Origin of the sequence: Myroides sp. C6-3 (genome assembly GCF_050522425.1) — a bacterium.
Taxonomy (GTDB): Bacteria; Bacteroidota; Bacteroidia; order Flavobacteriales; family Flavobacteriaceae; genus Flavobacterium.
Window position 1 is genome coordinate 1 of the sequence record NZ_JBMVQP010000012.1, and the last position, 57,671, is coordinate 57,671.

Genomic DNA, 57,671 nt, shown 5'->3' on the forward strand with positions numbered 1-57,671 from the left:
TAGTATTTCTTTGCTATCCATCATGATGCAAATATATTATTTTACAACTTCCTCCCCAACTTTTGCGCTTGATCCAAGTTTCTCCCGCTTATTTTATCCTAAATACCGATTCCCGATAACTCCAAACAGTAAATTTTTCTCTTTCAGCAAACAAAACCTTTCTGAATAAAATTTTTATCCTACAAATACACTATATTAAAGCTTTTTTATCCATAATCAACCCTTAATAGTAGTTAAAAAAACTAAATAATTACCTTTGCCCTGTTGTTTCCGATTAAAAAGTAAATCACATGCAAGAATTAATATTTATCGTTTCAAAACCACTCAATCAACAACTTCCTATACTATATTCAGTTATGAATATGCAAGGCATGTCTATGCCTTAAGAGAAACAAAGCTTTATTAATTTTTTGTATCAAACAAAAAAGGAGGCTTTGGTAGAGCCTCCTTTTTTTTCGTATCGTTTTTTAAGCAGCAAAAAACGATAGTCAATTGTATGCTGCTAAAAATAATCAAATTTTTAGTAAAAATGAAAAGTATTCAACTTCGGCTACTATTGAGTAGCTTGCTATTGCTATGCAATATAGCCTTAGCCCAGCAAGTAACTGTGACTGGTGTAGTGCGTGAAAACAATGGTGAAACACTACCGGGGGTATCAGTTCAAGTACAAAACACCTCTCAGGGTGTACAAACCGATTTAAACGGAACGTACAGCTTAACGGTCAACAAAGGAGATCGACTGCAATTCGAGTATATCGGATTTCAGTCACAAGTTATTCAAGTAAACAACCAAACAGTTGTTGATATCACTTTACTTGAAGATACTGTTAATTTAGACGACATCGTCATTGTAGCGTATGGTACACAAAAACAAAAAGCAGTAGTAGGTGCCATAAGTCAAATCAAAAGCGATCTTTTGGACAAACAGGTAGCTACTTCAGTAGTGAGCGCCTTACAAGGAACTGTTTCGGGTGTAAACATTATTCAATCGAGTTCACAGCCAGGAGAAAGTCCAACCGTACGTGTACGTGGGATTGGTTCGATTAACGCTTCTGCTGATCCGCTCATCATTTTAGACGGAGCGCCCTATTCAGGAAATCTCAACTCCATCAGTGCAGACCAAATAGAAACGATTAATGTACTCAAAGATGCCTCATCCACAGCACTATATGGATCTAGAGGTGCTAATGGGGTGATATTAATCCAAACCAAAATGGGCAAACGCCATAGCGATCCCGAAGTACAAGTAAAGCTGAGTTCCGGCATTGCCTTTGACGCCGTTCAAACACACAAGGTATTGGACACACAGGGATATACTTCCTATTTATGGGAAGGTCGAAAAAACAATTACCAATACATTTTAGGGCAAGACGAAACGACAGCACGCAAAAATGCATCCGATGGATTGGTGAGCTATTTTGGGTACAATCCTTTTGGAACCAACCAACCTATAGATTACAACGGAAATTGGACCGTCAAAGATCCTTTATTATGGGAGACGGATTGGAAAAAAGAGCTGCAACGCAATCAAGCTTTCCGCAAGGAATACAACTTCAATATTGGGGGTGGAAGTGATCGTACAACGTACTTCTTAGCCGCCAACTACCTCAACCAAGACGGGATGATTCAGACAGCTAATTTTGAGCGTACAACCGTTCGTTTAAATCTAGAAAGTCAAATCAACAATTGGCTACAAGTAGGTGCTAATTCAGCCTATGCTATTTCCAATCAGAACTATCCTACGCAAAGTGGAACCAATTTATATAGCCCTATGAATTGGATTTATGCAATGCCCAGTGTATTTCCCGTCTACAAAAGAGACGGTCAAGGTCAACTCGTTTACGATGCTTCAGGAGACGCCATATTTGACTATGGCAACGCTTCAAGCAAAGACAACAACAGTGTCCGACCTATCATGAGTGGAGAAAATGCAGTCGGGATCTTATACAATAACAGCACCATCAACCGACGTTCTTCCCTCAATTGGAATGGTTTTGCCAAAGTAGACCTAGCAGCAGGTCTTTCCTTTAAATCTAATTTATCCTATGAGCAATACGACTTTAATGTCAAAGAATACAATAATGCACAGTATGGGCAAGCGTCTAGCGTGCAAGGACGCGTAAAAAAATCCAAAGACACCGCTGAAACACTTAACTTCATCAATGCGATTCACTATGATAAAACACTGGGAAATCACCATTTTGCAGTAGATGGAATCACAGAAGCTTACCGTTTTAAACAAGATCTATTCCATGCCTCCTCCACGGGATACCTACCTGGTAACGCAGAAATCGGCAGCGGAACAGCTCTGGAGAGCATTGAAGGTTATGAAGTAGAAGATCGATTAACGAGTTATTTAGGGAGAGTGAGTTATGATTATAACAACACGTACTTTGTAGAAGGTTCATTTAGACGCGATTCGAGTACGCGTTTTGACAAATCTGTACGAACAGGTAATTTTTATTCTGTCGGTGGATCGTGGATTCTTTCCTCTGAAAACTTTTTAGCCCAAAGCGGGGTGATCGATTTATTAAAATTGAGAACTTCCTATGGTGAATTGGGAAATAATAACTTAAAAGACAACTACTTTCCCTATTTAAGACTATTTGAAACAGGATACAATCAATTGGATAATCCTGGAGTACTATTAGGTGATTTGACCGATCCTTATTTGACTTGGGAAAAAACAGCTTCTTTTAACGTTGGAGTAGATTTTAGTTTATTCAACAATCGATTAGAAGGTTCGATCGATTATTATAAAAAGAGATCTATTGACTTACTTTTTGCAATTCCACAGGCCTCTTCTACAGGAAGTCTCGAAATACTCTCCAATGCTGGTACCATCGAAAATTACGGATTAGAGGCGAGTGTAACGGCTCATCTCCTTCGTTCAAAAGAGTGGAAATGGGATACTACGCTTAATTTTTCAATTGATCGAAACAAGATTACCTCCCTTACACAAGACAGTTTTATCAGCGGTTTAAATCGTTGGGAAGAAGGTCGTTCGTTGTATGATTTTTATATCCGTGAATGGGCAGGTGTAGACCCCAATGACGGTTTTGGAATGTGGTATAAAGATGTAATCGATGCACAAGGCAACGTAACAGGTAGAGAAACAACCAAAGACTATGATGATGCTACGCGTTATTACAACCAATCTGCATTGCCAAAACTTGTCGGTGGTTTTAATACCAGTTTGTCATACCGAAATTTTGACTTTAGTGCTTTTTTCAACTTTAGTTTAGGTGGTTACATCTACGATAGTGACTATGCGGGTCTTATGGGAGGAATTTCCAAAGGATATCAAAGTACACCAGACCTAGTGGATCGTTGGCAAAAACCAGGTGACATCACCAACATTCCAATCCTTATCAATGCCTCGAACAACTTTGCAGCCACCTCAACGCGCTTTTTATACAAAAACGATTACTTGCGACTCAAAGCCATAACACTAGGCTACTCGCTTCCAGTCGAGCAGCTCCAGAAAATAAAGCTCAAACAAGCTCGTGTGTATATCCAAGGAGAAAACCTCTTGACGTTTCAATCCCATAAAGGGATCGATCCAGAACAGGCTATTAATGGAGTAACCAACTATCGCGTTCCTCTATCTGCAACGATTTCTATAGGATTAAACCTTAATTTTTAACTCGCTCACTTATGATACAATTCATTATAAAAGGCGCTATACTCGCCTTAATCACCAGTACAATTATTAGCTGTTCCTCAGATTTTTTAGACGATCCAAAACCCAAAGATAGCATAGCTCCAGCAATCGTTTTTGGAAGTAAAGAAGGAGCCACTTCATTTCTATCGGGTATTTTGCGCTTACAACGCATGTCATTAATCAACGACGAAGCCTCTGGACTTCACAGTATTTTATTTGCTCGTAGTGTAAAAGGAGGAGATCTAATCCAAAAACAAATCTGGTTTGGCGATGATTATGACTATCAGGTTTACGTTAGCACCGGAACACGCGCCATTTTTTCATGGCGGTTACCGTATAAGATCATTGATCAAGTCAACAATTTCATTCAAGGGGTGGAGTCAAGTACTAAAATCAGCTTAGCAGACAAAGAGGAGCTAATCGGGCAAGCGTTGGCCCTACGCGGGTACTATTACTTTCAACTGGCACTCGAATTTGGAGAAGCTTATCAAGCGACTGAGAACACCGCCTTTCCTCCTATTTACACAGAACCTAGCTCTACGCCAGCTCCTTTTTCAACGAAAGATGCTTTTTTTAGTCGAATTGTAGAAGACTTAGAAGACGCTAGCAAACGTTTGCCTCCAAGTAGGATTAACAAATCCTATATCAACAAAGCGGTGGCCCAAGCTTTTTTAGCTCAAGTATATCAATACATGGGAAAATGGGAATTAGCAGCACAAAACGCTACAGAAGCCTATGGCGGAAATCCCCTTGATGTGTTGAATGCAGAAGAATACAACAAAGGATTTGCTAGCATGAATGCGTCGGAATGGTTATGGGCGCTCCCTCAAAGCACAGACCAAACCGTGTACTATCGTTCACATCCTCACGCCATGATGGATCACGTTGCTGTTGCGTATCACGGGACATTTATTAACGACGATTTTGTTCAACAATTTAGCTCAACAGATGTGCGCAATCTATTTAGTAATTTCTACGAAAAACCCACAGGTGACTGGCAAGAATATGTCACCTCAAAATTCACGTTTACTTTTGATGCAGACATCCCTATTATCCGATACCCTGAACTTCTATTGATTGAAGCCGAAGCAGCTTATCATTTGGGTAAAGAAAAGCAAGCGACCGAACGATTAGATGCCCTTCGTCAAAATAGAGATACCGCAGCACTATCAAGTTCGATACAAGGGACTGATTTATTGGAAGCTATTCTACTTGAAAGAAGAAAAGAATTATACGGTGAAAATGGAGTAGAATGGTTTGACGCAAAGCGATTGCTAAGAGGAATCACCCGCACAGGCAATCACCGAACGAAGCTTTCACTATCCTCTTTAGACAAGCGTTTTCAACTACCTGTTCCTCAAGAAGAACTTGATGCTCGCAAGTAATCTAATCCCAATCAAAGGAACTTCTTTATAAAAAAGCCCGAAGCAAATTGCTTCGGGCTTTTATTTAATTGTGAAAACATTTTTTTTAAAACGCTTAACGCTGCTATTCTCTTACAACAAACTGAACACTTTTTTGTGTACCAGTGTCTTTCAACACTAAGAAATACGATCCGACAGCTACTGATGGTGGCAATTGAATTCCCTTATCAATAGAACCTTCAACAAAATCTCCTTGTAATACCATTTGCCCTTTTACATCGTAAATTACATAGCTCATTGCTTGTTGTTGATTATCATCTAAACGAACATTCAACATCTGTGTACGTTGCACTGGATTTGGATATACACCCCAATTCGCTTCTGTTTTATTTTCAACGTAAATCGGACAGCTCACAAGTTTCTTCCCGTTATGTAGGGTTAATACCACGTGATATGCTGCTCCTACTTCAAGAACATCTGTTGAAGTACTTTCTTTCTGCATACGATTGTTTCGTTCCGACAGATACTCCGTTTTTAAACCATTCATAAGCTTTGAATACATAACCTCCATTGGTTTCTTTATTGTTATTAACCAGTAGCACATTATTGTATTTCTCGTAGATTAAGTGAGTAGCATCCATCCGTTTCTCAATGTGTACGACATAAGTTTCCTCATCCATTCCACGAGGAGAAATTACCGTAATACGTTGCTCATACGTTCCTGGTTCTTTGACTGGTACTACAATCTATTTTGAAGGAATCACTTCTACTCCATCTGCAACCTGAACCTCAATGATCACTTGACTTTGTTCTTGATCACAACCCAGCTCCACAAAAACATCTTTTTCTGGTTTTCCATAAGAAACTCCATCAACAAGTAGATTCTCAATACCAACAGCTCGACTTGTTACTTCAATAGTATTAGAAACAGGCGTTGCTGCATTGTAATTCTCATTCCCATCTTGGTAAGCCGTTATCGTTACAAACCCTGGTTTTAAGAAACGGACTAATCCGCGTTCATCTACAGTTGCTATTGTTTGTTCTTCAGCATTATTGATGCGATAATAAACCGGTAATTCAACATTAGATGTCCCGGTTAACTGTAAGGTTGGTGTATCCTCCATCACAACAATCGATACCGTGCGGAAAGCGATCATTTGATCCGCTTTTATAATCGTCAAAGTACCATTTAAAGTCAAAGGTTGATAATCCGCACCATAATCAACAGTTGCCGTAACTTGATATACCCCTACATTCACTTGATCATTGTAGGTATACGAGATGATAGCATTTGGATGATCAACACCTGTTAACGCGAGTGATTTCACCTCTCCATCATACACAAACGTTTGAGAAGGCAAAGCAACCCCCAGTAATTTGGCTTTGCTTAATTTCGAAATCAGCCCCTACAAATGAACCAATAACATAGTTGGAACGCGCTTCCAAACTACCTTGATGAATAGCGTAAATCCCCAACTCTTCACCTGCCTCACGAACAAGACTTCCTCTTGTAGCATTGGCTTGGTGATCCCCTAACATCAATCCGTTTAACGTATAAGTCAATACAGGATCTGCTTGTCCATACGGTTTACTTTGGTTTTGGTTGACCACAACATGTAGCGTTGCTGGGGTGATTTTAAATTTTTCTTGGTTCGCTACAGTAAAGCTATAGTTTCCATGCGTGGTTCCTAGAGATCCTTGTGTATACATATACTGGGCTACATTTTCTCCCGTGATCCTACCTAATCGACCACTTAATACAGCAGCTCTTGTATCGTTAAATTTAAACCCTGTTACCGTAAAATCGAATACAGGATCCGCTTGTCCATATACTTTTTGAGCGCCACTCGCAGGGTATACACTCAATACTGCAGGATAGATTCTCAACTGACTTTCTTGGAACGTCATGATGTAATGCTCATCTACAACCTCCAAACTACCAACTTGAATCGCATAATTACCCACTTCTTCACCAGCAACTCTAGTCAATGTTCCACCAACAACACTTGTAGGTAATACCCCTTCTTCTAATCCAATAACTTCGTAGGATAAGGCTGGGGCAATCTCTCCGTATTCTTTTTGCTGTGCATTCGCTTTGACTATAATTTCTTTAGCCTCAATACTAAAGTCCGCACTGACCAACGTAATCGTATAATTAGGTTCAGCGGTTAAGGTACCTAGAGTAATTGCGTAGTCACCCATTTCCTCTCCGGGCTCTCTACTCAATGCTCCCGTTACTACAGAAGCAGTATCGTTGTATTTAAATCCAGTAACTTCATAAGAGAACACAGGATCAGCTTGACTGTACTGTTTACTTTGTTCCTCGTTTGCAGTAACAGTTAACACAGCAGGAGTTATTGTTAGAGTAAAGGTTACATCCTCCGCAGGCTGGAACGCACTATTCCCAGCTTGACTTGCTGTTACCTCCGTTGAACTCACTTTTTTAATCGTAAATTTCCCATTTTGAAAAATCGCAATAGTAGGATCTTCTACCACATAACTCAACGGTAAACCACTACTAGAAGTTCCATGAGCGAAAGGTTCCTCTCCATGGCCTTTCGTAATATCTTCCACCGTGATCACTTGTTCTGCCAAAGGCAAGGTTGAAAACACTACAGGACCATACCAATCCCCACAAGGCAATGCTTGTACATAGGCCTCATAATCTGTATCTACTTCAAGATCAGTAAACGTATAAGGTGAAGTTACATTATTCACCGTAGTTCCTTCCCCTTGTTCAAATCCAGCAAGTCCGTATTCAATGATAAATGCAGTTGCCTCAGATTCAATATTCAATTTTAGCTCTTCTTCCTCTAACTCAATTTCAGCCGACGTAATTTCCTTACAATTAATGGTATTCGAAATATCGAAGTCATCCAAAACAACAAAAAAATCTTCATCAATATCCTCAACATTGGCTTCAATTTTTATTTTAACGTAAAGACCAATATAGTCTTCAAGATCAAAAGAGAAGTTTTGCCAACCTTCCGTTTCATCACTTTCAATAGTAGCAATAGAAGAATAGGAAGAACCAAAATCAGTTGATAGTTGAACAACTACATTGCCCAATCCTTCATATGCAGGATCTCCATACCAATCCGTCAACAAATAGTTAAAGGACAACACATCTCCATTTTGAATTGGTCCGACTGTAATCGTTGAAAAACTTGCTTTATCAACTACATCCTCATCTCCATAGTCATATAAAACGGTGCTTAAACTAGTTCCATGATCCTCATCAATCTCATCAAACTCCCATTCAGACTGATGGAGTGGATGCCACGCAAGAGGAAAATCTTCTGTCTCTTCAAAATCTTCATGCCAAGGAGATGGAGTAACGAACAACTCATCTACCACCAGAGGTCTTGCCCATTCACTATCTCCAGTTGAACATGCAGATCGAACATAGAATTCATAAATTTGCGTATTGTTCAAATTTGTATAAGTATGTGACGTACTTCTAATATTAGTAGAGAGCGTACCTTCAAGACCTTCAATATCAAACCCTAGAGGTCCATATAGTATTTCAAAATTAGATTCACTACTTAACCAACTTAGCGTAAATCCAGTCTGATTAAAATTCGTTTTGGTCAGTCCTCCTGGTTTCATACAGCCAGCCGGACATGCACCAAGTGTTACTGTTTCTGTAACATCTTCTCCACAAACTACTGTTACCGTTCCTGTTTGGTCAACAGCGCCACCAACGATAATTTCATATTGCACCTCATTATCACAATCTTCATACATTGTGTCATCAATATCAATTTGTAAAGAATAAGGATGGTTTAGACCATAATAGGTTTCTTGAATCTCAAACTCATAACCATAATAAGGTCCTCCTCTTAGTACAACAGTGCCATCGGCATCCATCAACTTCCACGTAGTTACATCTCCATATTCAGGAAAGGTCAAATTGATTTCAATTTCACAGCTAACAGAATCTACAGGTGTAGTAGAACCATCTGTAATATTTAAAGTAAAATCTATCGCTTGACCATAGGATTCAAATTGCCCATCTTCATCAGGATCATAAATACTAATAAAACAAGGATCTTGAATCAATGTTGCCCCATACTCTTCCCAAGTCCAAGTTTTGGTTACTCGAATTCTCGTTTGTCCCAAAGAAGCTGTAGCAGGAACTGGAATAGTAAATGAAACCACTGTATCGTCATCTCCCCAAGAATATTCTATTACCCCTAGGTAAAACACTTCTCCCGCATCATCTAATACTCCATTTTGATTCCAATCGATAAAAGCGACTAACTCACCAATATCACCATATACATTCCCCTCTACCTCAATAGAGTAAGATTGTCCACGTACAATGTTAGCAATATCTGTTGTCCGATCGATTAATAAATCATCATCATTGCTGTTGCTAATTGACAATCCAGCAAATCGGATCTGCGTAATTTCTTCTACATCATCTCCCTCCACATCGCAATAGGACGAGGGAAACTGAGCAAAAGATACCTGTCCAATAAAACAGGTAATAAACAAGAGTAGTAGGTGAAAACCTCTTGTTCGTTTTCGTTTTCTTTGATTTAAAACGATAAGGTTAGTACTGTTATTCATATTTTATTATTTAGTTCGACAACACAAGGTTAGAAAAAGCTCTAAAAATAACATATAGCAACTATTTTAACCTATAAAAAGCAAAATAACCAATATTATGCTATTTTTATAGACAATTTAATAAAATAACAACACCAAGCCTCAACACTTTCTTTATTTTTTAACTTTTTTTAATAATAAGAATAGAAAACATACACCCCCTTCTTCTTGATCTAAAAATAACTTCCTTTGCTTGCCTACTTTCTGTTGTACTTGTTTCCCATTAAAAAGAAGTACAATTTGCTACCTGTCTATAAAAAACAAAAGCCAACACTTTCATAATCAACCAACAACAAAAGCGTTATACTTTTATAACCAAAAAAACTTGCAAAAGCAGAAATTCTATTCTATATTTGCACTCGCAATACGGAAGTAATGCACGATCTTATATAACAAACGCGAAAATAGCTCAGTTGGTAGAGCGCAACCTTGCCAAGGTTGAGGTCGCGGGTTCGAACCCCGTTTTTCGCTCAAGTAATTTAATTACGCTCGAGTGGTGGAAGTGGTAGACACGCTGGACTTAAAATCCAGTGAACAGTAATGTTCGTGCGGGTTCAAGTCCCGCCTCGAGTACAGAAGTCCTAAGTTAACGCTTGGGACTTTTTTTTTATACCCGTGTGAATTCCATTCACATCGATATTGACAATCTTGAATTTAGTACATTTTTATTATGAGCGCAATCGTTATTAGCCAGAAAGAAAATGAGACGTATAAGTTCACATTTGAACATCGCAGAGGACGAACTCTACTTACTAGCCAAGAACACACAACAAAAGAAGAGGTTTACGAGACGATCAATTATCTCAAAAACAACTTTACGGCTGTTGAGGCTATCCGTTTCAAAACACCTAGTGGAAAATTCTACTTTAAAACCGTTATTGAGGGCAATACATTTGGTACAAGTCGTCGATTCAATACTGAACTTCGTTTTGAAAATGGCATCGAAGAAGTAATTCAAAACTTTGTTTCAGCAGAAACCCTAGATTTATCTCTCGATATTTTCGGAGATTCCCCAGAAGAGTAGACAAAGTGTAAAAAAAGTCACTTTTCTATAAAAAACAAAATACTGATTATCAACAAAATAAATCTGAGATCAAAAAAAGTTTGATTTTAATTTATTTTTTTCTTGTGACACGCATTTTTTATCCTATATTTGCACTCGCAAAACAGTTCTAATACTGATGAGCAGAGGCTCGAGTGGTGGAAGTGGTAGACACGCTGGACTTAAAATCCAGTGAACAGTAATGTTCGTGCGGGTTCAAGTCCCGCCTCGAGTACAAAAGTCCCAAGTTAACGCTTGGGACTTTTTTTATACTCTTTTTTAGGATCAGGTGCAAAAGTTGGGGACTACGCAAAAAGTTTAGTTAATCTGAACAGAAAAAAGGACTTATCTCTTACACCTCTATACATCATTCTAAAGTACTTAATTTTAGCATTAAAGGACTCTGCAGAGGCATTGGTACTTCTGTCATTGAAGTAGTTTAATATATCTGCATAATGTAATATAAATGTTTTAGTTACCGTATTAAATTGTTTAATGTTCGTATTTTCTACTTGATTGAACCAATAGGCAAGTTTGGTCATAGCGACTTCTTTAGGTATAAGTAGATTGTATATCGCTCTTAACTTGTTTGTTAAGCCATATAAATTTTTACAAAAATATTTTTCAAAAAAAAGGAACCCAATACTTGTATTGGATTCCTCTATTACTTTATTTCAACGTTCAACGACTAACTTGCCGCTTCTAATCGTTGCATTAAGTTTTTATTTAACGCTTGCTCCGTATAAGCTAAATCTACGACTAATTCCGTCACATCTTCTTTACTAGGTAGCTCGTACATCGCATCAGTTAAAATTGCTTCACAAAGCGAACGCAAACCTCTTGCCCCTAATTTATATTCTAAGGCCTTATCCACAATATAATCCAAAGCTTCATCTGTAATAGAGAAAGCAATATCATCCATTTCGAATAATTTCACATATTGCTTAATCAATGCATTTTTAGGTTCGGTAAGAATGGCTCTAAGTGTCTCTTTATCCAATGGATTCATATAGGTCAAAACAGGTAAACGCCCAATAATCTCAGGAATCAATCCAAAGTCTTTCACATCCTTAGGAATGATGTACTGCATCAAGTTCGTACGATCAACTTTATCCCCTTCTTTAATTGAACTATAACCAACTGCTTGGAAATTCAAACGCTTAGAAATAATACGTTCAATCCCGTCAAAAGCTCCACCAGCAATAAAGAGAATATTCTTTGTATTTACTTCGATAAACTTTTGATCTGGGTGTTTACGTCCTCCTTTTGGTGGCACATTAACAATACTACCTTCCAAGAGCTTCAACAACGCTTGCTGTACTCCTTCTCCAGACACGTCACGTGTAATAGAAGGATTATCGCTTTTACGCGCAATCTTATCGATCTCATCAATAAAGATAATTCCGCGTTCCGCTTTTTCAACATCGTAATCTGCAGCTTGCAACAACTTGGTTAAGATACCCTCAACATCTTCTCCCACATATCCAGCTTCCGTTAAAACTGTTGCATCGACAATTGCCAAAGGCACATTCAACATTTTAGCGATGGTCTTTGCGACTAATGTTTTACCTGTTCCTGTTTGCCCAACCATCAAGATATTACTTTTTTCGATTTCAATCGCCTCATCTTCTCCATTGATTTCTTGTAACAGGCGTTTATAGTGATTGTAAACCGCTACCGCCATCACCTTCTTTGTTTGATCTTGGCCGATCACGTACTCATCTAAAAAGGCTCTAATTTCCATCGGCTTCTTCAGCAATAACGCACTCGACAACCCTTCTAAATGCTTGGCATCTTCTTCTTCAAGGACGATCCCATAGGCTTGATCCACACAACGATCGCAGATGTGTGCATCAATTCCCGCTATAAGAATATTGGTCTCTGATTTTGGACGTCCACAAAACGAACATCTCATCTCTTCTTTAGCCATAAATTATTCTCTAATTAGTACCTCATCAATCATACCATAAGCCTTTGCTTCCTCAGCAATCATCCAGTAATCTCTATCACTGTCATGATGTACTTTCTCCATGGATTGCCCAGAGTGCTTAGCGATGATTTGATACAATTCGTCTTTTAATTTTAAAATTTCTCTTGCTGTAATTTCGATATCCGATGCTTGACCTTGCGCTCCACCTAAAGGTTGGTGAATCATCACACGTGAATGAGGTAAAGCCGAGCGTTTTCCATCTGCACCTGCACAAAGTAAAACTGCCCCCATTGAAGCTGCCATTCCCGTACAAATTGTAGCTACATCAGGCTTAATGAATTGCATTGTATCATAAATACCTAAACCAGCATACACTCCCCCACCCGGTGAATTCACGTAAATACTAATATCCTTTTCATTGTCAACACTAGATAAGAACAACAATTGTGCTTGAATAATATTCGCTACATAATCGTCAATCGCAGTTCCTAAAAAGATAATACGATCCATCATTAAACGTGAAAAAACATCCATTGAAGCCACATTCATTTGGCGTTCTTCAATGATGTAAGGAGTCATACTGCTTACGATCTTATCGTAATACATACTATTTATACCGTGATGCTTGGTCGCATATTTTTGAAATTCTTTTCCGTAGTCCATAAACTATTGCTTTTTATGATTAAAAAAATAAGCGTCTATTCATTCAAATAGACGCTCAAATATACTTATTTTTCAGGAAAGAATTATTCTCCGTACATTTCCTTAACGAAATCTTTGTAAGAAACTTCTTTCACTTTTGCTTTTACTTTATCTGTAAATAAAGCAAGCATTTTTTCGTTCATTGCTTGTTCAGAAATACGTCTTACCTCATCTTGGTTTGACATAACTCTAGCTACGATATCTTCAACTGTTTTATCATCTGGTTCAGTTTGACCGAATTGAGCCAACTGTTCTTTGATCAATTTAGTCGTATACGCTTTGATATCTTCGAAAGTCAATTGTAACTCATATTGCGTCATTACTTTTCCTTCGATTAATTGGTAACGCAATCCTTTTTCTGATTTTTCATACTCATCAGCAGCTTGTTCAGCAGTCATTGGAGTCTCACCAGCAGTCATCAACCATTTTTTCAAGAATGTTGAAGGCAATTCAAAAGAAGTTGTTTCTAACAAAGATTCAAAAACATCGTTTAAGAATTTTTGATCCGCTTGAGAAGCGAATTGTTTTTCAGCATCTTCTTTAATTTTTTCTTTCAATTGCTCAACAGATGTTACAACATCTTGACCAAATAATTTATCGAAAAGCTCTTGGTTTAATTCTGCTTTTTCAGACTCGTTAATTTCATTGATTGTAAATACAACATCAACTTCTAATCCGTGAACTTTATCGTGATCAATTCCTAAAACATCCATTAATTTGTGATCGTCTTCGAATAAACCTTTAGTGTTTACTGTAACTTGGTCACCCACTTTTTTGTTTAAGAATTTCTTTTGGTTTGTTTTTGTTCTAAAATCAGCAACAGCGATAGTTACCTCCTTGTTGATTCCTTCTTCTTCATTTGTAAAAGTACCTACTAATTCAGAAGTTTCTTCCACTGCTTCTTTCGATACTAATTTTCCGTATTGCTTTTGAATATACTCTACTTGCTCTTCTAACATCGCCTCATCAGCAACGATATTAAATTTAGTTACATTCGATTTTCCTTCTAAGTCTACAGAAAACTCAGGAGCTAAACCTAATTCAAAATCAAATTTTAATACATCAGCATCCCAGTCAAAGTTCTCATTCATTACGGGAAGAGGATTTCCTAAAATATCTAATTTTTCATCTACAAGATAATTGTTCAATTTCTCTTGCAAAATTTTGTTTACTTCTTCGAACAATACTGATTTTCCGTATTGTTTTTGAATTAAACTCATCGGTACAGCACCTTTTCTAAATCCAGGAACATTGGCGTTCTTTTTGTAGTTAGATAACACAGTATCTACATTACCTTGGTAATCTTCTTTTGCAAGTTCAATAGTAACAATTGCATTAAGAGCATCTACATTATTTCTTGTAATATTCATTTTTTGATGTATTTACATATAAAATTGGGTTGCAAAAATAAATTATTTTTACAACCCGTCCAACTTTTTAAGTATTTGTCTTTCAACTATTAAATTTTTTACATCTTTCTTGGTTCCTCTTTTAAGAGAATCCCATTTACTATCGATTGACAAAAGACAAGGATTAAGCTGAATAACAAGGCATACCAAAATCCGTCAACCTGAAATCCACTAACAAAATAGGCACTTAGCATAATGATGATCGCATTGATAACGAAAAGAAATAGCCCCATGGTAACCAGGGTAGCAGGAAGTGTCATAAAAACCAAAACAGGTCTTACGAACACATTGAGCAATCCCATTACAACAGCAACCCAAAGTGCGGAAGTCCATCCTGTAACATGAACCCCTGGAAGCAACCAACAAAGGAAAACAACCAAGGCAGTTGTAACTAATAATCGAATAATAAAACTCATATTTTTACTTTTTAATTCTGAAGTACTAAGGTAGGTCCTGGATAAACAGCAGGATTAACCAAAGGAATATTTGCTTTATAGTGTTTGTTAATCACGCGTAAGATTTCTGCCGCAATAAAGGCGTACCCTCTAGGGTTTAAGTGCACCCCATCAAGTGAAAATAGTACGGTGTTTAGATTTCCCATTCCCTTAAAGTAATCCGCCGTATAGATTTGTCCATCTTCAACTCGTAATCCACTTACAGCTTTACGCATTAGCTCATTCATATCTGCAACAGCTAATCCTTTTTCGTTTGCAACAGATTTAATAATTGTATTAAAGGCAACAGTAGCCGCTTGAACTTTCTGTTGTTCTACGGAATTAAGGACAAATTTATCGTCAATTGGGAAGGTAATTCCCTTAATCAACATGGCGTCCATAGCTGGATTTCCAGTATTGAAAGGAGCTCCAATTTGAGCTCTACTTGTCAACAGCATTAAATCTTTTGCCGTAGCGTGTCTTGCCTGTCCAAAGCTTTGAGCGATAAAGGCAATTTCAGGATCTGTAATAGGAAAAGGGAATTTTCCAGATGCTACTAAAAATTTAATTGTACCCGCGATTTGAGGTTCTAAATTAACCAACGTTTTATCTTGAATCAACAGGGGGTTTGCTTTGTCTTTATCCAACAATTGCAAGCGATCTCCTTGACCAAATTGCCCTAAAATTTCTTTAAACATCCCAACTAACATATTCAGCTGATCAAAAACAGCTTCTGGTGTTTGTCCCGGTTTCACAACCGCATCAGCTGTAATTGGATTATAGGGTACTGTAGTAAAGTATGGAATTGTTGTCACATCAGGAACAGTAGCGAGCACTCCTTTTGCCCCACCACTTGTCAACGTATTAACAATTCCTTCATAGGCTACTTTAAACACCCCTACATGCGTAATATCGTTTCCTCCATATTGAGTCAAATCCGTTCCGTTTGCTTGTTCATTTTGATCCACTCCTTCACCACCAGAAGTAGCATAAGCTAGCACGTCATTTGCACCAATCCAATTAGTAAAAAACGTTGGTTGTAAACTCATTACATCAGCCATTACTGTTGTTTCATCCGAGGTAGCAGTACGTACAAAATAAGGATTAGCCTTACCTTGTTGCATATTGCCCAAGCTTCCATAACCCGGTGCGATCAGATGAAACGTTTTCGCTCCAGGCACCCCTGCATTATGATAGGCCTTTTGACTTCTTTTTGTTACGTCTAACGTCACCGTTCCCGATTTATTTTCAGGGCTACTTGTAGACATATTCATTACAAGTTTTGTATCAAATCCAGGCATTGCAGCCCCTCCTATTAACATTCCTCCCACATCATTTGTATCGTCATCTAAAGGTGGTTGCGTAAATTCACCACCCCCAACGATGCTAAATTGTTGAGCTAATATATTAGGGAAAGAGTTCTTTTGTCCAGAGCGATACAATGTTCCATCCATATACCCTGCCGTTAGAGAATTTCCAATAGCAACATAGGAGGAGAAATTTGCCTCACCAGCGTAATAAGTCCCCGAATTTATTTCATCTTTAATAGAAGGCTCACAAGAGGCTACTAAAAAAGCCATAAGAGGAGCTATATATAAATATTTTCTTTTCATCTTAAATCATTATTTCATTAAAAACTATAGGTAATTCCTATACCACCACTAGTCACTGCAGATTTATATGTCCCACCAAAAGAAACATTTTGTCCATCTTCGTGATAGTAATCATACGAATTGTGTGTATCACTAAAATGTAAATAAGAGAACACAAGATCAATTCCAATACCATTTTTAAGTTTATACGTTAACCCTCCCGTGTATGCTCTTGAATCATTTCTCGGTGTTTCAGGGGCAAAATACCCTTCTTGCACTGGACTTTCATCATAATACCACCCCGCTCTAAGTGTCAGTTGATCATTTACTGCATACTGAGCTCCAAAGCGATAGGTACTAGAGTCCTTGTAATTTCTCGGATTAACTGAAGTACCCAATGGACTATCTACGAAATCGATAACCAAGGCATCATAAACTTTCCAAAACGTTCTGTTGTAATCAAAAGCCAACACCCATTTATCCCAAGAGTACGAAGCTCCCACTGTTAGTTCCGCTGGCAGAGGCATTTCGGCTTTAATTCTCCCATCCTTAAACATGGCTGCGCCAAAAGCAGGTGCATTTGAGAATTTAGCCTTTCCACTATTTTCTTTCATAATCACTTCAGAACGATAATTCATCCCTAAGCGCAAATGATCGTCTACATTCACCAAATACCCAGCAGTCCATCCCCAAGCTGTCACATTTTTCGCTTCAATTTCTACACTTGTGCGTTTGCCTTCTTCATTGGTCATGCTTCGAGAAACATTACGATCAAAAGTCACCCCCCCATTAACGAAGATAGGTCCCCCACCAAAACTGAAGTGCTTACTTACTTTAACAGCAATAGTCGGTTGAAAGTAAAAGGCTTTTAAGTCGATGTTATTGACTAGATGCGACCCTTGCCAATCTCTATCCCAATCTACCGCACTTCCATAAGGCGTATAAACAGCTAACCCAACAGTCAACCAATCCGTTGCCTTATAGGTCCCATAAAGATAAAATGGAGTTCCAGGGTTACGCGTATCATTTTCCCAACCATAGGTTTCATTTTGAAACTTTGTATCCGCGACTAGATAGTTCATCCCCGCAGAGAAATTAAACTTATCATCTAGATAAACCGATGCCGCAGGGTTAAAAAATAGAGATTCCGCACCACTACTAATAACAGCCACACCAGCATGTCCCATTGCAAGCTGTCTATTTCCTTGCATACTAACGCGATAACCACCTGCATACGTTGATGCGGTAATTAGGGTTAAAAGAGACAATGACAATACCTTTTTTATCATAATTAACTATTATTTTATTTCACATATAGTAAATATATAAAGATATAATAATTTGACAAATTTTTAATACACACTTTAACATTCAAAAAGAAGATTTAGAAACTTTTCTACTGCTTTTTAGAAAAAATCTAAAAAAACATTCCTTCTTTTATATCATTTTTTCAACTATTGCTTTTTAGCATTGGAGAAGAGATGCTTTTTTTAAGAAATTATTTTGTTAGAAAGTAGTACAATAAAAAAAAGCTACCCTGTGACTACAGAGCAGCTTTGTGAAATATAGATTTAAAACACGTGATTTAAGCGCTAGTATTGCAGGTAAATCCAACCGGTATATACATCATTCAAAATATTTTTCATCACGTAGAAATATGTTCCAGAAGGCAGCAATTGACTACCTGCGTTTGACTGGCCAAACCATTCTTTTTCATACCTTCCTTTTTCGTAGACTATTTGTCCTAATCGATTATATATTTTAATATTCTTGACATTGTAATTTGTCAAATCTAAGAAGTCATTTAACCCATCGCCATTAGGTGATATTCCCCTTGGAATAAACACTTTTTGATAATTGATATCCATACAGGTATCACACGCTACAACAGGATCTTCGTTTTCTGGAGCCTCAACCGTCACAACGTTAACAAAGGTTTTAAAATTAGTTAAAGGAATGGTTAATGTCACTTCGTAAGTCACTGTATCACCAACATCCAATCTAGCAATTGTATCAAATAAATCGCCACTGCCCGAAGTACCTTGTGTGCTAGTCCAACGCATATCAATTACACCTTCTGGCATTTGATCTACCACTTCTACATTAACGGCTGATCCCGGTCCTTTGTTTTCTACCACAATGCGATAAGTCGTTTCTTGACCGGGTGTAAAATAGGTCAGTCCATCGTCTTTTACAGCATGCAAATCCGCTTGATATAGGATTGTTGCAATAGTAGGATCATCTTGTTCTGGAGTTTTGGGATCATCAGACACCTTTGTTATTACCCCTGTTGTTGTTTGAGCAACTAAAACAGCCTGATTTACAACCTCTTTCGCTCTAAAATCAGCTTCAGTAATAGTATGATATGCCGTAACAGTTACTGTTTCACCAGGTGTTAATTGAGTAATTTTTGATGGCTTCAACGAACCTGCATCAGCATTATCATCTGTAATTTCAATAGCTGTAACAAGGGTTTCTCCAATGTTTTTCACCACAATTTCATACTCAATTTTATCGCCAATACGATTGTATTCTAAATCAACTACCTTTTTGGTAAACGACAGCTTTCCAAGTGTTATAATAGCTTCAGCAGTGTTGTTAGCTAAATTTGGATCAATAGCCTCGCCTTCAACTGTGGCTTTATTAAGGTATTCTCCTTCTTCAATAATTTTAACTCTAATTTCTATTTTCACTTCCTCTTGAGGAGCTAATTCACCAATGATCCATTTTCCGGTAGAAGCATCATAGGTACCTTTATCCGCGTCATACCCAAGAAACTCATATCCCGACGGCAATTGATCCTCTACCACTACATTTGGATCACTAAAAATCTCATCCAGATTCTTTACCGTAATTTCAAAAACAGCAAACCCGTCATTTTGAGATTTTACTTTTTTGGTTATAGCCAAGTCTACACAGGGTATAACTTCAACATCTAAAGCTAGGGAACGATTACTCCAACCGCATTCCTTTTTAATTCGAACGGCATATAATCCACTTTCCATAACATCGATATACGATTCTGTTGTAACCGCAATAGACTCTCCATTGAGAAACCATTCATATTCAACAGAATCCTCTTCCGACTGCAAACGGATGGTACAATTTTCATTTCGCTTCACTTCAATTGGCGCTTGTGCAGCTTGTCCAAAAGAAGAGAAAAAAGCAGACATAGAAAACCCATCTCCTTGTTGCACTAAGCTCACGGTAAGCGGAAGATCAGATCTTAAAATGATATTTTCTGGATTCCCAATAGAGGTATGGGTAAATGCAATCATATACAAACCACTATCACCTAAAGGCACACGCGTTGTATTCGTTAACGTTTCAATATTTTGATTGTTGACAAACACAGGTTCTGTTTGATGTTCAATAACAGCAAATCCCATATAAGGCAATCCATTGTCATTGTAATTGACAAATTTCTTCGTTTGTATATTGATTGATCCTGCACAACCTCCGATGGGAAGTACAGTGGAAATATCCGTTTCACACTCTACAGCAGTACCCGCATAAACGATAATCTCTTGATCAGATACAATCAAACTTGACGAATTTCTGTTTATTCCGTCTCCGTGATAAAAGGAATAATAGTCCCCTGCATTGGCCAACACTTGCGTAACCAACGCACCCGAGGCGGCCCCTTGTGCCGTATAACTTTGTATCGTAATAGTTGTATTGTCTTTTGTAGCGACAATTAAACTTTGTTCTGGTCCTAGCGATTGTGTGCGTTGTGAATCAGTAGGTACAGCACCTTCTCCCCGCACAACTAGATAGCGACTTCCCAACATATGCACAGGAGCCACTTGATCGAACGTTCCATCTTGCCCATTAATTCCTCCAGGTCCACAAAGCCCTGGTGTATCTCCCCAGTTCCCAACATTGACTACAACAGATTTAGTTGCCTTTACATAGCTCCCCAAAGGCGCTTTAAACAACCTACTTTGCCCTTGATTTAAAACAAAAGTATCCACAGTGGCTCCTTGTTGAACTTCTACTGTCGTCTCATCTTCTGTAGCCATAACTGCGTAAACAGGAGCATTAGCATATAGTCCTTGTGTACTAGTTCTATAGTAACCTAAGCGAAACTCAACCCCTAAACCCTCTTCACCAAAACTCACTAAAGAAGCATTTCCCTTAATATTTTCAACCCCCAAGGACGTCCATCCTACCGTCGCATCTGACGCTATATTCCTAAGGTTTATTAACACAGGTTCACTAGCTTCTACGACCAAACCGCGATCGTCATAAGTCGTATCCACAGCATTCCTAGTCAATCCATTCGCTTCTCCTTGAAACCGATAAGAAACGGGATTATTAGCTGTAACAGTTAAAGTTGTCAACTCCGTACCATCACTCTTCTTCAAGATAACATCAACCGGATCGACGGATAACGTCCCGATGACAATTTGATTTGCCGTACTCCAATACTGCCATGGAGCTGGTGCGATAAAATGTTGTTTATAGTACTGTGCGAAAACAGCATTGCTTAACAGCAGGAAAATACCGAGTAAGAAAACATTTTTTTGTTTCATAGTTGTAAGGGATTCTAAGATTTTTCACTTCAAAACCAACAGTAGCCTGTTGATTTCAGCGTTTAAATAGCTACTTCTCTATCTCGAGACAAACTAAATTAAGTTAAAATAAACTAAATAACAAAGAAACAAACAAATAGTATAAATAAAAAATTAAACAATTCCATTATTTAACAAATTAAAATCTGTTTTTCACATAAATAACACTGTTTTGTATAAAAAATAAATCCAACACAGCTACCACTTCCTTTTATTTTTACTCAATCTAAATACAAATAAAAAACTAATCCCTTAAAAAAACAAGAAATCTCTTTTTAAAATTCTCTCTTTTCCTTAGTCCACTAAGCTTTAGAACAAATCAAGAGAGGACAAAAAAAACCCTTACATCTTCTGTAAGGGCTTTATTCTATTGTAAGTTTCGTTTACTTGGTCAAAAAACGCAAAACAAGTTCAAAAAACAGCTGAGGATTTTCAGCATGTAACCAATGTCCCGCATTGGGAATTGTCTCAATTACTGCTTGAGGAAAGTGCTTTTTGATACTCGCATGATCTTTTTCTTGAATATAGTTTGAGGCACCTCCACGAATAAAAAGGGTAGGTTTCTCATATAACGCCTGTGGATCGATTCCTTCTCCCACGACATTCTCATCTTGATTAAATGCTTCTAAATTGAAGCGAAAAGCCAACTGATCTGGTTCTTTCCAATACAAGCTTTTCAATAAAAACTGTTTGGTTCCAAAGTCTTTAATACGCGTACTGATCAGATCATCCACTTCCTTTCTCGAAGGCTTACTCGAAAAATCAACCGCATTTAAGGCTGCTAAAATATCTTGATGATGTGGAGCATAAGAGCGAGGTGCAATATCAGCTACAATAAGTTTCTCAACTCTAGTTGGGTATTTTGACGCTAAATGCATCGCTACCTTTCCTCCCATTGAATGTCCTAAAACAAGGGCATCACAAATATTGTAGTGATCCATATAACGAATAATATCCTCCACCATCACTTCATACGACCAATCGTCTGAATGAAAGCTTCTACCGTGATTTCTCAAATCCAATAAATGCATTTCATACCCCTTTTCGACCATCTGTTTACCGAAGGTGTTCCAGTTGTCAGACATCCCAAAATACCCGTGTAAAACAAGCATTGGAATTCCGCCTTCTCCTTCTATTTTTGAATATAAAATCCCTTCCATTAACTCAATTTTTGAATATACATATTGACTACATTTTCCAATCCCAAATACAGTGATTCCGCAATCAAGGCATGTCCGATAGACACTTCCAACAGATTGGGAATATTGTTTTTAAAGAATTGAATATTATCTAGACTCAAATCGTGACCGGCATTAATTCCCAAATCCAATGCAACAGCTAATTCAGCAGCTTTAATATACGGATCTATTCCTCTTTCATTTCCCAATCCGTACTGTGTTGCAAATTCTTCTGTATACAACTCGATACGGTCCGTACCAACTATTTTAGCACCTTCTATCATTTCAAGAACCGGATCCACAAAAATAGAAGTGCGAATACCTTGTTGCTTACACTCTTTAATTACATCGGTTAAAAAGTCTTTGTGTTTCACCGTATCCCAACCCGCATTGGAAGTCAATGCATCTACAGCATCAGGCACCAAGGTTACTTGTGTAGGTTTACACTCGAAAACGAGTTTTAAAAAGTTATCCATTGGATTGCCTTCTATATTGTATTCTGTATGTACAACGTGCACTAAATCTCTTGCATCTTGATAGCGAATATGACGTTCATCAGGACGAGGGTGAATGGTCACCCCAGCCGCTCCAAATTTTTGAACATCTTCTGCCACTTTTATTAAATTAGGTACATTACCTCCTCTAGAATTTCTTAAGGTAGCAATTTTATTGATATTTACAGATAGCTTTGTCATAATTAAGATATTAAAAAACAAAAATACAAAGTATAATTAAGGCTTATTGGTTTATTTTTAATTATTTTGCAGTTGGAAATTAATAGAACCTATTTTGACGAACGTTGAATCATCTTTACTTGTACTTCCCACCCTCACTCTTTCCACACTGGTACATGAGGCACTTGCTATTTTAGATCAGCATGACTATTCTCATTTAGCCGTCGTGGATGCGAACCGTATTTGGTTGGGAAATCTGGCTGCATCCTTTCTCTATGAAGTTGACGAAGCACAAACCATAGCTTCGATAAGCTATCATGCTGAATCCTTTTACATCCAACCTACAGATGATTTAGCTAAAATAGCAGATACTTTTATTCGAAACAAATGTGATGTACTTCCAGTTCTGGGCGAAGAACACCACCTTATCGGGATGCTTCCAAAGGCAGCTATAACTGCAGACCTCCTACAAAGCACCTTTCTAACAGAAGTCGGAACAACTGTATTGATCGAAAATGAAACAGTGGACTGTAGTCTTGCAAAGATCACACAACTAGTAGAAAGCAACAACAGTAAATTACTCGGTATTATTGTATGGAATACCTTTGAACACAAAACACAAATTCTCTTGCGTCTGACACAACATAATGTAGATACAATTATTCAAGACTTACGCCGTTTTGATTATACCATTGTTTCACAACACGAGGAAGATTTACACCAAAACAAACTAATCGATCACTCCAATTATCTAAACAAATTTTTAAACCTATAGTATGAAATTTGCAATTTACGGGCAAACCAATAAAATCATCGTACAAAACATCGTTAATCGCCTTTTTAAAGTTTTCGAGACTTATACACCTACGATTATTTTCGAGCGAAACTTTTACGATCTTTTAAACGAAAAAGAAATACTTCCAACCACATATGAGACCTTTGACAATGAAAATGAACTGCCATTGGATGTCGACTTTTTCATCAGTATTGGTGGAGATGGTACCATGCTGAGGGCTGCAAATTTCATCAAAGACAAAAATATTCCCATTGTAGGAATCAATGCGGGGCGTTTAGGCTTCTTAGCGAATATTCAAGAAGACACTATTGAAGAGCATTTACCTCATTTGTTTAAAGAGACCTATAAGTTATCGAGAAGAGCATTACTTACTATTGCTTGTGATCCAGTATCTAACTCGAATTTCGACATCAATTTTGCCTTAAATGACATCACCGTTTCGAGAAAGAACACAACCTCAATGATTACGGTAGAGACTTACCTTGACGACGAATACCTCGCCACTTACTGGGCGGATGGTTTAATTATATCTACACCTTCGGGATCAACGGGATATTCGCTAAGCTGTGGAGGTCCCATTATCGAACCAGAAACAGGTTGCTTTGTTCTGACGCCTTTAGCCCCACACAACCTAAATGTTAGACCTTTAGTTATTCGAGATAACTTAACGATTAAATTAAAAGTCAACGCCAGAGAGAGTCAATTCTTACTTTCAGTTGACAGCAGTACACAAGCCGTAAACAATGAAACGGAAGTAACCATATCCAAAGCACCTTTCACCATCAACTTGGTTGAATTTCCTCAACAAAGTTTTATTAAAACGCTGCGAAATAAGTTACTTTGGGGGGAAGATAAACGCAATTAAAGCAACGACGAACAACTTTTTTTATTACATTTATTTTTTCTATAACTCTTTTTTGTTTGAATTTATCCTAACAAAATCTTTTTTTTCAAACAAAGAGACGTCATTATTACTATATTTGTGAATTATTTTAACAAAATGAAAAAGGCCTTAATTACATTTATCTTACTACTTTTCATGCCTTTAGCATACGCTCAAATCCATGAGGTAGGCTTTGGCTTAGGTGGTACAAACTATGTTGGAGATATTGGATCCACACAGTTCATTAATCCTAAAAATTTAGGCTATAACGTTTTTTATAGATGGAATAAGAGTCCTCGACATTCGTATCGCCTTAGTTTTAGTCAACAAAAACTGACAGGAAACGATGCGGATGCTTCAAGTGAGAGTAGAAAAACACGAGGTCTCCGTTTTGACAACACCGTTCAACAATTGAGTTTAGGTCTTGAATTCAACTTTTTTGAATTCGACTTACATCAGCAGAATTTTGCTATGACTCCTTATTTATATGCGGGTGTGTCGGGAATTCGCTACTCAGATTTACACTTTAGAGGAAAGAGACTTACGAAAGGAGATAAAAAATACACGGCAGCAATTCCCTTTGCTGCTGGAATGAAAATTCGAGCTACCCCTCAAATTAATATTAACGCAGAAGTAACTGCAACTTATAGTTTTACGAACAACTTAGACGGCAGTAATCCTTCTGGATCCAAAATGGAAAATTTCCGCTTTGGAAAAAATGGAAATGACTGGTTTTTCTATTCAGGCATTACGATAAGTTATACTTTTGGACATAATCCTTGTTATTGCGCAGATTAAATGAAATTGAAAGAACAAATTAACATGAACCAACTACCAAAGCATATTGCGATTATCATGGATGGCAATGGTAGATGGGCTAAACAACGAGGTTTTCTTAGAACAATTGGCCATGAAAATGGTGTAAAATCATTGAGAACCACTCTAAAAGAATGTGGAGAACTGGGCATTAACTATTTAACGCTCTATGCTTTTTCTACAGAAAATTGGAACAGACCCAAACATGAAGTAGACAAGCTAATGGAGTTATTAGTCAAATCACTTACCAAAGAGCTCCCTACTTTCATGGAAAATGGAATTGTACTGAATGCAATCGGAAATCTAGAATTACTTCCAGAGAAAGTTCGTCGAAACTTGGCTTCAACAATTGACAAAACGAAAGAAAACAAAAGGATGACTGTAACTTTAGCACTTAGTTATGGTGCTAGAGCAGAAATAATACACGCAATTAAGGAAATTTCTATTAAAGTTAAAAATAATATAATTTCAGAAGACAATATTGACGAATCAATTATTAATGAGCATCTTTACACGCATAATATGCCTGATGTTGATTTGTTAATACGCACAAGTGGGGAACAGAGAATTAGTAATTTCTTACTCTGGCAGATTGCTTATGCTGAATTATATTTTACAGAGGTATTATGGCCCGACTTCTCAGAAGATGAACTTTATCGTTCAATTCTATCTTACCAACAAAGAGAGAGAAGATATGGAAAAACGAGTGAACAAATTAAATAAAAACGAAAATAATGTTTCAAAAAGGCATCTCACTTTTTGCCCTGTTCATTGCAGGTCTAATTTGTAGCAGTGTTCAAGCACAACAAGGAGACTATATTCCTACCTTAGAAACCCCTAAAACTTATATTTTAGGAGATATAAAAGTTACTGGTAAAATCAATTACAACCCTCAAACTGTTGTAACGTTTACAGGTTTAAATAAAGGTCAAAAAATTTCTGTTCCTGGAGAAGAGATAAGCGATGCATTAAAAAAACTTTGGAAGCTTGGTTTTTTTAAAGACATCAATATATACGAAACATCTGTTGTTAACGATACGATTAACCTTGAGCTATCTTTAAACGAGTTACCTCGCTTAAACAGTGCAAAAGTTAGAGGCTATAAAAAAGCAAAATCGGAAACTGTTATCAAGGAAGCAAAATTGACGAAAGGAAAAATTGTCAATGAGAACTTGCTTTCAACTACGAAATACTACCTTTTAAACAAGTATAAAAAAGACGGTTTTTACAATACTAAGATCACACTAAACACGGTACCTACGGATTCGACAGGTCGTTATGTAGATTTACTCGTGGGGATTGATCGCGGAAAAAAGGTGCGTATTTCGGATATTCAATTTGATGGAAATGGTCATTTAACAGATAAACAACTGCGCAAAGCCTTAAAGGACACCAAAAAGCGCAGTCCCTTTAACCCGCTTCGAATCTTTAAACCTTCCAAATTCATACAAACAAAATATGAAGAGGATTTAACGCGTTTAGTAGACAAGTATAAAGAAAAAGGATATCGCGACGCTCGTATTATTGCAGATACAACAGCATATAATCCAAAAACGAATCGCATGGCGATTAACATCGATGTAGAAGAAGGAAACAAATACTACATTGGAGATATCCGTTTTATTGGAAACACCGTATACACCAACAACCAACTTAGAAATATCCTGGGCATTGGAAAAGGCGATGTTTACAATGGCGTGTTGTTAAACAAGCGAATCAACGATCAAACAGATCCTGATGGATATAACTTAACGAACCAGTATCAAAACAACGGATATCTTTTCTCGAACATTACTCCGGTAGAAGTAAAAACAGCGAACGATACGATTGATTTTGAAATTCGAATCACGGAAGGACCAATTGCACGTTTCAACAACATCACCGTTAGAGGAAACGAGTACACCCACGATCACGTTATTCACCGTACCCTAAGAACGAGACCTGGAGAAATCTGGAGCAAGGCGATGGTAATGGAAACAATGCGTCGATTGGGGCAGTTAAACATTTTTGATGCTCAAGCCATTGTACCGGACATTTTAAATGCCGATGCCGCTGCAGGAACAGTAGATGTTGAATGGTCAGTAGCAGAAAAGGGATCTAGCCAGGTTGAATTACAAGGAGGTTACGGTGGAGGAGGTTTCATCGGAACGTTGGGATTGTCTTTCAACAACTTCTCTTTGCGCAATATTTTCAATAAAAAAGCATATCACCCTTTTCCAATGGGAGATGGTCAATCGCTGTCTTTGAGATTACAAGGAAGTTCGTATTTCCAAACCTATAGTTTGAGTTTCTCAGAACCTTGGTTAGGTAAAAAGAAACCAGTAAACTTATTTGGTACGATTGCTTATAGCAAACAAAACTTATACGACTACTACAGTAGAAGAACAGACCGCAGTAGAGGTTTTGATATTACCACCCTTCAACTAGGAGTAGCTAAGAATTTAAGTGTACCTGATGACAACTTCGTGTTGTCACATACCTTGAGTTTCCAATACTACGATATGAAAAACTACAACACGGGATTATTTACCTTTGGAGATGGTTCTTCGAGAAACTTGTCGTATCAAATTGAACTTTCTAGAGATAACCGCGGGATGGATCCAAACTTCCCTACCTTTGGTTCATACTTTAGTGTAAGTGGAAAATTCACTCCGCCTTACTCTTTATTCAACAATGTTGACTATAAGAATTTAGGGAATCAACAAGACTATAAATACAAATCTAAGCCAGGTCAAATCGATCCCAATACAGGATTAGTTATCCCTACAGGCACTTATTTAAATGCAGCAGGGCAACCAGTAAGCAACTGGCAAGATGCTATGGCTGACGCAAGTAAAGTAGACCAAAAAAGATTCAATTGGTTAGAATATTATAAATTAAAATTCAAAGGTGATTGGTATACCACTATTTTTGATAAATTAGTATTCAGAACAGTTGGTGAGTTTGGTTATATGGGGGCTTACAACAACAACCGTGGAATTGTTCCGTTTGAGCGTTTCTATGTTGGTGGAGATGGATTAGTAAACTTCTCTTTAGATGGACGTGAAGTTGTTCAATTAAGAGGGTACAAAAACCAAGCTTTAACGCCAATTAATCAATACGGAGAACAAATTGGAGGTACGATATACAATAAATTCACCCTAGAATTACGTTATCCTATTACACTAAAACCAAGTGCATCTGTTTATGTATTGTCATTTGCAGAGGCGGGAGCAGCATTCGATTCATTTAAAGACTACAATCCATTTGATTTAAAACGATCTGCTGGATTAGGTGTTCGCGTGATTATGCCAATGTTTGGTCTATTGGGTATTGACTTCGGATATGGATTTGATGCACCTCCAGGAATGACACAAAGAAATGGTTGGGAGACTCACTTTATCCTTGGACAACAGTTTTAGTGATACACTTTGCTAAAATTTAACAAATTATGAGGTATCTTTTTATTTTTTTAATCAGTATTTTTGGTTATTCTATTTCCTTAGCCCAAGGAGGGTCTGCACGAGTTGCCTATATTGATATGGAACTAATTTTGCAACATGTACCAGAGTACACGGAAGCAAGTGCACAATTATCGAATCGAGCCGAAGGATGGAAGCAAGAAATTGACAAAAAGAAAGAAGAGATAAAGAACCTCAAAACGGATTTGGCAAACGAACGCGTTTTACTAACCCGTGATTTGATTAATGAAAAAGAGGAAAACATTAGTGAACTCGAAGACGATCTTTTAAAATATCAACAGAAGTATTTTGGTACAGACGGCGAGTATTTTGCTCAAAAAATAAGCTTGGCAAAACCGATTCAAGATCAGGTATTTGCAATGGTACAAGATATTGCAGAAGCGAGAAAGTACGACTATGTTTTAGACAAAAATGCAGAAACTACGATGCTCATAGCGGATAAACGATATGATATTAGTAATTTAGTGATTCGTCGCATGACTTCTGCTCGTCGAAAACAAAATATGACAGCCGAACAGGTGGAAGCGGTTGAACAAGAGGAAAAAGAAGAAGACGCAATTGCTTTGAGACAAAGTCGACGCGAGGAACAACAACGCAGAAGACAGGAAGCTGAAAAACAAATGCGTCAAGAGCAGAAAGAGGAAAAGCAAAAACAACAGCAAACCAAATCAGATCAAGAGCAAATTAGCCAAGAAGAATCGCTAAAACGCCAACAAGAAGAAAGACTCAAAGAGCTGGAAGAAAAAAGAGAAGAAGCTGAACGCTTAAGACAAGAGAAAATTGAAACGCAAAAACAACTCTTAAAGCAAAAACAGGAAGAACTCGAACTGAAGAAGAAAGAGGAAAAGCAAAAAAGAGAGCAACTTCAATTAGAGCAAGAAAATAAAATTAAGCAACAGCAAGAAGAGGCAGAGCGAAAAAAGAAAGAAGAACAACGAAAAAGAGAGCAACTTCAGTTAGAGCAAGAAAATAAAATTAAGCAACAGCAAGAAGAAGCTGAAAAGCTTAAAAATGAGAGAGAGCGAAAACTACAAGAAGAAAGAGAAAGAAAGCGTCAAGAGGCAGAGCAACAGCAAAAAAACAACAAAAATGAAGAGCTTGAAAAATTAATTGCTGAGCGAAAAGCTGCTGAAGAAAAACGCAGAGAAGAAATTGAACAAAAGAAAAAAGAAGCTTTAGAACAGCGTCGCAAACAAATTGAAGAAACGCAACGCAAGCAAGAAGAAATAAAAAAACGAGTTCAAGAGGAACAAGAAGAGAAACGCAGAAGAATGCTTCAAGAACAAGAAGAACTGAAAAGACAAATTGAAGCCGCAAAAAAGTAACAAGTAAAATAATATAAAAAACGAATACAATGAAAAAAATGAAATCCTTATTGATTGCAGCAGTAATGTTTTTTGGCGTTAGCTTAACTACAGCAACAGCGCAAACGAAAGTTGCACACATCGATGTTCAAGCTTTAATTACAGAAATGCCTGCTATGAAATCAGCGGAGGCAGAATTGAAAGCATTAGGTGAAAAATATCAAAAAGAATACGAAACAATGGTATCTGAGTATCAAACGAAAGCTCAAAAGTACCAAGGTGAAGCAGCTAATGTTGGAGATGCAGTAAACGAAGAAAGACAAAAAGAAGTAGAAGGACTTTTACAACGTATCCAACAATTCCAAACAACAGCTGGACAAGAGTTACAAAAGAAAGAAGTTGACTTAACGCAACCGATCTTTGAAAAAGCTAGAACAGCAATCCAAAAAGTAGCACGCGCACAAGGTGTGCAATATGTATTGGATTCTTCAATGGGTTCTGGTGTTTTATTAGCTGATGGTACAAACTTAGCTGATGATGTTAAAAAAGAATTAGGTATTAAATAATTCATTATTATAAACAAAAAAGTCCGTTATTATGACGGACTTTTTTATTTTTGTTCTACTTATGAAAAAAACAAATCCAATTGGACTTTTTGATTCGGGGATAGGTGGAACTACCATTTGGCGTGAAATTAATACATTAATGCCCAATGAAAACACCCTGTTTTTAGCTGATCAAAAAAATGCACCCTATGGTACACAGACCAAAGAAGCTATCATTGCCTTATCGCATAAAAATGTAAAACACCTCGTTGATCAAGGATGTAAAATTATTATCGTTGCTTGTAATACTGCAACAACGAATGCTATTCAAGAACTTCGCGCCTCTTTTGATATTCCCATTATCGGAATTGAACCTGCAATCAAACCTGCTTCTTTACTTACTAAGACCTCTACAATAGGTGTTTTAGCAACAAAAGGAACGATTACCAGCGATTTATTTACAGCAAAGCTTAAACTCTACCCTAACGTAAAAATAATCGAACAGATCGGCTATAATTTAGTCACACTTATTGAAACAGGCCAATTGCATTCCCAAGAAATGAAAGCCTTATTGGAATTATACTTAATTCCCATGGTAGAGCAAGGTATGGATACCCTCGTTTTAGGGTGTACCCACTACCCTTACCTTACCCCTATCATCAAAACGATCATACCCGAAAGTGTTTTAATCATCGATTCAGGAGAAGCAGTAGCGAAACACACACAACAAATACTTCGAGAAAAAGACTTGCTCAACGACACCCATACACCAGGAGATTGTATCTTCTACAGTAACATCGATACTACTGTTCTAAAGACGTTTGTTCCTTCTCACTACCGCGTACAGAAAATTCAATTCTAATTGACTGTTTCTTTGTTGGACGCTCTTGGTGCTTGGCGTTTAAAGAAAATACGATCTAGTTTAGCAAAATCTACAGTTAACTGTTAACAGACAACAGCTAACAGTTATTTGAAGCCTTTTTAAGCGCTTCTCTTGATTTTATACTCTCCTATAACTAAGCCGTAAGATCGTTGCTACATACAACTGCAAGACCTTATTATTACCTATTAAAGTAGATCTTCTTTCGTGTCTTTTGCCTCTTCTTCTTTAAACCAACTTGAATACATCACGTAGTTTGTTGCAATACGTTCGATTTCATCTGCAAAATCAGATTCATTAAGCTCCTTTACCTTTCTTGCGGGTACGCCTGCGTAAATACTACCAGACTCTACGATGGTATTTTGCGTAACTACGGCACCAGCCGCAATGATTGTATTGCTATGTACCACGCAATTATCCATCACTATAGCTCCCATCCCGATGAGTACATTGTCGTGGATCACACAACCGTGTACCATCGCCTGATGTCCTATGGACACATTATGCCCTATAACAGTAGGGTGTTTTTCGTAAGTACAATGAATGATAGCACCATCTTGAACATTAACCTTATCCCCGATAACGATGGAATTCACATCCCCGCGTATCACAGCATTAAACCAAACACTACAAGACTTTCCGATTGTAACATCACCTACAATCGTTGCATTTTCAGCTATATAACAATCCGATTCGATTTGAGGATATTTACCTCTAATTTCTTTTATAATCATAAACTAGTTCTTAAAAAAAATGTCCCGATAAAGATCGGGACATTTTTTTATTAATCGTGTAAGTTTGGACAATTACAGTCTAACGAACTGCGTTTTGCAAACAGGTTAACTCCTAAAGTAAATAAGTGGAAACCTCCAGTATTAAACGAATTATTTCCTAATTGGTGTGTGTACGTATAAGTCAAACTAAAACTCTTGTACGATCCCCCTATTAGAGGGCTCAAGCTTTGAAGCGCTTGTTTTTTTGTATCACTACCTTTTATATACTCTGCGTTATCAAAGTCACGTCGGTAAGAAACACCCGCCCATAGTTTTGCGTCATTCAATGTTTTATACACTTTCATGTTCACATCTACGAGTTTTAGTTCCGTTTCTTCCACGTACTGAATCAATACAGAAGGCTCATACATCCAACCACCGTTGAATTTCTGATTACCAAAAGTATAACCTCCACCTAAGATGTAACGGCGTAAATTATCACTTTCAACATCTGTATACAATTCTCTTTTACTTGAAATCGCATTCTTTACGGTAAACATAGAGAAGAAGTTCTCTTTGTGATAGGCAGCTCCGAAATCGACAGTAAAGTAACTATCTTTTACTTCTAAACCACCACTCAATATTGGGTCATAAACAGAACCAAATTTTGTTTCGTCTAGTGTAATTCGGGAAAACCCAGCACTCATACCAAAAGACAACATATTCAACTCATAACGCGACTCACTGAATGTAATGTGGTGGGCATAAGTAAGCTTTGCACCAGCTTCAGAATGATACCCATTCTTATCAGAGAAAGCAATGATACCAATACCCGATCTTTCGCCGATGCGGGTATTAGCAGTCAATGTTTGTGTTTGGGGAGCGTCATCTACGTCTCCCCATTGTTGTCTTATAGCTCCTCTTACCTGTGTACTATTTTTCAATCCTGCCATCGCTGGGTGAATCAAGTAATAGTTATCAGATAAATAATCCGAATAGATAGGTAATCCACCGTCTTGCGCATTACTCATTTGAGTAACCAGTAACGCAACTGCTAAATATCTTTTCTTAAATATCTTCATATCCTAAATTATCGTTTTAATGAGAAATGTCCTTTAAATTGAACTTTTCTAGGAACTCGGTTCGTTTCTTTAGCCTCTTCTAGATAATCTACAGTAAACCAATAATCTGTAGATGGCATTGGTTTCCCATTAAATGTTCCATCCCAACCTTCTTTAGAAGGACTTAATTGTTTCAACAATTTACCGAATCTATCATAGATATAAATTACAGCTTCTGGATGTCCTTTCAGTGATGAAATGTTCCAAGTATCGTTAAATCCATCTCCATTCGGTGTGAAGAATTTTGGATACCCTAAAACAAATATATCAATATATTGAGGACAAACTGATTTTGCGTCTTTAAATCTTACCCAAACTCTGTGTGATCCATTGGCTACATCATAGAAGAATCTTGAATCTTGATAAGCTCCTTCATCTAATGCGTATTCGTAAATACTAGATTCCATTGGAGAAGCAATCGTTACTGTGATTTTCTCATCACCGTCTAATTCACCAATTAATCCTTTAGAATCCGCTCCTTGTACTTTGATGTCGATTTGATCTACAAAAGTAAGAGTTACTGGACTACTAGCAGTTGCACATTGCTGTCCGCTGTATTTCACAACCACTCTAAACGATCTTCCTAAAGAAATATTTTCTACCACATAGTATGGATTCGTTGCACCAGGAATCGCTATAAAAGCACCTGTCGCATCAGCATATTCCCATTGGAATTCGTAATCTTCACCTCTGTACCCAGAGTCAATTGTATATGGATCGATCAATTTACCTGTGTTGTAATCCACACAAAGGATAGATCCTTGTAATACTGGAGCAATTGGACTTTCCTCTACTGTTAAAGTAAAAGTAACCTCAGCTGTACATAAATAACTATCATCTGCCGTATCGATACGTTTAACAACTGCAGTTATTTCGTGCGTGCCAATTGGCAATTCAAAACGACCTAACTGAGCCGGATCAATTGCAGCATTATTATAATAATATGTAACTCCTAATTCTGCATCAGGAATCGCTTGTATTCCTTTAATCTCAGTTGTGAACACATTTAAATCGAAGCGAGCAGTACCACTAGGTCCAGTTGGCGTAGCACATTTTTCGATTCTCGATTTATCTGTTAGATCGATATCTGTAGCAAATACTTTTTCCTCAACCTTTAAGGTAATTGGTCCAACATAAGCACAACCTGAATTTTTATCTACTACACGAACCCAAATTTCTTGTTCTGTTTTATCAAAATTAGTGTACGTATAAGGTGGTGGCAATGCAGCCCCAACATTATCACCTAGAGCATCTACCTTTAATACATAGAAATAAATATCCGTGTCTTCAGGATTTCTACCATTTAGAATTTCATCCATTTTCTCTGTCAAATCAAAAGTTGAGAATCCAGTTGAATCCACTAAACAATGTACGAACGTAATGTCATCAAACTCTGGTAATGGATTAACCACTAATTGAATTGGAACAACTACAAAACATTCATCACCTAAATCTCTTGTTACGCGAACATATACAGTTCTCGTTGAAGATGGATAACGTCTTGGATAAAGAATCTCTTCGTTTAAGTCTACTGTGATAGCACCTTCTTCTGTTTCAAAATACTGATAAACATATCCTGGCGATTGATTAGCAATCTCTAATTCACGCACGGTTAAATCGAACTCAGCACTATTGGCATTAACGAACTGTACACATTTATAAATTGGACGAGGTGTAACAACATTTGGTAATGGAGCAACACGAATCACCAAAGAAATGTAACTCATACATCCGTTAAAACTTTTTACTGCAACCCAAATCGTTTGCGGGTTACCTAAGTTCTCATAACTAGAAGGATCCGCAATAGCATTTCGATCTTGTTTAGCGTCATACTCACTTTCGTAATATTTAAACGATACGCGATCAATATCTCTACCTAAGATTTCCGTTTCTCTAATTGTTAAGTCAAAAATCATTTTACCTGTATTTGGCAATGAACCTTGACATAGTACAATTTCGTTTGGTCTTCTTAATCCTAAAGGTTTATTAACAATTATTTTAAAGTTACCAACTGCAAAACAGCTAGATCTCTTATTGAATACTCTATACCAAATAACTTGTGTATCTAATATGTTTACATAGTTTGTTGGATTTACAATAGCGTTTGTATTTGCTTTTGCATCATCTTCTGACAAGAAGTATTTTACTTCTAATGTTTGAGCCGTATTATTAGGATCCGTTTGAGCATTTACGATTACACTTGTTTGAACTGTTAGATCGAAATGAGCAAAGTCTTCTAATACATCGTTTGAACACAGTACTAAATCTGGAATTTCAATCGGAATAACCGGAGAAGAAATTACTTCTAGCACCAATGGTTTTACTACAAAACAACCACCTCCTAATTCTCCTCTCACATAAATTGTAGCTCCACCAGCATTCATATTAGTATACGTTCTAGGGTAAGGAATACTGTTTATATCAAGGTAGGCATCTTCCTCTATTTCATAGAACTTAATCGTCATACTTGGATCTCCATTTTGAAGATCTTCTACTAATGCTAATAAGTCAAAAGTAGCAATACCATCATTATAAATACTACAAATACCAATTGCTTCATCTGGAATGTTCAATGTTGGCGTTGCCATTACTTTTAAGGTCAATGGTCGGATAACCGCACATCCATTTTCTCCAACAAAGCGCACGTAAATCACTTGTTCATATGCTTCTGTATTGTTGTAACTAGTGGCATTAATTGGATTGACATTATTAGTTGCATGATCCAAAGATGCATGGAAACTAACGGTTAATCCTTGACGTCCATTTAAAAATCTGTTTAGGTAATCAGATAAATTAAATGTTCCTAGTCCTGAATCAGCTGTTGTTTCACAAACAGAATAAATAGGTAACGTCTCGATGATTGGTGCTTGTATAGGAACTAAAACCAAATTAGAAAGGTTGAAACATCCTGTAGCAATAGATTCAACTCTCACCCAAACACTTCTTGTAACTGTACTTGAATAATGTTCTGGATTTGAAATAGGTCTTACCTTAATAGTAGCATCATTTCTATTTGTATAATATGTAATTTGATACTCACTAGGATTTAATCCATTTAGTATTTGAGTTTCATTTACTGTCAGATCAACGATCATTTCTCTATTAAGGTTTTCTGCACAAACCTCAACCGTTACATATTCATTAATTACAACCTTAGGATGAACTAATAATTCTACCTCAATTACTTTCGCACAAGTACCATTTGTATAAGCTACTCTAGCAAAAATTGTTTGATTATAAGGTACGTCATTAACGAAATTTCTACTTAAATCAAGAGCATTAACCTCATTGTTCGCATTGTCTAACGTTCTATAGAAGCTAACTTCAAGTCTTGCATCAACTGAGAAATTCAAAATTTCAGGAATTGCTGCGTTTAAGTTAAAGCTACCGATTCCATTCGCTGTCGTTGAAGAACTACAAGAAGTTAAAACCAAATCTTCATTTAATTCTGGTAAGTCTACAACCTCTAAGTTAATCACTCCATAGTTGAAACAACCTGTTCTTAAGTTTGTTACTCTATAGCCAACAACACCTGTTCTTGATTGATAAGCAGCCGTATTTCCGATTAAAGTTGATTGATCATCGTCTCTAGCTCCTTCTAAAGAGGTATAATAGCGAACTTCCGCAGTTTCTCCTGCTGCTATTCGAGCAGTGTACAGATCTAATTTAAAGATTCCAAAATCCTTATCATCAATAGAACAAGCATACATTGTTGGCAATGTTTCAATCACAGGTCTCTCGCTAACAACCAACATAAATGATGTTGTTGCGTATTCTGCTGGATTTGCATTATTCTCAACACGTACATAAATCGTTTCTGTATTACCTGTACCTCCAAAAGGATAGTTTTCAGGTGTTACGATTGGATTCTCTTTTGCATCAGCATTTTCCATCGTATTATAGTAACTTACCGTATAATTCGGATTATTAAAATATACTAATGGAGTTTGTACCGTTAAATCAAAATTTTGAATTGAACCATCAAGTCCACGACAAGCATACAAGTTTTGTAATGTTGCTAAGTCAATAGGACATCTTTTTGCAATAACCTTAAATGAATCAACAACGAAACAATCTGTTTCTGCGTGTTTAACTCTAACCCAAATTGTGCGTTCAAGCGATCCACTACTTTCATTAAATACATATTCATCTGCTAATGGTTCGTGGTTAGCATAAGCATTCGCTTGAGTTGAGAAGTACTTAATTTCATAATTCCCACCAATACTCACATTTACATCTGGTAAATTGAAATAAGCTCTTCCTAAAGGATCAATACAAGATTGTAAATTTTTAATTTCACCTAAAATAGGTTTATCTTTTATCACTACTGTGATATCTTCTCTATGAACACAACCAAAATCATCAATAACTTCATATGTATATGTATATTCACCTGGGATATGCTGAATAACCGTAGCTGTACCATTAGAACCTTCTACTAGTCCTTGCGCAGGTAACCAACGTTGACTAGCAACTTGAGGGGTAAACGATAAATCAGGTAAATCAAAAATACTATCAAACTCTATTCTAAATCCACTTAAGTATCCAGAGTCACCTCCCCATTTATCCTCAATACGTAATTGCCAAATACCATTTAATGGTTCTTCAAATAATTTTTCAAAATTATTATTACGCGGTAATCTAGCAGGAGCATAATCTCCTTCAGGTAGTGGATTTATTCGAAAATCAGCAGCAGCAACATCACGCATAGTTTCTGTTGCATCTGGTGTAATACAGTATTCATAGAATGTTCCTGCAGTAGGAACACCTAAATCAATTCCTTGATTTCCCGAAGGAAGATCCCCGTATTTAAGCAATGCTAATTGTCTACCATCTGGACCTGCAAGTATAATATCTAAATCTCCCATATAAGTATGGTAAATAGAAAAACACACTTTTTTAATATCCGAAATTCTCGTAATTTGAGAACTTGCACAGAATTGTTTAAAGTTTAGCTCACTAATAAAAATACGTGCAGCACCAGTAACCGGGTCTGGTCCGTCGGGTAAAGCTACCGGATTACTCTCTGGTACGCCTGGATCATATTTCACTTCATTTAACGTAATGCTTGATCTCAAACTAATCGGTTCACCAACACAATATACTTGTTTATCAGAAGTTAATATCAATTCAGCCTCTGGATCCGCAACCTGAACAATAAAACTCGCGAATTTTTTACATCTAGGTGAAGTTTCTACATAGAAACGAACGCGATACGCTCCTTTTTCAGTAAAGGTAAACGTAGCATTTCTCCCTTCTATTACCACACCATTATCTAAATCCCATTTATAGGTTGCATTTGATCCATCATCTGAAAAAAGCGCATCCCCAAAAAATTGTAATTCTTCACCAGCACAAACGCGAATCACACCTAAGTCCTCTTCACAAACTGGATTAACTCCAGGAGCGAACTCTGGTATTGTACGTGTTACAATAGGTGTAATCGTTTGACAAGGTTCTAGCTCACACATGATGTTCGCACTGAACCCTGGAGCAGTAGGATGATCACCAGTAGACCATACAAGTGTCAAACACCCACTTTGATTACTAGAAGCTAAAATAGCACCTTCAGGAATTGGGTTCTGACGAGAGAAAGGACTTCCTGGAATATCACCGGCATTACCTGCTCCATCTAAAATTCTCAATACAGCACCATCTCCAACCAGGAAACTAGTAAACTCCAAACGAATTGTTCCTCCTGGAGAATCAGGACACAAGGTCATCGTAATGGTCTCGTTTTTTTCATAATTACCAGCAGCTCCTCCAGTATCGAATAGCGTACCTTGACAAATATTCAAACGGCCATCACTAATTATAACTGGCTCTCTCGCTTCTTGGGCATGAACGAACGCCCCAAGCAGAAGAAAAACAAATAATAAAAATCGTTTCATAAATGATTTTATTGGTATATAAATATTACTCTTACTCATATGTATAGATTTTAATTAAGATCAAAGCTCATTGCTCTTTGATGAAATAAATCAATCATTGTTTTAATATTCAACGCATAACTATCGCTCCGCGCGTAGTTACAACAACTACTTTTCTCATAATTAATTACTTTACACATTATTGAAAAATTTAAAAATTGTACTTACTTCTCTTCATTTGAATCACTTAACTCCGTTGAGTCTTGTTAATTCATACTTAATTATATGTTAATTATATGTTTAAAAAACCAAATATACAGATTCGTAGAATATAAGTTTGTTAATTTTGAAAAAAAATCAAACAAAATGTCGCAGATTAAAATTCAAAATACTCAAAACCCAGCAATTGTCAAGTTTATCCTACCTGATTTCATTACAAAAGGAGACAATTACGAGTTCAAAAACATTGATGAAACCGCACAATCTCCTTTGGCGCGTGAACTTTTCTACCTTCCATTTGTAAAAACGGTGTTTATTGCAAATAATTTCATTGCTATTGAAAAATTTTCAATTGTAGAATGGCAAGAGGTGCAAGATACGGTTGCAGATCAAATCCAAACTTTCATGGCTAAAGGTAAGAAAATCTTAATAGAATCTAAAGGTGATCACAAAAAACATCCAATTACGATTTATGCGGAATCTACACCTAATCCAGCGGTGATTAAGTTTGTAGCCAACAAGCTATTAACGAAACAAGGAGTTGAGTTTAAAAACATTGATGAGGCACAGTCTTCTCCTTTAGCGAAAGAGTTATTCAAGCTACCTTTCGTGAGAGAAATCTTCATTGACGAGAACTATGTTTCGATTTCGAAATACGAAGCTTTTGATTGGAACGAGTTCATTCAATCGACACGTTCATTTATTAAAACCTTCTTAGAACAAGGAAATTTAGCTGTTGAAGAAACGTTGTTAACACGTACAGAAGAGACAGAGAAACAAGCGGATATCCACTTCGATTCTTTGGACGAGAAATCACAACGCATCATCAACATTTTAGAAGAGAACGTAAAACCAGCCGTACAAGCGGATGGAGGGAATATTGCCTTTCAAAATTACAATGAAGAGACCAATATTGTTCAAGTTATTTTACAAGGTGCTTGTAGCGGATGTCCTTCTTCTACCTTTACTTTAAAAAATGGAATTGAAAGTATGTTGAGACATATGCTTGCCGATGACAAAATTGTCGTTGAAGCAATCAACGGATAATTCTTATTTGTATCCTAACGAAAAAAGCGCCAATTGGCGCTTTTTTTGATTCCAAAGAAAATAGCAGGCTTTAGCCTGCTATTTATTATTTACGATCAAGTCTATTAACTTGTGATTTTACTCTTTTTTTTCTTTTGATCGATATCAAACTGTTCAAACAATTCCAACAATCCAATGGTAGCTTTCACTAGATCGTCTGTTTCAAAGAGAATAGAGAAGTACAACTTACTGTTCTTCGGACTCGTTTCAGTTGTTCGAATGCGCACAATCTGCTTTTGAATCAATTTATCGATCGTCTGTGTAATGTCTTCTTTTTGTGCTAAGACCTCGCCTATGCGGTCAAACTTTTCTTCTAAGAAGATCGCTCCAACCTCATCGAGGAACAGTTGCAACTTATTGTCGATTAACTTGAGATCTCGAATCTGGTTAAACTTCAATTTTTTATGGTTGTTGTCCACATGGGTATAACTGTTTTGAGTAATAAACAAAGCAGATTTGATAATATCTTGTAAAAAACCTAAAGTCAATACATAGAACTTACTTGCGCCTACGGTAGTCTCATCTAAATTTTTAATAAAGAAATACACATTCCCTCTCAGGCTATCCACTTCTCTTTCCAATTGTCTCAGTTTCTTTCTACACGCTTTTAAATCGGTATGATCTTGTAAAGCAACACCATCAATGACTCTGGTATACAATTCATTAGTACGAACAATTACTTTAGCAATTTGCGTAGAACTTTCAGCAGCTACTTCGTGGATGGTAACAATATCAATTTTATTGAGTTTGTCCGTTTTTAATTTCTTTTCTAACTCTAAACGCTGATGTGTTTTATTGCTTCTATACAGCAAAATTCCAACTAGAATTAACATTGCTACTAAGGCATATACTTCACCTATATAAAGAATATAAGCCGTGATAAAAGAAGTTATAAAGGCTACAATCGCCGTTACAAACCAACCGCCGATCACGTTAAAAACACCTGCCACACGGTATACAGCAGAATCTCGATCCCAAGCTCTGTCTGCAAAAGAAGTACCCATTGCCACCATAAACGTTACATACGTAGTTGATAAAGGCAATTTCATCGATGTACCGATTGAGATTAAGATACTAGCTACCATTAAGTTTACAGAAGCACGCACCATATCAAAAGCAGGTTCATCTTGTTTATTCTTGCTTTTTGACTTCACAACAGGTTGTTCGAAGCGTTTATCCATGTGGATTTGCCACGATTTTGGAAGGAAGTAATTTACAATACCCCCCAAAATAACCATACTGCGAACCAAAACTCTAGACAGTAAATTTGGTGAAAATTTCTCATCGGAAGAATTCGAACTTTGACGGGCTAAGTTCATTTCTGTTTCGATTACATTACGCGCCTTCTTGGATGTCCATAACGTATAAACCATAATCGCTCCTGCTAGTAACAGAAAATAAAAAGGTGCCTTTACACTTTCTTCTGCTAGTTTTCCCATTAAGTACACATCTGCTGCTTGTCCCGAACTTTGAAAGAATTCAAACGACTGTATAGCTGCAATAGGTACCCCAATAAAATTCACCAAGTCATTTCCTGCAAAAGCCAAAGCCAAAGCAAATGTTCCAATAACAATAATAACACGTAAAATATTGAGTTTAAATACGGACATTAAAAGCTGAGAGAAGATGGTCCAAAAAACAAAACTTCCCGCTAAAATAATCAATTGATTATGGTCGATCCAATTAGATGTCTCTGCCGTTAAAAAGCTAGATCCTTTCAGCCCTTTGATTAATATAAAAAAAGAAATCGCCGTAATAGCTGTTCCTCCAAATAAAGCGCCAAAATACTTCAACTTACGCTCGACTTGGAAAGTAAAGATCAAACGAGAGACGTACTGAACTAGAGTTCCTAAAGTAAAAGACAAAAGTACCGATAAGAGAATGCTCACGACAATCTCAGAGGCCTTTTTAGTGTTGATGTAAGAAGATAACGTAGCCCAGCTATCTCCACTGAGTACAATTTTCACTACCGCTAAACACACAGCAGCACCAAGTAATTCAAAGACAATAGAAACCGTTGTTGATGTAGGTAACCCGAGCGTATTAAAGACATCTAAAAGCAAGACATCGGTAATCATCACGGCCAAGAATATGATCATTACATCGTTGAAAGTAAACATACTGGGGATAAAAATACCACTTCGAGCAATTTCCATCATTCCCCCTGAAAACACAGCTCCAACGAGAATCCCCAAAGAAGCAACAAGCATAATTCCTCTAAAAGACATAGCCTTAGATCCAAGACCTGAATTTAAAAAGTTTACAGCATCATTACTAACTCCAACAGTCAAATCTATTATTGCCAATATCCCTAGGGCTATTAGCATTACAATAAAAATTTGTTCCATTTATTTTTTTATTTTTTTGCGTACTGCAAAAGTCTCTCTATTTCTGCAATCCAACGTTAACTTAATGTTATCCTTTATTGAAAAAGAGAGAGAAGAGGGAGGAAAAGAGTAGAATCAGATTAAAGGAGTGATTATTTTATCAGAAAAACCGGGTACTCTCAACTTACAAATACCTAAAAAAGAAAACATTTCTATGTAGTAAAAAATTCACCTCTATCCGCTATATCACACCTTTTTTATCTTGGTTTAGGTGTTCGATGAATCTTCACTACGTTTCGATTTTCTCCACTCTTTGTTCTCCTCTCTTCACTAAATATTTTTCCCTAATTTTGTAATCTAAACTCACTTCCATGAATGAACTGCTATACACCTCAAACCCCTATTTAAAACAACATGCTACCAATCCCATCCATTGGAAAGCATGGGACAGCTCTGTTTTTGAAAAAGCCGAGAAGCTCAACAAGTTAGTTGTAGTTAGCATTGGCTATTCAACTTGTCACTGGTGCCACGTAATGGAAGATGAAAGCTTCACTGATTCAGAGGTAGCGGCTGTTATGAATGCAAATTTCCTTTCGATAAAAGTAGATCGAGAAGAACACCCTGCTGTGGATGCCTATTATATGAAGGCTGTTCAGTTGATGACCAAACAAGGGGGCTGGCCTTTAAATGTAGTCTGCCTACCTGACGGAAGACCAATCTGGGGCGGAACTTATTTTCCTAAACAGACCTGGTTAGATGCTTTAATTCAACTCGCACAATTACATCAAAACAAACCAGAAACCGTACTAGAGTTTGCTACAAAATTACAAGAAGGTGTGTATCTTATGGGACTTGCTCCAACCGTACAGGAGGAACGTCGATTTAATTTAGATGTTTTGCTAGAAAAATGGAAACAAAGTTTTGATTTAGAGCATGGAGGATATCAACGTGCCCCCAAATTTATGATGCCTACAAACTTACTCTATCTTCAAAAATTGGGAGATCTCACTCGAGATAAAGACCTACTTCACTATATTGATTTAACCTTAACTCAAATGGCGTGGGGTGGAATTTTTGATGTAATCGAGGGAGGTTTTTCACGCTATTCCGTTGATTTTAAATGGCATATTCCGCATTTTGAAAAAATGCTATACGACAATGCACAATTGCTAAGCGTGTACAGCGACGCTTACAAACGCACTGGAAATCCACTGTATTTAGATATAATTGCCAAAACAGCAACCTTTATTCAACGCAACTGGCAATCCGATTGGGGGGGAGTTTATTCGGCACTAGATGCAGATAGTTTGGATGCCAAGGGTACTTCAAAAGAGGGGGCTTACTACGTTTGGACTGAAGCGGAATTACGTCGCATTTTAGGAGACGATTTTTCACTAGTTGCACAAGTTTTCAACATTAACGACTATGGCTATTGGGAAGAAGGAAATTATGTACTCATTCAAAATCAAACCTTAGAAGCCATTGCTTCAGCGAATCAATTGGATGTTTTTGACTTACAAGAGCGCAAAAAGAGATGGGAGCATTTGCTGTTACAAGCAAGAGAGCAACGACCGAAACCGCTCTTAGACGACAAAATTATTTGCAGCTGGAATGCTATGTTAATCACAGGGTTAGTCGACTCTTATAGTGCTACGGGTAACAAGACCTATTTGAAACAAGCAGAAAAAATCAACCACTATATCCAACACGATTTGTTCGATGAAGAACAAGGTTTATTTCACTCCTCTCACCAACAACAAACGCATACATTGGGGTATGTAGACGATTATAGCTTCTACATTCAAGCGTTAATCCGCTTGTTTGAACACACGGCTCATCAAGAGTATCTAGTACAAGCCAAGCGTCTTATGGATTTGACATTGGATCTATTTTTAGATGAAAAAAGTAAGTTCTTCTACTTTAGCCAAGAAAATCAAGCTGGCAATATTTTGAGAAGTATAGAAACGGAAGACAATGTCATTCCCTCTGCCAATGCGGTTTTATGCATGAGTTTACTTCAATTAGGGGTAGCATTTAATCACAGTTATTACACCCAACTTGCTCATCATATGATTCAAGTGATGGAATCAAATTTAGATTATCCTTCGGCTTACTCACACTGGCTTTTAGCCATGCTTTATACAGAATCACCAGCAGAATTGGCAATTGTAGGAACTAATGCACTAGAAGATAGTTTGAAAATTCAAGCAAATTTAATCAGTAAAACTTTCATCTTTCCCATTAACCAAGAGAGTTCAATTCCTTATTTTGCCAAGTACACCCTTGATGAAACGACCCAATATTACCTGTGTGAAAACAAACATTGTTTAACACCTACAACTGAAATAAGTCCTTATATGAAGCTCTAAATTATGAAAAAAACAGATCATTTACTCGCGTCTTACATCGAGAATCTCTTCGACTTTATTCCACATATTGTTAGCGCTTTATTTATCTTGGCTCTAGGGATTTGGATCATCAAAATATCTCAAAAAATTGCCAAGCGCATTCTGACAAAACGCAATATCGACCCTACGTTTTCGAGCTTTATTCTAGACGTTCTACTTTGGGGATTCCGCATCTTGCTATTCGTTGTAATTGCTTCTAAACTGGGAATTCAAACGAGTTCGTTTGTCGCCATCATCGGAGCGATGAGTTTGGCTATTGGACTATCCCTACAAGGTTCATTGAGTAACTTTGCAGGGGGCGTATTGATAATTTTATTCAAACCCTTCCGCATTGGAGATATCATCGAAGCCCAAGGAGAAACGGGAAAAGTTATTAGTATTCATATCTTTTCCACTCAAATTGTCAATTATCAAAACAATGTAATTTACTTACCTAATGGTGTTTTGTCCAACAGTAAGATCAAAAATATATCGCAAAATAATTTAAGAAGGTCCGAGGTATTGGTTCAGACGAATCTCTCCAAAAACACGACTGTATTTATCGAAAAGTTATTGGAGCAACTTTTGTCGAATGACAAGATTCTATCCCAACCCCAACCGCGCATTCTCATCAAGGAATTACTCGACACCAAGATCACCTATGTCGTTCAAGTTTGGGTAGACCATGACAATTTTACTGCAGTTAACTCCTTTATTTTATTAAAAGCAAGAGAAATAAGTGATGCGATATAATCCCTTATTTCTGTTTTTTCACAGGCATGACAAAGTCCTTTAGATAATAAGGTTCAAAGTAAGCGACATCCACAAAGTCTTTGGCTTGAAATTTCTCATAACTCAAAGTGACCATTTCTTTGGCAGAAGGATAGACGATAGTTGGGCAGAAGTGAAAATTTGCCGCTGTTAAAACAGACACACATTTCATTGCTCCATCTCCAAGGAAGTAAACGGGCGTTTCCCCTTCTAATTCACTAAAAGAAGTCTCGTCAATCACTTTTGCTTCAATTGGCTTAACCATTTCCCCTTCATGAGAGAAAATAGCGCAAAACACCTCCATTCGCCTTGCATCGATCATCGGAATAATCCATCCATTTTCTACTTGCAATTGCTTCGCTACTATTTGCAACGTATCAAGCGCAATCATCGGAATATTCAATCCATAACACAATCCCTTAACTGAGGAGACTCCAATACGCAATCCTGTATAAGACCCAGGTCCTTGACTCACAGCTATAGCACTTAAATCTTGCATGCTATATCCGTTTTCTTTTAAAATCGCTTCGATAAATACGTGTAATTTTTCAGCATGAGAGAAATTTTCTTCAGCAATTTCTTTCATCCCCACTAGTGTCCCATCTACAGACAAAGAGACAGAACAATTCTTTGTTGCCGTCTCTACATTCAATAGTACAATCATTCTTTCGTTTCTTCTTTCTTAATCTTATCCTTGTGTTTCAAGGTTTTACTCACTGTTGAATAAGGACCTGTAATAATTACATCCCCTTTTTTCAAACCTTCCACAATTTCAATATTTTTATCATCTTGAATTCCCGTCTTCACAAAGCGCAATTTGGCAACGCCATCATCGTTTACGAATACTGCTTCTTTCATCACTTCCGTTGTCTCTACACGTTGATTTGCTACAGCTGTATCCAAAGTATCCGCAGGACTGCGCATCACTACCGCACTGATCGGAGCAGCAACTACTTTATTTTTGACGTGTGTAATAATATCCACAACAGCAGTCATTCCCGGTCTAAAAGGAGAATAATCTTCTAATTTACCGTCGAGTAAATCTTCATATGATTCACGTAAAATTTTTATTTTCACTTTGAACGTTGTCACTTGGTCTGCGGAAAGCGTTTGATTCGACGCGGAATTGGAAATACTAGTAACAATTCCCTTGAATTCTTTTTTCAAAAATGCATCTACACTAATCTTTGTTTCATCGCCAACTTTCACTTTGACAATATCATTTTCATTAATGTTTACTTCTACTTCCATGCTGTTTAAATTAGCAACACGCAACAGCTCTGTACCAGCCATTTGTTGTGTTCCAAGTACGCGTTCTCCCAATTCAACATCTACACGAGAAATGGTTCCTGCACTTGGAGCGTAAATTGTCGTTTTCAACAAATTCACTTTAGCCTCTTCAACTGCTGCTTTTGAACTTTCTACATTGTAAAAAGCAGAGTTTTTACTAGCCTTAGCTACCTCATAAGAACGCACCACCTGATCCCATTCAGAACCAGAAATCACTCCTTTTTCGAATAGCGTTTTGTTTCGAGCAAAAGAAGCTTTCGTTTCTTTGAGTTGCGCTTCGGCTTGCTCCAATCCAGCTTTACTAGTTGATAGCATAGCCACCATGCGATCCAAGTTAGATTCGTATAAATTGGGATTAATTACAACGAGTAAATCCCCCTTATTTACAACTTGTCCTTCTTTAACGGGCAAATTTATAATTTCTCCAGATACTTCTGGCGTTATTTTAATCTCAATTTCAGGTTGAATTTTTCCTGTACCCGAAACAGTCTCTACTAAATTGACTTCATCGACAGTTGTCCATTCAACTACAACCGAATCATCCTTCCCTCGAAAGAGATTGACAACAAGAAACAGGACTATGACAACAGCTAAAACGATAAATATATATTTCTTTTTCATGCGTTAATTTCTTTTAAACAGAGGAACTCCAAAGTAGTATTCTAAAATTCTATTCTTAAAAATATAATCGTATTTGGCTTTGAGCACATTAGACTGAGCCGTTACGTATAAGTTTTGATTTTGGTTTAATTCGAAGATATTAATCAACCCAACAGCATAACGCGCTCTAGCATACGCTAAGGATTTCTCACGGGATTCTAAGGTTACAACACTAGCTTCATAGCTTTGATAAGAACTCTTCGTATCCGTATAGGCTTTGAAAACCAACTGTTCTAATTGAAGTTCTTCAGCTTCTTTTTCATACTGCATTTGTTCTAAAGCCAGTTGATTTAACTTCACAGTATTTCTCGCTTTCATTCCATTAAAAATTGGAATCGTCAAGCTCAATCCAAAGACAGCGTTTTTGTTGTTGTCTATTTGTCTGAAGAACGACTCTGGTCCGCCGTACACGTTCATTTGTCCTTGACGCATCACCCGCTGACCGGAACCTTCAACTACCCCAACTTGATCCAGTTGTCCGGATAGGCGACTCCCTACAATTCGATCTTGATAGTTGACAGTAGAGCCGAGGTTGTAAAACCCTGTTAGCTTTGGATAATACGCTCCTTTGCTTATTTGCACATTCTTCTCTGCCAATTGTACGTTGAGTTCTGCTGTCTTTATGTTGGTCAACGATTCAAAAGCACGAGTCGCTATATCTTGCGGACTGTGGATCAACAATTCGGATTCCTCAACCGGATAATCAGTATCAACGACATCAAAATTTTCATAGTCTCGAATTTGCAGGAGTTGAGCTAAGTTCAATTTCGCAATTACAAGTTCATTCTCTGAGCTGATGAGTCGTTGATTAGAAGAGGCAACCGTTGCTTTGACATCGAGTAAATCCCCAGCAGGAACTACACCTGCATCAACAAGCGCTTGTACGCGCTCTTCTTCTGTTTGATCGTAGGCCAACTGCACTTGATTGGTATGGACCAATTCCTTATTAAAGATAATTTGAAGATAAGAGTTAATCACAGACAAAGCGACATCCTCTTTTATTTTTTGTATTTGATAAATGGAAGCCAGGTGTTCTAATCGCGCTCTGGCTAACTTTTTTTGCTTTTGTAATCCGTCAATGATATCAATCCCCACACTCAAACCAACAGTGGATTCTTGTAGTGTTCGCTGACCGATCACGCCAGTTTGAGGATCTGCTTGATCCACTAAGGTCCATGAATGGTTTGCATTTGCACTAACCACAGGAAGAAAATCGTATTTGGCCAATTCTAAATTAACGCTTTTATTTTGTTCGTTAATTTCGATTTGCTTGACCGTTATATTGTGTACGATGGCATGTGCAATACACTCATCCAAAGTCCACTGTTTTTCCTGTGCAAACGCGGATACCGTCAACAGCAGACACAAGGTAGAGAAGTAAATTTTAATTGTATTCATTGCAATGTAATTAGCTAAACAATAAGACGAAGTCTTACGCGAATTGTTACATTAAAGGTAATAAAAAAACCGCCTTGAAAGGCGGTTCTACTATGATATGCGATTAACTCTTCTTCTTTTTATAAACCCTGTAGCTAAAGTACAAGGCAAACCCTACGAGTAAATAAGGAAAAATCATGAGGTATACAATACCGTCATTTACGGCCTCTGCCTTCACGCCGCCGTCTTCTGTTTCGAGCACCGCTCTACACATAGCACATTGTGCTACTGCCGTTTGCGCGGAGGCTAAAATAAAAAAAGCAACTAAAAAACCTATCTTCTTCATAGCGATCTAATTTACGTAATAAGGTGAAATCATTAAGTATACTATCACTCCCGTTACAGCTACGTACAACCACATGGGATACGTAATTCGAGCTAGCTTCTTATGGCGTTGATATGAACCAGAGATTCCACGTACAAAAGTTACCAATACAAAAGGAATGATAATGATTGACAGTACAATATGAGTAATTAAGATAAAGAAATACGCATAACGCATCCATCCTTCTCCTCCGTATTTAGTTTCAATTGACGTCATGTGATACGCAACATACATGGCAAGAAACGCCACTGAACAAGCAATACACAATTTAATTAAACGCTCGTGTAGCGCTTTATTTCCCTTTTTGATAGCAGCTACTGCCCAAACTAACAAAACAGCTGTAATACCGTTAATTGTGGCGTAAATTGGAGGCAAAAAGCTCAGCGGTTTAACATCGTATCCTAACTTTTGAAGATTAACTCCAAACAAAATAGCAACAACAACAGGAATAGTAATCGATAAAATCCAGATCCACTTGGTGTATTTTTGTTCTAATTCTTTGTAATTCTCCATATCTTATTCTTCTAACAATAATTTAATATCTTCTTTGATCCATTGAACACCTTCATCTGATGTTCCATCATAGTACAAAATAGGATTTCCGTGTTCATCTGTTCTGCATCGGATATTTCCCTCTTTATCGATCAAGGCAAATAATCCTGAATGTTCAAACCCTCCCGGAGCGTCGGGATTAATCCCTGTATATAGATTGAACTTACCCGCTAAATCATAGATGTACTTCGCGTCACCTGTAAGCATATGCCAATAGGGAATTTTTACTCCTAAGTCTGCTGCATGCGCATGTAAGGCTTCCACTGTATCATTAGTTGGATCGATCGTGATAGAGGCGATTCCAAAGTCCATGTGAGGGCGAAAAGCATCTTGTAATTTCAACATATTCTGATTCATAATCGGACAAATTGTAGGGCAATTAGCAAAGAAAAATTCTACTACATAAACTTTTCCTTTATAGCTTGCATTGTTCACTGTCTTATTGTTGTGATCGATTAATTCAAACTGCGGGGCTTGCCCAATCAATAACAAGTCTGACTTTTCAAATTTCTTAATTATTTTAGGCACAGCCCAAATACCAAAAACTAAAACTACTAAAGAAATCCAGATATACGATTTATCTTTCATAACTACTCTGTCTTTTTAATGCGTTCATACTTCTTCAATGCCAAGCGATATTCTGCTAAAACAACTTTCATGTCGTCCATCATATCGTTGTGTAATTCGGCAGCTGAAATCGTAGAATATCCTTCTTTATACTCTAACTCACCTGCTTTATTCTTGCCTTTTCTACCGCGGAGATTTTTGTCTTTATCAATAATATACACATTGATACTAGCCAAATCATCATCTAGTTTACCTGCTAGACCCAAGCTTTGATAAAACGCTTGTATTTCTGCTGGTTCTAAAAAGAGATAATTCCAGTTTGACATATCCGATATAGGGGAAAGATCGTCCACCACTTTCTTAGCTTGTTCTTCAGATCCTTTCGGCAACACCATAACCAGCTGAAAATCGTCGAAGTCTTTATAGCGGTTGTAAATTTTTTGATTGAGATTAAACGCATCACCACGGTCCTTGTACAAATGGGCACCTGGGAATCCTAATACGGTAATACGTCCTTCTAACACGGGTTGTCTACCCAAAGAAGTTTCGCCTATTGGCAATTCATTTACATTTTCGCTAATGATAGGCAATCGCTGAAACTGATTAACTCCCGTGGCGAAAAATAAATAGGCACAAATCGGCATGATAAAGAGCAAAACGAGTATGATATATTTTTTCACTTTACAAATAAATTAAATAGCTAGACAAAAATAAAAAAAGGCGGTTAATAAACCGCCTTTTAATTTATAATAACTTATTAAAATATCCACTTATATTGTGCGTTCTGGAAAACCTCGTAAACGTAGTTTCCTTCGATTAACACTAGCGTAATTAAATAAACACACAGGAAAGATAAAACTCCTGCTACGGTCCATCTAAATGCTTTTTTCTCTTGTTCTAAGTGCATGAACGACCACATGATGTAGTACGCTTTCCAAATTGTTAAAATAATGAAGATATAATTTAACAAACTTAGACCAAAGATGTGTACATGGTGTACGCTTTCTGGTTTAAAAATTCCCAATACTACCTCTACAATTGTAATTGCAGATAAGATAAAGAACACTTTCCAGATTTTCTTTGCGTTTGAGTGATGTGCTGTTGCTTCTGCTGCCATAATCAAATACTATTTTATAACATTAAACTAAATAGAAGAATGTAAATACGAACACCCATACTAAATCTACGAAGTGCCAATATAATCCTCCTTTTTCAACCATTTCGTATGAACCTCTTCTGTCATACGTACCTAATAACACATTAAAGAAAATAATGATATTGATCAAGATACCCGTACATACGTGGAATCCGTGGAATCCAGTAATAAAGAAGAAGAAATCAGCGAATGTTTTATGTCCGTACTCGTTGCGGATAAGGTTTGCACCTTCAACCACTAATACAGCATCTTTCAAACGCTCCACAGAAGCTTCTCTTGTAAGAATTTCCTTGTGTTTTGCGTCTGTTGTTTTTTGTGTTCGGATTCTAATCGCAGGATTAGCGTCAAAACCAGCTTGAACTTCAGCTAACGAATACGTAGGTTGACTAGGACCTTTAACAAACCAAGTTGCATTGGCTCTCGTTAATGTAGCTTCGCCTCTGTTTGGATCTACAACAGCAAAATCTGCTAAAGCAATTTGCTTACCATCTTCTCCAACGAATTGTAAGATAGATCCTCCTCTAGTTTCTACAGCTCCATAAGAACCGTTAATAAAGTTTTTCCACTCCCAAGCTTGTGATCCGATGAACACTAAACCACCTAAGATTGTTAAAAACATATACGTTGCCACCTTTTTTCTCTTCATTTGATGACCAGCATCAACTGCTAATACCATCGTTACCGATGAGAAAATAAGAATGAAGGTCATTAAGGCCACATAATACATCGGTGCATCTACCCCGTGTAAAAAAGGAAAGTGGTTAAACACCTCGTCAGCAATCGGCCAAGTATCCATAAACTTGTATCTTGTAAAACCGTATCCTACAAGGAATCCACAAAATGTTAATGAATCTGATAATATGAAGTACCACATCATCATTTTACCGTAGCTTACGTTTAGAGGCCCTCTTGCATCGCCTCTTACTTCAGTAGCTTCTGTAGTAACTGTCGCTCCCATAAAAAGTTGTTAGTTATAAAGTTCCCAAATTTAATTTAAATTTTCTATTTAAAGAATGTAAAAAACAAAAACAAATAAACCCAAAGGATATCTAAGAAATGCCAGAACCACGCACATAGCTGTATACCAACGTATTGCTCAGAATTATACTTTTGTTTAAAATGATTATAAATTACTACTAGTAAAGAAATCATCCCTCCAAATAAATGTGCAATATGCACAATTACAATGACATATAAAAATGAAGTTGTAATTGTACTTTCACTTCCTGTGAAGAAATAGCCTTCGTTTATTACTTGTCCAAAACCTTTGAATTGCAAAAAAACGAATAAGAGACCTAAAATCAAAGTAGAAATTAAATAAATCGTACTTCCTTTCACATTTCCTTCTTTCGTTGCTTTTACTGCGAGATGCATTGTCAAGCTACTAATTACAATTGCAACGGTACTAATCGTAAAATCTAGAGGTAAAACAAAATCTGTCAACCAATCTGGTCTTGATTTACTTACCACATAAGCACTGGTTAAACCAGCAAACACCATGGCAATACTTCCGATAGCAAATAATAGCATTACCTTTAAGGCTCTACCTTTTTTCTCGTACTGTTCTTGGGTTACAATATTTTCCATATCCTTGTGTATAAACTATCGCAAAATTTTATCTAATACGTAAATAATTTGAATTAATGAGATGTAAGTTACACTTACCAACATTAAGGCTCGAGCGGCTTTATCCGTTCTTTGTTTGTAGAGTTTCACCGCTGCTGTAAGCATCCAAATTCCCGCCAACAAGACTAATCCTGCAGCGATTGGTGTTAGATACAGGCGACCTGTAACATTAAACACGGGGAAAATAGAGACGATGATTAACCAGATGGTGTACAAAATAATTTGAGTCAGGGTTTTATTGTCCTTCTTACCTGTAGGCAACATAGAGAACCCGCCTCTATTGTAATCGTCATACAAGAACCATCCAATAGCCCAAAAATGGGGAAATTGCCAAAAAAACTGGATCAAAAACAGTGTTCCTGCTTCGATTCCAAAATTATTTGTTTCTGCTACCCAACCTAACATAAATGGAATAGCCCCTGGAAAAGCACCCACAAACACAGATAAAGGTGTTATGGTCTTCAGCGGCGTATAAACACTTGTGTATAAAAAGATAGAGATTGCTCCAAACATTGCAGTTTTGGGATTAATCGCATATAAGATACCGATTCCAAGCAACGTTAAAACTACAGCCAAAATAAAAGCTGGTGTCGGCTTCACACGACCTGAAGCAATTGGTCGATTTGCCGTGCGATTCATTTTAGCATCTAAATCGCGTTCAATGATTTGATTGTAAACATTTGATGCTCCAACCATACAATACCCCCCTACTGCTAGCGCAAGTATGGTCATATAATTTATGCTTCTAATATCCGGAACAGCTAAAACATAACCTGCCAAAGTGGAAAACACTACGCTCAGGGCAAGTCCCATCTTAGTCATCTCTTTAAATTCCTTAAGGATAGAAACCGATTGTTTATTTTCAGAAGAAATATTCAAAGCTGTTTTCATTTGTTTTTAATGAGTTGCAAATATACTCCATTTTTTAGAACTATACCTATAAACATCTGTTTGAGCTTTGAATATTCACTTATTTTAATCTTTTAATAATTTTCGGTTGTACCCTTCCCCTCAACAATTGCTTTTGCCGAAGAAGTTCCCAATCTTTTAACGCCTAAAGTGATCATTTCGAGAGCGGTTTCACGATCTCGAATCCCTCCAGCCGCTTTCACAGGTAGTGGACCTGCATTTTCTATCATCAAGACAAGGGCTTCTAGTGTTGCTCCATTGGGTTTCCCAGCTTCTGTTTTATAGAAACCTGTAGAAGATTTCACGAATACTTTGTCGTAATCCGCTTCTTTGAAGTTACTTAAAACAACATTTTTTATCAAAGTAGTCAACTTTACAATTTCCATATTCGACAAAGCAGCTACTTCAATGATCCATTTTACTACTTTTCCCGCCTGTAAACCATAAGCAGTACATTGTTTAACTTCTTCTTTTACTTGATCAAGGAGTCCTTTCTGAAAGGCTTTGTAATCAACTACGTAGTCTAACTCATCTACGCCATCGGCCACTGCTTGTTTCGCTTCCTCTAATTTAGCCTCTAATCCTGCATTTCCACCAGGAAAATCAATAACTGTACCTAGTAAAACACCTGCTTTATGCTGATCGACTAAAGCTCTACCCTCTTTCACTTCTTCAGGTCGAATCATCGCCAATTTAAACTGCTCATCGATCGCTTCCTGAATCAGATCGGTTACTACCTTCTTATTCTCTACCTCAGACAAACCAGCTTGTTCTGCGGTTTTCAAATAGGTAGAATCCATAAATTCTCTCAAATCTCTCATTTTGTAAGTACTTTTTTATTAATAAAAAAAGCCCCAAGACTGGGGCTTTATTTTTTTTTATGCGTTGTTATAAGTAAACCAAATAAAATTCCTATTGCACTTCCTATTGAATTCGCAATAAAATCTGCCCATTCTGCACTTCTTGATTCGGTAAAATAATACTGACATAATTCAATATATCCACCTAAGAACGTTGCTATAGTAAAGATAACTATTCCTGTTCTTCTTTTCGCCTTCCCTGTGTGTTTTTTTTTGCTCTTAAACAAAAACCAAACCAAAGAGAAAACAAAATAAAAAGTAAAATGTGCTACTTTATCTTTATTTGGAAAATTAAAGAGTGAGGTACTAGGTATAGCACTTGCCTCTGCTAAACATGCATACATAATGAAACACGTCCAAAGCAAGCCTATTAAAAAGTAAACCTTACGCGCCAATTAATTCTTTATATGCTGCATCTGACAACAAAGCATCAACTTCGCTTAAATCAGAAATTTTAATTTTAATCATCCATCCAGCTCCGTAAGGATCTTGGTTAACTAATTCTGGTTCTGTCTCCAATCCTTCGTTAAACTCAATTACTTCACCTGATAGTGGCAAAAATAAATCAGATACTGTTTTTACAGCTTCAACTGTACCAAACACTTCGTCTTTATCTAACGTTTGGTCTAATGTCTCTACTTCAACATATACAATATCTCCTAACTCTCTTTGAGCGAAATCTGTAATACCTACAGTAGCAATATCACCTTCGATAGCTACCCACTCGTGGTCTTTTGTGTACTTTAAATTAGCTGGTAAATTCATTTTGTATTTATTTTTTAGCAAATGTATAATAAACTTATGTATTTCGAAACAAATTCGACTAATTTCCAAAACTATATCGCATCGTCAATCCGGTGCGAATATTAGTTATCGGATACATGGTTGAAATCACGGCTTTAGAGAAAGAGTGATCGTAGAAGAAAATGGCTGTTAAGTTCTTACTCAACATATAATCAGCGGTGATTAATAACTTCCACATATCTTGTCCTCCTCCTACTTGGTTGTTGTTGTAATCCAAATAGCGGACAATAGTTTCTCTTTGACTTAGGGTTAGATCGACCTTGATATTGATATCGCTTTCGATACGTCCTCCCATACCATTATTGGCATACATCGAATTAAATCCTACATTTTTAATGCGATAGCCCAATCCAATCACGTAGTCATGTCCTGTAGTCTCAGTCAATAGGTTGTTGTCAAAGCTCAACGCCAAGGTTCTGTCTTTACGAACTTCTGCCAAAATTTTAATTGCTGAATTCGTCTCCATATCGAAGCGAATTAACGGGTTGAATTGCTCTGTTAGAATTGCGTTATTCACTACCGTTTTCGCAGGGAAATTCCCATATTGATTTATCTCATTTGGATTCGCTTGATACTCAAAATTCGATGTAAAAGAACCTAAAGCATAAGTTGCAGTATAACCATGGTGAAGAGAAAATCTTCTAAACTTATCTTTAATCCAAGGAATGCGCATTAATCCAGTATAACGCATGGTCCAGTTTGGCAGCGGAATATTTCTAAACATACTCGTCGATACACTACTCGCACCTTTTCCTGTATAGGCAGCCAAAAACGCAGGCAACAACACTTCCTGGTTGCCCTTGCTGTAACCAATTGGAAAACCATCTTGATCGATATTATTTGGATTACTCAAATCAATTCCTCTTGCCGTAGCTAAGCGATTGGCAATGATCAAACGGTTTTCTTTCATTTGCTCAAAAGCTGCCGAATACTCCAGTGAATTACTTGAGAACGCACTTCCCAACATAATCGTTGAGATATTGAAATTCCCATAATTATAAGGCGATTGAGATAAGTATTCGTTATCAACCACCTGGAATTGTTCGGCATAGTTTTCCGACTTCATTCTTCGCCCTGTTACGTCAATAGTCAAATCTGGAACTGGACTCAAACTAGCCGTAAAGTTCAG

Annotated in this window: 47 protein-coding genes and 3 tRNA genes (1 of these 50 running past the window's edge); 17 read left to right on the plus strand and 33 right to left on the minus strand. The window is 37.1% G+C overall.

Going from position 1 to position 57,671, the window contains the following annotated elements:
• Window positions 1–529 precede the first annotated feature (529 nt).
• Both ACPDG9_RS06765 and ACPDG9_RS06770 read left to right on the plus strand, forming a co-directional pair.
• Window positions 530–3,646 (plus strand): SusC/RagA family TonB-linked outer membrane protein, encoded by a 3,117-nt coding sequence (locus ACPDG9_RS06765; RefSeq protein ID WP_430527002.1) that lies wholly within the window; start codon window positions 530–532, stop codon window positions 3,644–3,646.
• An 11-nt stretch (window positions 3,647–3,657) separates the two neighbouring features.
• Window positions 3,658–5,049: a RagB/SusD family nutrient uptake outer membrane protein gene (locus ACPDG9_RS06770; RefSeq protein ID WP_430527003.1), complete on the plus strand. Its 1,392-nt coding sequence runs from the start codon at window positions 3,658–3,660 to the stop codon at window positions 5,047–5,049.
• Between the two features lie 103 nt (window positions 5,050–5,152).
• On the opposite strand, the gene ACPDG9_RS06775 is transcribed toward ACPDG9_RS06770, so the two are convergent.
• From ACPDG9_RS06775 to ACPDG9_RS06790, 4 genes are all read right to left on the minus strand, one after another.
• Complete coding sequence (locus tag ACPDG9_RS06775; RefSeq protein WP_430527004.1) at window positions 5,153–5,530, minus strand: T9SS type A sorting domain-containing protein; 378 nt, start codon at window positions 5,528–5,530, stop codon at window positions 5,153–5,155.
• Window positions 5,496–5,708 carry a hypothetical protein gene (locus tag ACPDG9_RS06780; protein WP_430527005.1) on the minus strand — a complete coding sequence of 71 codons (213 nt, stop codon included), beginning with the start codon at window positions 5,706–5,708 and terminating at the stop codon, window positions 5,496–5,498. The genes ACPDG9_RS06775 and ACPDG9_RS06780 overlap by 35 nt, the downstream gene beginning before the upstream one ends.
• Before the next feature lie 66 nt (window positions 5,709–5,774).
• Window positions 5,775–6,389 carry a hypothetical protein gene (locus ACPDG9_RS06785; RefSeq protein WP_430527006.1) on the minus strand — a complete coding sequence of 205 codons (615 nt, stop codon included), beginning with the start codon at window positions 6,387–6,389 and terminating at the stop codon, window positions 5,775–5,777.
• Window positions 6,364–9,603 (minus strand): MBG domain-containing protein, encoded by a 3,240-nt coding sequence (locus tag ACPDG9_RS06790; protein WP_430527007.1) that lies wholly within the window; start codon window positions 9,601–9,603, stop codon window positions 6,364–6,366. Before ACPDG9_RS06790 ends, ACPDG9_RS06785 begins: the two co-directional genes overlap by 26 nt.
• A 437-nt stretch (window positions 9,604–10,040) precedes the next feature.
• Here ACPDG9_RS06790 and ACPDG9_RS06795 point away from each other — a divergent pair.
• The 4 genes from ACPDG9_RS06795 to ACPDG9_RS06810 all read left to right on the plus strand — a co-directional run bounded on the left by ACPDG9_RS06795 (window position 10,041) and on the right by ACPDG9_RS06810 (window position 10,919).
• Window positions 10,041–10,113: transfer RNA gene (locus tag ACPDG9_RS06795), tRNA-Gly, on the plus strand.
• 16 nt (window positions 10,114–10,129) lie between these two features.
• Window positions 10,130–10,215 (plus strand) — tRNA-Leu (locus ACPDG9_RS06800).
• 97 nt (window positions 10,216–10,312) lie between these two features.
• A complete protein-coding gene (locus ACPDG9_RS06805; RefSeq protein ID WP_430527008.1) occupies window positions 10,313–10,666 on the plus strand; it encodes a hypothetical protein in 354 nt (117 codons plus the stop codon).
• Window positions 10,667–10,833: 167 nt separating this feature from the next.
• Window positions 10,834–10,919: transfer RNA gene (locus ACPDG9_RS06810), tRNA-Leu, on the plus strand.
• Between the two features lie 70 nt (window positions 10,920–10,989).
• Here ACPDG9_RS06810 and ACPDG9_RS06815 read toward each other — a convergent pair.
• The 10 genes from ACPDG9_RS06815 to ACPDG9_RS06860 all read right to left on the minus strand — a co-directional run bounded on the left by ACPDG9_RS06815 (window position 10,990) and on the right by ACPDG9_RS06860 (window position 23,198).
• Window positions 10,990–11,349 (minus strand): transposase, encoded by a 360-nt coding sequence (locus ACPDG9_RS06815; protein ID WP_430527068.1) that lies wholly within the window; start codon window positions 11,347–11,349, stop codon window positions 10,990–10,992.
• Between the two features lie 23 nt (window positions 11,350–11,372).
• Window positions 11,373–12,614, minus strand: a complete 1,242-nt coding sequence (gene clpX / locus ACPDG9_RS06820; protein WP_430527009.1) for an ATP-dependent Clp protease ATP-binding subunit ClpX — start codon at window positions 12,612–12,614, stop codon at window positions 11,373–11,375.
• A gap of 3 nt (window positions 12,615–12,617) precedes the next feature.
• Entirely contained in the window at window positions 12,618–13,277 is a 660-nt protein-coding gene (clpP, locus tag ACPDG9_RS06825) for an ATP-dependent Clp endopeptidase proteolytic subunit ClpP (protein WP_182646921.1), read from the minus strand.
• A gap of 83 nt (window positions 13,278–13,360) precedes the next feature.
• Window positions 13,361–14,686, minus strand: a complete 1,326-nt coding sequence (gene tig, locus ACPDG9_RS06830; protein WP_430527010.1) for a trigger factor — start codon at window positions 14,684–14,686, stop codon at window positions 13,361–13,363.
• Between the two features lie 98 nt (window positions 14,687–14,784).
• Window positions 14,785–15,141 carry a phage holin family protein gene (locus ACPDG9_RS06835; RefSeq protein WP_430527011.1) on the minus strand — a complete coding sequence of 119 codons (357 nt, stop codon included), beginning with the start codon at window positions 15,139–15,141 and terminating at the stop codon, window positions 14,785–14,787.
• An 11-nt stretch (window positions 15,142–15,152) separates the two neighbouring features.
• A complete protein-coding gene (locus ACPDG9_RS06840; RefSeq protein ID WP_430527012.1) occupies window positions 15,153–16,772 on the minus strand; it encodes a hypothetical protein in 1,620 nt (539 codons plus the stop codon).
• Window positions 16,773–16,789: 17 nt separating this feature from the next.
• The gene (locus tag ACPDG9_RS06845; protein ID WP_430527013.1) at window positions 16,790–18,040 is read right to left on the minus strand and encodes an OmpP1/FadL family transporter; all 1,251 of its coding nucleotides are present in this window, start codon (window positions 18,038–18,040) and stop codon (window positions 16,790–16,792) included.
• 303 nt (window positions 18,041–18,343) lie between these two features.
• Window positions 18,344–21,286 carry a DUF7507 domain-containing protein gene (locus ACPDG9_RS06850; RefSeq protein ID WP_430527014.1) on the minus strand — a complete coding sequence of 981 codons (2,943 nt, stop codon included), beginning with the start codon at window positions 21,284–21,286 and terminating at the stop codon, window positions 18,344–18,346.
• A gap of 422 nt (window positions 21,287–21,708) precedes the next feature.
• Window positions 21,709–22,485 (minus strand): alpha/beta fold hydrolase, encoded by a 777-nt coding sequence (locus tag ACPDG9_RS06855; RefSeq protein WP_430527015.1) that lies wholly within the window; start codon window positions 22,483–22,485, stop codon window positions 21,709–21,711.
• Window positions 22,485–23,198, minus strand: coding sequence for a pyridoxine 5'-phosphate synthase (locus ACPDG9_RS06860; protein WP_430527016.1), 714 nt, complete (start codon window positions 23,196–23,198; stop codon window positions 22,485–22,487). The genes ACPDG9_RS06855 and ACPDG9_RS06860 overlap by 1 nt, the downstream gene beginning before the upstream one ends.
• 94 nt (window positions 23,199–23,292) lie before the next feature.
• Between ACPDG9_RS06860 and ACPDG9_RS06865 the strand changes: the two genes are divergently transcribed.
• From ACPDG9_RS06865 to murI, 8 genes are all read left to right on the plus strand, one after another.
• A complete protein-coding gene (locus ACPDG9_RS06865; RefSeq protein ID WP_430527017.1) occupies window positions 23,293–23,952 on the plus strand; it encodes a CBS domain-containing protein in 660 nt (219 codons plus the stop codon).
• A gap of 1 nt (window position 23,953) precedes the next feature.
• Window positions 23,954–24,838, plus strand: a complete 885-nt coding sequence (locus ACPDG9_RS06870; RefSeq protein WP_430527018.1) for an NAD kinase — start codon at window positions 23,954–23,956, stop codon at window positions 24,836–24,838.
• Between the two features lie 135 nt (window positions 24,839–24,973).
• Complete coding sequence (locus tag ACPDG9_RS06875) at window positions 24,974–25,654, plus strand: DUF6089 family protein (protein WP_430527019.1); 681 nt, start codon at window positions 24,974–24,976, stop codon at window positions 25,652–25,654.
• Window positions 25,655–26,395: an isoprenyl transferase gene (locus tag ACPDG9_RS06880; protein WP_430527020.1), complete on the plus strand. Its 741-nt coding sequence runs from the start codon at window positions 25,655–25,657 to the stop codon at window positions 26,393–26,395.
• 11 nt (window positions 26,396–26,406) lie between these two features.
• Entirely contained in the window at window positions 26,407–29,073 is a 2,667-nt protein-coding gene (locus ACPDG9_RS06885; protein ID WP_430527021.1) for a BamA/OMP85 family outer membrane protein, read from the plus strand.
• 29 nt (window positions 29,074–29,102) lie between these two features.
• Window positions 29,103–30,458: an OmpH family outer membrane protein gene (locus ACPDG9_RS06890; RefSeq protein ID WP_430527022.1), complete on the plus strand. Its 1,356-nt coding sequence runs from the start codon at window positions 29,103–29,105 to the stop codon at window positions 30,456–30,458.
• 29 nt (window positions 30,459–30,487) lie between these two features.
• A complete protein-coding gene (locus ACPDG9_RS06895; protein ID WP_430527023.1) occupies window positions 30,488–31,003 on the plus strand; it encodes an OmpH family outer membrane protein in 516 nt (171 codons plus the stop codon).
• A 61-nt stretch (window positions 31,004–31,064) separates the two neighbouring features.
• Window positions 31,065–31,844, plus strand: a complete 780-nt coding sequence (murI, locus tag ACPDG9_RS06900; protein WP_430527024.1) for a glutamate racemase — start codon at window positions 31,065–31,067, stop codon at window positions 31,842–31,844.
• 206 nt (window positions 31,845–32,050) lie between these two features.
• Here the strand turns inward: murI and ACPDG9_RS06905 are convergent, their stop codons facing one another.
• Genes ACPDG9_RS06905 through ACPDG9_RS06915 form a run of 3 tightly spaced genes read right to left on the minus strand, consistent with a single transcriptional unit; the run spans window position 32,051 to window position 39,587 of the window.
• Entirely contained in the window at window positions 32,051–32,596 is a 546-nt protein-coding gene (locus ACPDG9_RS06905) for a gamma carbonic anhydrase family protein (RefSeq protein ID WP_430527025.1), read from the minus strand.
• Between the two features lie 50 nt (window positions 32,597–32,646).
• Window positions 32,647–33,657 (minus strand): PorP/SprF family type IX secretion system membrane protein, encoded by a 1,011-nt coding sequence (locus ACPDG9_RS06910; RefSeq protein ID WP_430527026.1) that lies wholly within the window; start codon window positions 33,655–33,657, stop codon window positions 32,647–32,649.
• A gap of 8 nt (window positions 33,658–33,665) precedes the next feature.
• Window positions 33,666–39,587 carry a T9SS type B sorting domain-containing protein gene (locus ACPDG9_RS06915; RefSeq protein ID WP_430527027.1) on the minus strand — a complete coding sequence of 1,974 codons (5,922 nt, stop codon included), beginning with the start codon at window positions 39,585–39,587 and terminating at the stop codon, window positions 33,666–33,668.
• A 345-nt stretch (window positions 39,588–39,932) separates the two neighbouring features.
• Between ACPDG9_RS06915 and ACPDG9_RS06920 the strand changes: the two genes are divergently transcribed.
• Window positions 39,933–40,832, plus strand: coding sequence for a NifU family protein (locus ACPDG9_RS06920; RefSeq protein ID WP_430527028.1), 900 nt, complete (start codon window positions 39,933–39,935; stop codon window positions 40,830–40,832).
• A gap of 104 nt (window positions 40,833–40,936) precedes the next feature.
• Here ACPDG9_RS06920 and ACPDG9_RS06925 read toward each other — a convergent pair whose 3' ends face one another.
• On the minus strand, window positions 40,937–43,219 hold the full coding sequence (locus tag ACPDG9_RS06925; RefSeq protein ID WP_430527029.1) for an inorganic phosphate transporter: 2,283 nt from the start codon (window positions 43,217–43,219) through the stop codon (window positions 40,937–40,939).
• Between the two features lie 350 nt (window positions 43,220–43,569).
• On the opposite strand from ACPDG9_RS06925, the gene ACPDG9_RS06930 reads away from it, so the two are divergent.
• Both ACPDG9_RS06930 and ACPDG9_RS06935 read left to right on the plus strand, forming a co-directional pair.
• A complete protein-coding gene (locus ACPDG9_RS06930; RefSeq protein WP_430527030.1) occupies window positions 43,570–45,567 on the plus strand; it encodes a thioredoxin domain-containing protein in 1,998 nt (665 codons plus the stop codon).
• A gap of 3 nt (window positions 45,568–45,570) precedes the next feature.
• Window positions 45,571–46,338: a mechanosensitive ion channel family protein gene (locus ACPDG9_RS06935; protein WP_430527031.1), complete on the plus strand. Its 768-nt coding sequence runs from the start codon at window positions 45,571–45,573 to the stop codon at window positions 46,336–46,338.
• 4 nt (window positions 46,339–46,342) lie between these two features.
• On the opposite strand, the gene tsaB is transcribed toward ACPDG9_RS06935, so the two are convergent.
• From tsaB to sprA, 15 genes are all read right to left on the minus strand, one after another.
• A complete protein-coding gene (tsaB, locus tag ACPDG9_RS06940; RefSeq protein ID WP_430527032.1) occupies window positions 46,343–47,020 on the minus strand; it encodes a tRNA (adenosine(37)-N6)-threonylcarbamoyltransferase complex dimerization subunit type 1 TsaB in 678 nt (225 codons plus the stop codon).
• A complete protein-coding gene (locus tag ACPDG9_RS06945) occupies window positions 47,017–48,267 on the minus strand; it encodes an efflux RND transporter periplasmic adaptor subunit (RefSeq protein WP_430527033.1) in 1,251 nt (416 codons plus the stop codon). The genes tsaB and ACPDG9_RS06945 overlap by 4 nt, the downstream gene beginning before the upstream one ends.
• Before the next feature lie 3 nt (window positions 48,268–48,270).
• Complete coding sequence (locus ACPDG9_RS06950; protein WP_430527034.1) at window positions 48,271–49,704, minus strand: TolC family protein; 1,434 nt, start codon at window positions 49,702–49,704, stop codon at window positions 48,271–48,273.
• A 103-nt stretch (window positions 49,705–49,807) separates the two neighbouring features.
• On the minus strand, window positions 49,808–50,029 hold the full coding sequence (locus ACPDG9_RS06955; protein WP_430527035.1) for a hypothetical protein: 222 nt from the start codon (window positions 50,027–50,029) through the stop codon (window positions 49,808–49,810).
• 6 nt (window positions 50,030–50,035) lie between these two features.
• Window positions 50,036–50,581: a DUF420 domain-containing protein gene (locus ACPDG9_RS06960; RefSeq protein WP_430527036.1), complete on the minus strand. Its 546-nt coding sequence runs from the start codon at window positions 50,579–50,581 to the stop codon at window positions 50,036–50,038.
• Between the two features lie 3 nt (window positions 50,582–50,584).
• Window positions 50,585–51,208, minus strand: a complete 624-nt coding sequence (locus ACPDG9_RS06965; RefSeq protein WP_430527037.1) for an SCO family protein — start codon at window positions 51,206–51,208, stop codon at window positions 50,585–50,587.
• Between the two features lie 2 nt (window positions 51,209–51,210).
• Window positions 51,211–51,831: a hypothetical protein gene (locus ACPDG9_RS06970; RefSeq protein ID WP_430527069.1), complete on the minus strand. Its 621-nt coding sequence runs from the start codon at window positions 51,829–51,831 to the stop codon at window positions 51,211–51,213.
• Window positions 51,832–51,944: 113 nt separating this feature from the next.
• Window positions 51,945–52,304, minus strand: a complete 360-nt coding sequence (locus ACPDG9_RS06975; RefSeq protein WP_430527038.1) for a cytochrome C oxidase subunit IV family protein — start codon at window positions 52,302–52,304, stop codon at window positions 51,945–51,947.
• 22 nt (window positions 52,305–52,326) lie between these two features.
• Window positions 52,327–53,301: a cytochrome c oxidase subunit 3 gene (locus ACPDG9_RS06980; protein WP_430527039.1), complete on the minus strand. Its 975-nt coding sequence runs from the start codon at window positions 53,299–53,301 to the stop codon at window positions 52,327–52,329.
• 44 nt (window positions 53,302–53,345) lie between these two features.
• Window positions 53,346–53,930: a cytochrome c oxidase subunit 3 gene (locus tag ACPDG9_RS06985; protein ID WP_430527040.1), complete on the minus strand. Its 585-nt coding sequence runs from the start codon at window positions 53,928–53,930 to the stop codon at window positions 53,346–53,348.
• 15 nt (window positions 53,931–53,945) lie between these two features.
• Window positions 53,946–54,860, minus strand: coding sequence for a heme o synthase (gene cyoE / locus ACPDG9_RS06990; protein ID WP_430527041.1), 915 nt, complete (start codon window positions 54,858–54,860; stop codon window positions 53,946–53,948).
• A gap of 92 nt (window positions 54,861–54,952) precedes the next feature.
• Window positions 54,953–55,699 (minus strand): deoxyribose-phosphate aldolase, encoded by a 747-nt coding sequence (gene deoC / locus ACPDG9_RS06995; RefSeq protein ID WP_430527042.1) that lies wholly within the window; start codon window positions 55,697–55,699, stop codon window positions 54,953–54,955.
• A 47-nt stretch (window positions 55,700–55,746) separates the two neighbouring features.
• Window positions 55,747–56,082 carry a VanZ family protein gene (locus tag ACPDG9_RS07000; protein ID WP_430527043.1) on the minus strand — a complete coding sequence of 112 codons (336 nt, stop codon included), beginning with the start codon at window positions 56,080–56,082 and terminating at the stop codon, window positions 55,747–55,749.
• Between the two features lie 40 nt (window positions 56,083–56,122).
• Window positions 56,123–56,503 (minus strand): glycine cleavage system protein GcvH, encoded by a 381-nt coding sequence (gene gcvH, locus ACPDG9_RS07005; RefSeq protein WP_115092450.1) that lies wholly within the window; start codon window positions 56,501–56,503, stop codon window positions 56,123–56,125.
• 58 nt (window positions 56,504–56,561) lie between these two features.
• Window positions 56,562–57,671, minus strand: the 3' portion of a protein-coding gene (gene sprA, locus ACPDG9_RS07010; protein WP_430527044.1) for a cell surface protein SprA. It continues 6,255 nt past the right edge of the window; only the last 1,110 of its 7,365 coding nucleotides appear in the window; its start codon lies off the right edge, out of view; it ends in the stop codon at window positions 56,562–56,564.

What these genes read in the sequence shown, in the direction of transcription:
- ACPDG9_RS06765 (WP_430527002.1), top strand. Translation starts at nt 530, where the DNA reads ATGAAAAGTATTCAACTTCGGCTACTATTGAGTAGCTTGCTATTGCTA.
- ACPDG9_RS06770 (WP_430527003.1), top strand. Translation starts at nt 3,658, where the DNA reads ATGATACAATTCATTATAAAAGGCGCTATACTCGCCTTAATCACCAGT.
- ACPDG9_RS06775 (WP_430527004.1), bottom strand. Translation starts at nt 5,530, where the DNA reads ATGCAGAAAGAAAGTACTTCAACAGATGTTCTTGAAGTAGGAGCAGCA.
- ACPDG9_RS06780 (WP_430527005.1), bottom strand. Translation starts at nt 5,708, where the DNA reads ATGGATGAGGAAACTTATGTCGTACACATTGAGAAACGGATGGATGCT.
- ACPDG9_RS06790 (WP_430527007.1), bottom strand. Translation starts at nt 9,603, where the DNA reads ATGAATAACAGTACTAACCTTATCGTTTTAAATCAAAGAAAACGAAAA.
- ACPDG9_RS06805 (WP_430527008.1), top strand. Translation starts at nt 10,313, where the DNA reads ATGAGCGCAATCGTTATTAGCCAGAAAGAAAATGAGACGTATAAGTTC.
- clpX (WP_430527009.1), bottom strand. Translation starts at nt 12,614, where the DNA reads ATGGCTAAAGAAGAGATGAGATGTTCGTTTTGTGGACGTCCAAAATCA.
- clpP (WP_182646921.1), bottom strand. Translation starts at nt 13,277, where the DNA reads ATGGACTACGGAAAAGAATTTCAAAAATATGCGACCAAGCATCACGGT.
- tig (WP_430527010.1), bottom strand. Translation starts at nt 14,686, where the DNA reads ATGAATATTACAAGAAATAATGTAGATGCTCTTAATGCAATTGTTACT.
- ACPDG9_RS06835 (WP_430527011.1), bottom strand. Translation starts at nt 15,141, where the DNA reads ATGAGTTTTATTATTCGATTATTAGTTACAACTGCCTTGGTTGTTTTC.
- ACPDG9_RS06840 (WP_430527012.1), bottom strand. Translation starts at nt 16,772, where the DNA reads ATGAAAAGAAAATATTTATATATAGCTCCTCTTATGGCTTTTTTAGTA.
- ACPDG9_RS06845 (WP_430527013.1), bottom strand. Translation starts at nt 18,040, where the DNA reads ATGATAAAAAAGGTATTGTCATTGTCTCTTTTAACCCTAATTACCGCA.
- ACPDG9_RS06850 (WP_430527014.1), bottom strand. Translation starts at nt 21,286, where the DNA reads ATGAAACAAAAAAATGTTTTCTTACTCGGTATTTTCCTGCTGTTAAGC.
- ACPDG9_RS06855 (WP_430527015.1), bottom strand. Translation starts at nt 22,485, where the DNA reads ATGGAAGGGATTTTATATTCAAAAATAGAAGGAGAAGGCGGAATTCCA.
- ACPDG9_RS06860 (WP_430527016.1), bottom strand. Translation starts at nt 23,198, where the DNA reads ATGACAAAGCTATCTGTAAATATCAATAAAATTGCTACCTTAAGAAAT.
- ACPDG9_RS06870 (WP_430527018.1), top strand. Translation starts at nt 23,954, where the DNA reads ATGAAATTTGCAATTTACGGGCAAACCAATAAAATCATCGTACAAAAC.
- ACPDG9_RS06875 (WP_430527019.1), top strand. Translation starts at nt 24,974, where the DNA reads ATGAAAAAGGCCTTAATTACATTTATCTTACTACTTTTCATGCCTTTA.
- ACPDG9_RS06880 (WP_430527020.1), top strand. Translation starts at nt 25,655, where the DNA reads ATGAAATTGAAAGAACAAATTAACATGAACCAACTACCAAAGCATATT.
- ACPDG9_RS06885 (WP_430527021.1), top strand. Translation starts at nt 26,407, where the DNA reads ATGTTTCAAAAAGGCATCTCACTTTTTGCCCTGTTCATTGCAGGTCTA.
- ACPDG9_RS06890 (WP_430527022.1), top strand. Translation starts at nt 29,103, where the DNA reads ATGAGGTATCTTTTTATTTTTTTAATCAGTATTTTTGGTTATTCTATT.
- ACPDG9_RS06895 (WP_430527023.1), top strand. Translation starts at nt 30,488, where the DNA reads ATGAAAAAAATGAAATCCTTATTGATTGCAGCAGTAATGTTTTTTGGC.
- murI (WP_430527024.1), top strand. Translation starts at nt 31,065, where the DNA reads ATGAAAAAAACAAATCCAATTGGACTTTTTGATTCGGGGATAGGTGGA.
- ACPDG9_RS06905 (WP_430527025.1), bottom strand. Translation starts at nt 32,596, where the DNA reads ATGATTATAAAAGAAATTAGAGGTAAATATCCTCAAATCGAATCGGAT.
- ACPDG9_RS06910 (WP_430527026.1), bottom strand. Translation starts at nt 33,657, where the DNA reads ATGAAGATATTTAAGAAAAGATATTTAGCAGTTGCGTTACTGGTTACT.
- ACPDG9_RS06915 (WP_430527027.1), bottom strand. Translation starts at nt 39,587, where the DNA reads ATGAAACGATTTTTATTATTTGTTTTTCTTCTGCTTGGGGCGTTCGTT.
- ACPDG9_RS06920 (WP_430527028.1), top strand. Translation starts at nt 39,933, where the DNA reads ATGTCGCAGATTAAAATTCAAAATACTCAAAACCCAGCAATTGTCAAG.
- ACPDG9_RS06925 (WP_430527029.1), bottom strand. Translation starts at nt 43,219, where the DNA reads ATGGAACAAATTTTTATTGTAATGCTAATAGCCCTAGGGATATTGGCA.
- ACPDG9_RS06930 (WP_430527030.1), top strand. Translation starts at nt 43,570, where the DNA reads ATGAATGAACTGCTATACACCTCAAACCCCTATTTAAAACAACATGCT.
- ACPDG9_RS06935 (WP_430527031.1), top strand. Translation starts at nt 45,571, where the DNA reads ATGAAAAAAACAGATCATTTACTCGCGTCTTACATCGAGAATCTCTTC.
- tsaB (WP_430527032.1), bottom strand. Translation starts at nt 47,020, where the DNA reads ATGATTGTACTATTGAATGTAGAGACGGCAACAAAGAATTGTTCTGTC.
- ACPDG9_RS06945 (WP_430527033.1), bottom strand. Translation starts at nt 48,267, where the DNA reads ATGAAAAAGAAATATATATTTATCGTTTTAGCTGTTGTCATAGTCCTG.
- ACPDG9_RS06950 (WP_430527034.1), bottom strand. Translation starts at nt 49,704, where the DNA reads ATGAATACAATTAAAATTTACTTCTCTACCTTGTGTCTGCTGTTGACG.
- ACPDG9_RS06955 (WP_430527035.1), bottom strand. Translation starts at nt 50,029, where the DNA reads ATGAAGAAGATAGGTTTTTTAGTTGCTTTTTTTATTTTAGCCTCCGCG.
- ACPDG9_RS06960 (WP_430527036.1), bottom strand. Translation starts at nt 50,581, where the DNA reads ATGGAGAATTACAAAGAATTAGAACAAAAATACACCAAGTGGATCTGG.
- ACPDG9_RS06965 (WP_430527037.1), bottom strand. Translation starts at nt 51,208, where the DNA reads ATGAAAGATAAATCGTATATCTGGATTTCTTTAGTAGTTTTAGTTTTT.
- ACPDG9_RS06970 (WP_430527069.1), bottom strand. Translation starts at nt 51,831, where the DNA reads ATGCCGATTTGTGCCTATTTATTTTTCGCCACGGGAGTTAATCAGTTT.
- ACPDG9_RS06975 (WP_430527038.1), bottom strand. Translation starts at nt 52,304, where the DNA reads ATGGCAGCAGAAGCAACAGCACATCACTCAAACGCAAAGAAAATCTGG.
- ACPDG9_RS06980 (WP_430527039.1), bottom strand. Translation starts at nt 53,301, where the DNA reads ATGGGAGCGACAGTTACTACAGAAGCTACTGAAGTAAGAGGCGATGCA.
- ACPDG9_RS06985 (WP_430527040.1), bottom strand. Translation starts at nt 53,930, where the DNA reads ATGGAAAATATTGTAACCCAAGAACAGTACGAGAAAAAAGGTAGAGCC.
- cyoE (WP_430527041.1), bottom strand. Translation starts at nt 54,860, where the DNA reads ATGAAAACAGCTTTGAATATTTCTTCTGAAAATAAACAATCGGTTTCT.
- deoC (WP_430527042.1), bottom strand. Translation starts at nt 55,699, where the DNA reads ATGAGAGATTTGAGAGAATTTATGGATTCTACCTATTTGAAAACCGCA.
- ACPDG9_RS07000 (WP_430527043.1), bottom strand. Translation starts at nt 56,082, where the DNA reads ATGTATGCATGTTTAGCAGAGGCAAGTGCTATACCTAGTACCTCACTC.
- gcvH (WP_115092450.1), bottom strand. Translation starts at nt 56,503, where the DNA reads ATGAATTTACCAGCTAATTTAAAGTACACAAAAGACCACGAGTGGGTA.